Here is a 52,419-nt window from a genome sequence, read left to right on the forward strand (position 1 = left end):
CCCCAACCCCCGTCCTCTTCAACAAGGACATGGAGAAGGGCGATCGGCGGTGATGGGGCCACAAAATGATATAACATAACATAACGGATGCAAGCGGTGTGTCCTATGATGGCGGCGCGGCGGCAAGTGGGCGAAATCCGTTTAGGATCCCCGGACGACCCCAGCCGCGCCCCGCTCGCCTGAAAGGGACCATCGCTTGGCTGAGATCACCCCCGACACCCATCCGGACGCGCTGATCGCCGAGTTGCCCTCATGGAACGATGGCCGGGGCGGGGTGACCGCCCGCAACTGGGTCGGCATGATGGGCCGCTACGACCTGGCCGTCGGCTACAGCCTCGTCTTCTGGCCGCGCTTCGTCCGCTTCGATGGCTATGTGCTGCGGGAGGAGTCGTTCGACGAGGCCAACCTGCGGGCCTGGGAGCAGGCGCATGGCGACAACCCGCAGGGCATCGAGGCGGCGCTCAACCACCTCCACATCGTCGACCTGCACGGTAACGACGAGACCCTCACCGAAGCCCAGGCCCTCTACCTGGGGCGGACGCTGAAATCAGTCTGGAGCGCCAAACTCGCGGCCGACTTTCCAGAGCTGGCTTTCGAAGTGGCGTTCGATGACACGCCGGGCCAGGGCATGTTGGACTATGAGGTAACGTTCTGGCAGCTGCGGGGCGTGGGGTAGAGACCTAAGTCGCAATACTGTTTTGCAGATGCCGAAGGACACATAACGATCGACCTCGCCGAACTGCACGATCACCGAAATCTAACTTGGGTAAAAGGGAAAAATCCCGTCAAGGAAGAACCGTTGCCAAAGCAATTTTTAAGGGTAATTTAGCTGCCGCCGGTAACGGACCTAGTAGGGTAGGCAGAGCGTCGCCAATTGCTGGAGTGCTGGCGCGGTTGCCCTAGGGGGGACAAAATGAACCAACTGTCGCAAGCCGTCTATATTGCAATGTTCTGTGCCGCTGTTTTGCTCGCCGGGTGTGCTAAGCCGAGCAGCTGGAGTCCTGAACAAATTTCGTCAAGTATACGGGCGCAGCGTATCAATCCTAGACCCGTATTCTATTTCGATCGCATCAACCCAGACATCTCCGACACCGTAAAGGTCTATATCGATAGTCGGGGCGATCTATACCCGGAAACAGACGCAAAAGGACCAAGCGGACTGCCGCGCGTTTTGCCTATCGTTGAATTTGAGACGAAACATTTCTGGTCTCTTCGAATGCTCATGAGCAGCAATTGGCAGCCGGTCGACGGCGAGCCTAGCCTTCGTGATCGCTTCTGCGGCCCAATTGCGGCGGGCACAAAGGCCAAGGACATGTGCGAAGCAGCGCGCGATTTCGAAAAGTGGAAACAACTGCAAGCCCAGATGTGGCGACAAAAGGCCAGTGCTGCCGTAACCGGAGCCGATGGAAAGACTTTAGTGATCTTGATCCACGGCTACAACGTGGTGCGCGGAGACGGAGATTTTGCCTACGTAAAGCAGAAAATTCTCGCCAACAGCAAGTCCCCGGAGAAGCTGCGGTTCGTCGAAGTTCATTGGGATGGTGGCGACTACGCGTCCGCCTGGAACCGGGCCCAATATAGCGGACCCTTTATCGGTCTAGCCCTGCGCCAGCTCCTCAACGGGATTTCAGAAGCTGACGGCGCGAACACTCGCCCTATCCGCATCATAACCCACAGCTCAGGCGCCTTTGTCGCGGCAGCTCTCCTCGGCGACGCGCGACGCCCGTTCGACAGCTTTCACAGCTTGAATATGGATGAATGCAAGGGGAGCCCGAGGGAGGAAACGCCAAAGCTTCATTGCGAAGACAACAAGTGGGCGCGTAAACATTTGGCGGGCCTTGAAAGCCCCAGATCAACGTCGGATGATCTAATGGGAGCGCCTCAGTTCACCGACATTCGCGTCTTGATGTTCGCTGCTGCCACCACGTATCAAGCGTTCGCACGCCGCTATCCAGCGGATCAAGACGAAGCATTGTTTAAAGGCGTGACGTCACGCCATGTGAAACTGTTCATAACAGTCAATCGCAGCGATCAAGCAATTAATAAGCAGGGTTTTGGCCCCTATGCGCCATTCACGAGCGATACGCCCCTTGGTGCAAGACCGGATAACTTTTGCCGCTTGTCAGAAAACTTCGAGCGGCAAAAGCGGGATGGAATTGATGAAGGTCGTCAGGCGTACGGTTTCGACTTTGAGCGTAAAGACCCAATTTCTGGGCGCCAAAAGGGCGAACTTTGGAGGCGCGATGGTGCACTTGAGTCGGAGCGGAAGGCGCATAGTTGGCCACTTTACTTAGATCAGGCGGAGTTTGCTCCATACAGCGTATTGGATTTATTTCTCAATTATAAAACTACTGAAGAACCGGAGTTTTTAAGCCGACTTGAAAGCAGCAGGCGCGTAAGGTGCAACGAAATCTTGCGGTCGTGATCGAATCTGAGGCCCAAAATGACGGATAGGGTACTTGCTGAAAACTACGGAAGGACGCGCCTGTACGACTCAGCCGAAATACGCACTATCCCTAGATCGCGCAGATATGATTTCGCAGTGCTGAGCGGTTCCGTGCCGTCTAGATGTACGACTGACGTGCGGTAAGAGGATGTCGCTGAGACGGGGCGTCGTTGTTCTCGCTGGCCTCTGCGGCCTGCTGGGCTCCTGCGATGATGGAGCGTCAGGCGCAGCGGTTGTGCAGCGGCAGGAGACCTCCTGTCTGCTGATCGTTGAAAACCAGTATGGCGGCGGAGACCGCGCGCCGCTGCGTGACTGGGGCAAAGGGGCGGAGCTGTTGGTGTGTCCGTTTTCGGACTCTGCTTCCACGGTGAAGGTGTTTGTCCTGAATGATGGCGGTCGGTTGTGTGGGAGCTCGTCAGGAGCAGGGGTCAAGCTCAGCGGGCGCCAGGACCTGCCGATCGCCTCCGTGATAGACGGCGCGCGGCAATGCGCGACCCGGTATGACTTGGAGCCGACGACCGGAGCGACCGGCCCAATCTACATCGTCGAAGAGACTGTGGAGGCCTCTGAGGCGAGCATAGATGATGATCGATGGCAGCAGCGGCTGCGTGACGCGGTGCAGCGGGGCGGGCTGCCGTTCAAGCGCATTCTTCGGAAGGACGCCAAGGTCTGCTTTGAGATGATGCCGGGGAGCAGCCAGGCCCCGAAGGCGATCCTCGCCAAGGCCGGCCTTCAATTTCGGCAAGGCGCGGTGCAGACGCCCAGCAGTTCGGCGAGTTGTCGGGAAGCGTTTGGCCTGCGGGGCGGCTGAGCCGGACCGCTTCACCGACGCGGGAAATCCGGGTTATGTCGGAGGACTGATGGCGACCTGGGGGTGGACCTGATGCATGCGGTGGAAGCCTTCCGGGTCGTCCTCATCCTGCTGGCGCTGATCGTCGCCCTGCACTGGCTGGCCCTCAAGTTCCGCCTCCCCCCAGCCACCGCCCTCCTCGTCGGCGGCGGCGCCCTCGCGTTCCTGCCCGGCCTGCCGACCATCTCCCTCGATCCCGAACTCGCGCTCGTCCTCTTCCTGCCGCCGTTGTTGATGGATGGGGCCTATGCGACGGCGCTGGGGCGGTTTCGGAAGCATTTGCCGGGGATCCTGTCTTTGGCGGTGGGGGCGGTGGTGTTCACGACCTTGATGGTGGGGGTGGTGGCGCACTGGCTGGTTCCGGGGCTGCCTTGGGCGGCGTGTTTTGCGCTGGGGGCGATCGTGTCGCCGCCGGACGCGGTGTCGGCGCGGGCGGTGCTGAAGGGGGTGAGCCTGCCGCGGCGGTTGAGCGCGCTGCTGGAGGGGGAGAGCCTGTTGAACGATGCGACCGGGCTGATCCTGTTCCGGTTCGCGGTGGCGGCGACCCTGAGTGGGGTGTTTCACGCAGGGTCCGCGGCGGGGAGTTTCGCCCTGGTGTTCGTGGGCGGGGTGGGGGTCGGGTTGCTGGTCGGCGGGGCTTGGGTGCTGTTGGCCGGGCGACTTAAGGACCGGACGTTGGCGGTGGTGGCCACGGCGCTGCTGGGCTGGGCGGCCTATCTGGCGGCGGAGGCGGTGCATGTGTCGGGGGTGATCGCCGTGGTGACGGCGGGGCTGATCCTGGGCTGGTTCCAGCATGTGATCCTGCCGGCCAATGTGCGGCTGGTCGGCAATTCGTTCTCGATGGTGATGGTCTTCGTGCTGGAGGCCATGGTGTTCATCCTGATCGGGTTTTCGCTGCGCGAGATGATCGAGCGGCTGGGCGGGATCGGGGCCGTGCCGGCATCGATGTGGCTGACCGCCGGGGCGGTGGTGGCGACCGTGGTTGTGGCGCGGTTCGCCTGGGTGTTCGCCTCGGACGGGGTGATCGCCCTGGGGCGGAAGCTGGGGTTTGTGCGGCTGAAGCCGCTGGGCTGGCGGCAGGGGACGGTGCTGGGCTGGGCCGGGATGCGGGGGGTGGTGACCCTGGCCGTGCCGCTGACCCTGCCGCTCGACATGCCGGGGCGGGACATGATGCTGGTCTGCGCCTTCGCGGTGATCTTTGCGACGGTGGTGGTGCAGGGGTCGAGCCTGGGGTGGCTGATCCGGCGGGTGCGGCCGGTGGACGAGGAGCCGGCGGCGAAGATGAGCATGCCGGCGGCCGAGGCGGCGATCGCGCGGGCGCGGCTGGCGCGGATCGAGGTGCTGGCCCACGGGCCGGACGGGGAGGTGCTGCACCCGATGATCCTGGAGGAGCATCGCAAGCGGGCCGGCTACATGGAGCGGTACGAGCAGAACGCGCCGGCGGCGATGGAGATTCTGCGGCCGCATTTCGATGTGCTGCTGGCGGCGATCGCGGCGGGGCGGGAGGAGCTGATCCGCATCCACCGGGCGGGGCTGATCGAGGACGAGGTGCTCCATGAACTGGAGCGGGACCTGGATGTGGAGGAGATGGGGATCACCTTGCAGCGGGGGGAGTAGGGGGCCGGCTTTCGGCGGGGTGACCCCTTCCTACGCCCTCCCTCAGGGCGGGGGCTGTCGCATATGATGTAGCAGGCTTGAGGATGGGCCCGTGGACTGTCGGGGACAGGTACTCCGTCGAGCAGTCGTCGAGCCTTGATCGGTCCCGGGCGCGGATTACCAGTCCCCAGGCCTGCGCCGGTCCTCAGTGCTTCAGCTTGATCTTTTTCTCGACCGTCGCCTCGGCCTTCTCGGCCGCCTTGCGGCGCTCGAAGACGGCGCGCAGGTGCTTGATGTCCTGGGCGGCCAGGTGTTCCTCGGCGGCCACGAACTGCTCCTGCTCCTCCTCGCGGATGTGGTGGAGGTATTCGTCCTTCAGGTTGGCGAAGCGGCGCAGCCAGCCGGGGGAGGCCATGTCGCGGGCCGCCAGATCGGCGAGCATCTCGTCGATCTCCTTGTGCTCGGCCACGGCGTGACGGGCGAAGTCGGTGGTCTTCGGGTTGCGCATGACCGTCGACCACAGCGCCTGTTCCTCGGCGGCGGCGTGGGCCTTCAGCTCCTTGGTGAGTTCCAGGAACAGAGTCTTGCGTTCTTCGGAGGCGCCGGTGGTCTGTTCGATCATCGACAGCAGGGCCCGGTGGCGGTCGTGGTCTTCGACCAGCCGGCCGAACACGTCGGGGTTGCCGCGGAAGGTGGTGCGGGGGGTGCTGCCGATATGGACCGGGACCTCGGGCGCGATGGAACGGGCCTTGGCGATCGCCTCGGCCTTGGCGGCGGCCTCAGGCTTGGCGCGGGTGGTTTGGGTGTTGGCCATGGGGTCCCCTGACTCTGCCGATTGGATCGGGGCGGAAACGGCCGTTGCCGCGCTGAGTTCCGGCGGGGTCTGGGGTTTATGTCAGGCGGCCGACAGTGAAGCGCTGGGATCGAACCTGGCGTTTGCGGGGATGGGGGTGTTCAGCGCGCCCCGGCCCGACGCAGGATCGACTGTTGCAGGAAGTCGGACGGGGAGTCGGCTTCGGCCAGGATGGCGTCGCGGATGGCGCGGGGTTCGCCGAACAGGTGGCCCTGGCCGAAGGCCATGTCGAGGTCGAGGATGTCGACGATCTGGCGTTCGCTTTCGACCTTTTCGACGATGGTCTCGACGCCGTAGCGGCGGGTGAGGCGGGCGAAGTCGGAGGCGTGGAGGTCCGGCAGGGAGCGGATGATCAGCCGGCCTTCGGTCTCTTCCAACTGGTCCAGCAGCATCTGGGCGCCGACTTTGATGAACTTGATGTCGGCCCGGGCCAGGTCGTTGAAGTCCAGGTCGAGGTCGACGACCTTGTCGAGGCTGAAGCGGAAGCCGAGGTCGGCCAGGCGGGCCATGTGGCGGGCCTCGGTGGGGCCGCGCTGTTCGAAGGCGGCCTGGCCCAGTTCGAAGATCAGGGCGCCGGCGAGGTCCTTGTTGGCCGACAGGAAGTCGAGGAACTGGGGGAAGAAGCTCTCGTCCGACAGGCTTGCCAGTGAGATGTTGCAGAAGATGCCGACCTTGCGGTCCTGCCGCGCCAGGCGGCGGACGATCTGCACGCAGCGGAACAGCAGCAGGTTGTCGATGGCGGCGACCAGGCCCATCGGCTCGGCCACCGACAGGTATTCGGCCGGCATCATCACCCGGCCGGTCTCGTCTCTGAGGCGGGAGAAGCTCTCGTAGAAGACGGTACGGCGCTGGGGCAGGGAGACGATCGGCTGCAGGTAGAGGTCGACGCGGTTGTCGGCCAGGGCGTCGCGGACGGTGTCCAGCAAGGCGTGGCTCTGGGCGTTGCGGGGGCGGCCGGGATGGTGGCGAGCGGCGGTGACCTGATGGGAGAGCTGGTCCTCGAGCCGGTCGCTCATCCGTTGGACCAGGTCTTCCAGCTGGTGGACCTCGCTGGTCAGCTCCTCGGAGCGGCGCAGGGCGTCGCGGGCGACGGTCTCGACGACCTCGTTCACCCGGGCGTCGACCTTTTCCAGCTGGTCGGCGAGGATCTGGTGAGCCTCGCGCACGGTGGAGAGGTCGCCGGAAAGCCGGGCGTTCTGGACCGCCATGGTGATCAGGGCATGGAAGGTGAAGCAGAGGGCGAGCGTGCCGATGAAGGCGGCCATGCCGGGGGCGGCGCCGTAGCCGGTCGGCGCGACGCGATCGACCAGCACCGCCGCCACCAGGGCGGTGGTGAGGTAGCCTAACGTCCAGAAGACCAGTGTGAACCGACGCATCAATGCAGCCCGCGAATCGCTGACCGACAGTATCGGCCGCGCTGCATCATGGTGTCGAATGTCTTAACGACGCATTCGTGCGCGGCCGTGAATTTGTGCGCCACGGAGCGCCGTTCGACCCGGAAGCATCGACACTCCCTCCAGCGAGTGATAACCGTTCGCAAGTTTGATCGGGGTAGCGATGAGCAACGCAGATTTGGACGCCGGGACGCCGTTGAGCCTGGCGAGCGTCGGCCTGAGCGGTGTGATCGTCCGGGTGGACGGAACGCGGGCGCCGGGCATGCTGGAGCCGGAGGAGCTGGAGCGCAGGCTTCTGGAGATGGGGTTCGTCGAGGGGGCGCGGGTGCGGGTGCTGCACCAGGGACTGCTGGGCGGCGATCCGATCGCGGTGAAGGTGGATGACATGCGGGTGGCGTTGCGCCGGTCCGAAGCGCGGGCGATCGAGGTGAATTTTGACTGACGCGGTTCAGGCGCCGGCGCGGGTGGCGCTGGTCGGCAATCCGAACTCGGGCAAGACGGCCCTCTTCAACGCCCTGACCGGCGCCCGCCAGAAGGTGGCCAACTACGCCGGGGTCACTGTCGAGCGGAAGGAAGGGGTGCTGACCACGCCCGGCGGCCGGACCATGCATATCATCGACCTGCCCGGGACCTATTCGCTGCGGGCGCGCAGCCCGGATGAGGCGGTCACGCGGGACGCGGTGCTGGGCCGGCTGGAGGGCGAGCCGGAGCCGGACGTGCTGGTGGCGGTGGCCGATGCGACGAACCTGCGCCTGGTCTTGCGGCTGATCCTGGAGCTGAAGCAGGTCGGACGACCCTTCGTGCTGGCGCTCAACATGTATGACATCGCCCAGCGGCAGGGCCTGCGTATCGACCTGGAGGGGTTGAGCCGCGAGCTGGGCGCCCCGGTGGTGACCACGGTGGCCACCCGTAAGCGCGGCATCGACGACCTGGTCGCCGCCGCCGACGCCCTGGTCATCAAGCACGAGGGCCACGCCAGCGTCTGGCACGAGCCGAGCGCCGCCGAAATCCGCGCCGCCCACGGCGAGGCCCAGCGGATCATGCGCACCTATGTGAAGCCGGCCGAGCGGCCGGACACCTTCACCGGGAAGGTGGACGGGGTGCTGCTGCATCCGGCGGCCGGGCTGCTGATCCTGGGCGTGGTGCTGTTCCTGATGTTCCAGGCGGTGTTCACCTGGGCGACGCCGGCGGCTGACGGGATAGAAGCGGGGTTCAAGGCGCTCGGCGAGCTGGTGGCCGGCGTGACGCCCGATGGCCTGATCCGAAGCCTGATCGTCGACGGGCTGATCGCCGGGGTCGGCAGCGTGGTGGTGTTCCTGCCGCAGATCCTGATCCTGTTCTTCTTCATCATCCTGCTGGAAGACAGCGGATACCTGGCCAGGGCGGCCTTCCTGCTGGACCGGATCATGGGGTTCGCGGGCCTGCATGGGCGGGCCTTCATCCCGCTGCTCAGCAGCGTGGCCTGCGCCATTCCGGGCGTGATGGCCACGCGGGTGATCGAGCAGAAGCACGACCGGCTGACCACCATTATGACCGCGCCGCTGATGACCTGTTCGGCGCGGATTCCTGTCTACGCCCTGATTATCGCCGCCCTGATTCCGAACGAGAAGGTGTGGGGTTGGGTCAGCCTGCAGGGGCTGGTGATGTTCGGGCTCTACGCGATCGGCATCGTCTCCGCCCTGCTGGTGTCGTTCGTCATACAGCGGCTGTTCTGGCGGCGGCACAGCGAGCCCTTCCTGATGGAGCTGCCAGCCTACAAGACGCCCGATCCGGGCGGGGTGCTGCTGCAGCTGTGGCAGCGGGCCGGCATTTTCATCAATCGGGCAGGGCGGATCATCCTGCCGCTGATGGTGCTGGTCTGGGTGCTGTCGACCTTTCCCTATCCGCCGGAGGGGGCGACGGGACCGGCCATCGACTACAGCTTCGCCGGAATGATCGGCCACGCCATCGAGCCGCTGTTCGCGCCGATCGGCTTCAATTGGCAGATGTGCATCGCCCTGATCCCCGGCATGGCGGCGCGCGAAGTCGCCGTGGCGGCGCTGGGCACCGTTTATGCGGTCGGCGACATCGAGGGTTCGGGCCTGGCGGCGCTGGAGGGCATCGTCGGCAGCCAGTGGTCGCTGGCGACGGGGCTGTCGTTCCTCGCCTGGTACGTCTATGCGCCGCAGTGCGTGGCCACCCTGGGCGTGGTCAAGCGCGAGACCAACAGCTGGTTCTGGCCGGCGGTGATGTTCGTCTACATGGTGACCCTGGCCTACGGGGCGTCGTTCCTGACGTTCAATGTGGCGAAGGCGATGGGCTGGGGGTAGTTGGACCAACCCAGTTGGACCAAGTTCGGGGCCGTGCTATGGTGGCTCCATGGCGGTTCAGATGAACATTGCCGAGGCCAAGGCCAAGTTGTCGGATCTGGTCGCCCGCGCCGAAGCGGGCGAGGAGGTCGTGATTGCTCGTGATGGCACGCCGGCGGTGGTCCTGCACCCGGCCCGCCCCCGCAAGCGTCGGCTTGGCGGGCTCGCCCATCTTGGCCCGGCGCCGCCTCTTGAGGCCTTCCTGGAAGCTGACCCTGATGCCGAAGCGGCGATGTTCGATCAGCCAGCGTTTCCGGCAGCAGGCGATAGGTGAGCTTTTTGCTCGATACCCACGCCTTGGCATGGGCGCTGTTCAATCCGGACGATCTCAGTCCGAAGGTTCGTGACTTGATCGAGGACGAGGCTACCCGGGTGCACTTCAGCCCCATCTCGCTCTTCGAAATGGAGACCAAGGCCGCGATCGGCAAATGGCCTTGGGTGCTTCCGCCGGATTGGACGGCGCCGCTGCGAAACCTGGCCGTGGCCGAGCTGCCTGTTCTGTCGCTGCATGGGGCACAGGCCGGCCGACTGCCGTTGTATCATCGCGATCCTTGGGATCGGCTGCTGATCGCCCAAGCGCAGATCGAGGGGATGGTGTTGGTCAGCCTCGATCCGGTCTTCGCCCGCTACGAGGTCAACACCCTCTGGTAGCTACCGCGTCGGGACCGGCGTCTCGCCGCGATAGTCGTAGAAGCCGCGGCCCGCCTTGCGGCCGAGCCAGCCGGCCTCGACGTACTTCACCAGCAGGGGGCAGGGGCGGTACTTGCTGTCCGCCAGGCCCTCGTGCAGCACGTTCATGATGCTGAGCACCGTGTCCAGACCGATGAAGTCGCCCAACTGCAGCGGACCCATCGGGTGGTTGGCGCCCAACTTCATGGCGGTGTCGATGCTCTCCACCGTGCCGACCCCTTCATAGAGGGTGTAGATGGCCTCGTTGATCATCGGCACCAGCACGCGGTTGACGATGAAGGCCGGGAAGTCCTCGGCGTTGGTGGTGGTCTTGCCCAGGCTGCGGGCGAAGGTGACCGCCGTCTCGTAGGTGTCAACGTCGGTGGCGATGCCGCGGATCACCTCGACCAGTTGCATCAGCGGCACCGGGTTCATGAAGTGGAGTCCGATGAAGCGCTCAGGCCGGTCGGTGGTCGAGGCCAGCCGGGTGATCGAGATCGAGGAGGTGTTGGAGGCCAGCAGGGTGTGTTCGCCCAGGTGCGGGGCGAGGCTGCGGAAAATGGCCTTCTTGATATCTTCGTTTTCGGTGGCCGCCTCGATCGCCAGGTCGGCCTGGGCGATCTGCTCGACCGCGTCGGTCGGCTTGATCAGGGCCATGGCCGGGCCAACGGCTGCGGGATCGATGATCCCCCGCGTCGCCTGGCGGCTCATATTCTTCTCAATCTGCTCTAGGGCGGCGTCGATCTTGGATCGCTCCAGGTCGTGCAGCCGCACCTCGTAGCCGGCGAGGGCGCAGACATGGGCGATCCCCGAGCCCATCTGGCCCGCGCCGATCACGCCGACCGACTTGATTTGCGTCATGAATGCAAGCCTTCCACACCGGCCCGCACCGGGCCGAAAATCCAAGGTCGGCCCTTCTAGCACAGGGATGGGGGTCCCCGCCAAGGGCTTATGCTGCAATGCAGCGAGGAAGATGAAGTTTTGGTAACTTAAGGACTACTTCGAGATTACCAAGATTTCATGTGGTTTGCCGCATCCGTTTCACAATTGTCGGGCCTCTACCTCAGTGTAGGCGACGCATCCGCGCTGCCATTCCTCCCCCGGGAAAAGGACCTTGTCATGAACCGCATCCTCACCGCCGCCGGCGCCCTGCTGATCGCCGCCGCCTCCACCGCCGCCTTCGCCAGCCCGGCCTCCGACGCCTGGGTCGCCAAGGCCCGCGTCGCCCTGGAAGCCCAGGTCGCCGAAGCCGGCCTGACCGACGACGGCAAGGTGGTGAAGATCCGCGTGAAGCTCGGCTCGGCCGGCGCCGATGCGGTGCTGATCGCCGAAACCAGCGGCTCCGCCGACTTCGATACGGCGGTGAAGGCCGCCGCAAAGAAGGCCGACCTGCCCCGTCCGTCCTCCGACCTGGTCGGCCGCAGCGTGACCTTCACGCTGGGCCAGCCGGGTGCGACCGCCACCGGCGCCAACTAGAGCCAAGGCCTCAGGCTCGATCGTTGGACTGCCGAAGGGGAGGGAGCAAGGCGCTCCCTCCCCTTACTTTTTTGGGTCCGGCCCTCCATCAGGCGAGGCGCCGGGCCTGTTCGTCCGCCGCCCTTAGGGTTTCTTCCATCAGCCAGTCGCGCAGTGCCAGGATGCGGGGCAGCTTGGCCGAGTCCGCCCGCCAGACGAAGTTATAGTCAGCATGGGCCCGAACCTGGCCCTCGAGGGGGCGCACCAGCCGGCCGTCCTCCAACGCCTGCGCCGCCAGCCACTCGCGGGCCAGCGCCAGACCCAGCCCCTGTTGCGCCGCATCGAGCAGCACCGAGGAATCGTCAAAGCTGATGGTGCTGTTCAGAGGCGGCGGCTCGCGCCCGACCCCGGCGAACCACAGGCTCCAGGGATAGTGGGTGTGGGTCAGCAGCGGGGCGCGAGCCAAGTCGTCGATGGTGTCGATCGGATGACGGGCAAGGAAATCCGGGCTGGCCACCGGGAACCAGTGCTCGCTGAAAAGATGCACGCACTCCAGTCCCGGCCAAGGCCCGGTCCCGTGGCGGATGGCGCAGTCGACGCCGTCGGTGGTGAAGTCGCTCAATCGCTCGGCCAGCTGAATCTCGATGCCGCCGACCGCCGCCGGCAGGCGCGAGAGGCGCGGCGCCAGCCAGCGGCCGGCCATCGCATGCACCGTGCTGAGCACCAGGGGCGTCGAGCGGGCCTCGGCCGCCGCCTCCGCCACCCCGTCACTGAGGATAGCCAAGGCCCGCCGCACCCGCCCAGCCAGCCGGTTGGCGGTCGGCGATGGCTCCATCAGGTTGCCTCGACGCAGGAACAGCCGCAGGCCCAGCTCTTCCTCCAGGCGGCGGATCTGCTGGCTGACCGCTCCATGGGTGACCGCCAGCTCCTCGGCCGCACGGCTGTAGCTGCGGTGGCGGGCGGCGGCCTCCAGGGCGCGAAGGGCGATGAAGGGGGGCAGGCGAGCCATGGCAGGTTGTTAGCTCGGCTCACAGGCCGGTGTAAAACCTATCGTTCGCGGAACGGCGGCTTGGAGCGCATATCGATGGGGCGGCGCCGCTCTTCCCCAACCGCAATCGAAAGCTCGAAACACAAGATGACCAAGTCCTTCCTCGCCTTCGCGGGGGCGGCGACCCTGTCGCTCGCCGCCCATTCCCTGGCCCTCGCCAGCCCCGCCGCCGACACCTGGATCGCCCAGGCCCACGCCGCCTTCGAGGCCAGCCTGGCGGATGCCGGCCTGGCCGACGACGGCAAGGCGGTGGCGCTGCGTGTCACCATCTCGGCCGATCCTGACGCCGCCACGCTGCGCATCGTCCGCACCAGTGGCTCGCAGGATTTCGACAGCGCCGCCAAGGCCGCGGCCGGCAAGGCCAAGCTGAAGCGGCCGCCGGCCGAACTGGTCGGCCGCACCGTGACCTTCACCCTGGGCGACCCGGCCTCCGGCCCCTCCGCTACCGGCGCCGACTAGGGTGAAGCGGCCGGAGGGCGGATTCGGGCCCGCCCTCCGGTCGAACCGTGCCCGAGGCGTTGGCTGGGGACCGGTAGGCCGCGTTGCGGCCAACCGGTCCCCACGCCCTTGCATCCAAAATCGATTTCGCCTATTTCTGTCACAACAGAAATATCAGAACTCCCATGACCCTCACCCCCGCCATGCGTCGCTACGTCCTTCACTGGGGCGAGATGGGCCAGCGGTGGGGTGTGAACCGCTCGGTCGCCCAGATCCACGCCCTGCTCTACCTGGCCGACGCGCCGCAGAACGCCGAGCAGATCGCCGAGACCCTGGGGGTTGCTCGCTCGAACGTCTCGACCAGCCTCAAGGAACTGCTCGGCTGGAGCCTGATCCGGCTGATGCATCTGGAGGGCGACCGGCGGGATCATTTCGAGGCCCGCACCGATCCCTGGGACATGCTTGAACTGATCGTCGAGGGCCGTAAGCGGCGTGAAATCGACCCGACCCTTGAGATGCTGAACGCCTGTGTCGCCGAGGCGAAAATCGACAAGGCGACCCCGGCCCATGCCCGCCAGCGGCTGGAAACCATGCAGGCGTTCCTGACCCAGCTCGACGGCTGGCACCGGCAGATGAAGGACATTCCCCGCCCTACCCTGGTCAAGCTGATCGCGCTGGGCGGGCGGATCGCGAAGCTTATAGGCAAATAGGAGAGAGACATGGGCGCGTTGGCGGGCTGGCTTCCGGGACACATCGTCCGGAAGGCGCCCCCGTCACCGACGCTCGACTTCCGGGCGCTGGTCGGCGAGGCCGGCTGGGCCAGACTGCCCCTGGCTGTCCGCCACCGCTTCGGGCCCCACGCCCATCTGCTGGGCGAGGAGACGGTCTACCAGGCCCCGATGGTGGTCCGCGCCACCGGCCCGGCCCGCTGGCTGGCCCAGCTGTGCCGGCTCTTGGGAACCCCCCTCGCCCCCTGGACCGGAGAAGCCGTCCGCGTCCGTGTCACGGTCCGCCGCGACGCGCGGGGCCTGGTCTGGGACCGCCTCTACCACTTCCCCGGCCGCCGCCCTCTGCTCGTCACCTCGCGCAAACAGGCCGGCCGCCCCGGCGAACTGCTGGAGATGGCGCGAGGGGGCCTTTGCCTGCGCTCGGAAGTGACCGTGGAAAACGCCGCCCTGCATTTCCGCGGCCTCGGGTACGTCTGGATCCTGGGGCCCCTGACCCTCCCGATCCCCACCTGGCTGACGCCGGGGGCGGCGCATGTGGTGCACGAGGACCTGGGCGAGGGGCGGTTCCGCTTCACGATGCGGTTCGTACACCCCTGGTGGGGGGAGACGGTGTTTCAGGAAGGGATGTTCTACGATCCGGTGGCCGCAACAGCTTGGGAAGAGCCGGCCGGCTCGGTCAGCCGCTGAACCCTTCGCGGATACAGAGGCGCAATGACGCAGCCATATCTAGGGTCTTCGCGTTCAGCGTGAATACCAATAGTCTTTGAACGTTCACGTTTGCGAGGAGCGCCAGTGGCCAGGGTAATATTCGCCATCGACGATGACCCGCTGATGCTGGAGGTCCTGGCAGCGATCCTCCTGCCCCCTACCTATCACACCGTCAGTGCTCGTGACGGTCAAGGCGCGTTGGATACGGTCTTTCGGATACCGCCGGATCTGGTGTTGTTGGACTTGGAACTCCCGGATTGCCCCGGGATGTCGGTGCTGGAGAGCCTCAGGCGCAGGCCGGGCTGGTCAAAGGTCCCGATTGTCATGTTGACCGCCAACAATGCCATCGAACCGATCCTGAAGGCGCGCAGTCTGGGCGCTCGAGGCTATCTCTGCAAGCCGATCGCGCCAGCGGAGTTCGGCGGCGTCATCAGGGATTTGCTGGCGGAGCCCGACGTCGTCTGGCTCGACGACATCACCCGGCTCAGAACGGTAAGGGGCTCTGATTACGCCGGCCTGTCCCACCCCCATAGCGGCTAATGGCCGCATAGCCACGTTAACTTCGACGCCTCGATCCCATGTCAAGCGTACCGCTCAATCGGAGGGCATAATTTTGGACGAGACAGCGCGGTTGAAGGCTCTGGCCGCATTGAATGTCATGGACACCCTCCCCGAGGCGCGGTTCGACCGCATCACCGCGCTTGCCAGCGATCTCTTCGATGCCCCGATTGCCCTGGTGTCCCTGGTTGACGATCACCGGCAGTGGTTCAAATCCCGCGTTGGCCTGGAGGCATGTTCGACCGACCGCTCCTTGGCCTTCTGCGCGTTTGCTCTGGATCTGGGGCCGAGCGCCGTGATGGTTGTTGAGGACGCCACTCGGGATTCCCGGTTCGTGGACAATCCTCTGGTGACGCAGGAGCCGAAGATCCGGTTCTATATGGGCGCCAACCTTACGACCCCAGAAGGATACAATCTCGGAACGCTTTGCGTCATCGATACCAGACCCCGTTCGACCCCATCCGAGCGGGACCAGCAACGTCTGCGTCAGCTGGCGCAGGTTGTGGTGGACGAACTGGTTCTTGGACAGGTGGCGCGGCAAGCGGCCGAGAAGCACACCCTTCTTCGTATGGCGGAAACCATGTCTGGAGTGGGTCACTGGCGACTCGACCTGGCCAGCGGCGGTATCGAATGGTCCGACGAAGTGTATGGAATTCACGGCGTGCGCCGGGAAGAGTTCGATCCCAATCTCGGAGAGGCGCTGCTCTTCTACCCGCCCGAGGACCGCGAGGCCGTCGAAAGTCACATCGCCGACGCCATTGCCAGCCGGACCGGCTTTCAATTTCAACTTCGCCTGCGGCGGCCCGACGGAGCGTTGCGGCACGTCACCTCAAAGGCCGTGTGCGAAATTGGAGCACTCGGCGAGCCGGTCGCGCTGTTTGGGCTCTTCCAGGACGTCACTGAGCATCAGACCCGCCTCGACCGCGTCCGCAAGAGCGAGGCTCGATATCGCCTCCTCGCGGATAACGCGGGCGATGTGATCACCCTTTATGATGCCGAGGGCGGAGGCCTCTATTCCTCGCCCGCTCTAGAAAGACTCCTCGGATACGCTTCTAACGATGCAAAAGGGATGAGCGCGGCCGACTTTCTTCATCCGGATGACCAGGAAGTCGTCCGGGCCGCCTTTTCAGCGCTGGCGCAAGGGCAGGCGGAGGCCACTGTCCAGCATCGTTCACGGCACAGGTCCGGCAAGTATGTTTGGGTCGAGACCAATCTGCGCTCCATTCAGAATGGACCTGAAGACCCCGCCTCGGTTCTGGGCGTGTCGCGCGACGTCACGGAGCGCAAGGCGCTCGAAGCCGAGACGCTTGTCGCCCGAGATCAGGCGCGCGAGCAGGCCCAAAGAGCGCTGCTCGCGGAGGATATCGCCGGGGTCGGCTACTGGAGGGTCGATCTGGCGACGAACGATCTCTTCCTGTCGCCCAAGATGTACGAGATCTACGGCATAAGGGCTGATGAGCAGCCGACGGCGGACGACATTCTCGCCCAACTCCATCCGGAAGAGCGGGTCGAGGAGCTGGCGAGGGTGGCTCAGCGGCTCAAGACCGGCGAGGCGGAGATCAACGCGGTCTTCAGGATTATCCGTAGGGACGGCGAGGTGCGGCACCTGCGCGGCAGTTCGATCATGGAATTTGGGCCGGATGGCGCGCGCAAGGCGGTGCTTGGAACGGTCATCGACATCACGGACATCATCGCGGCGCGCCAGGCGGTTGCGGAGAGTGAGGCGCGCTACCGACGTCTGGCTGAGCAGGCGACCGACATCATCGCCCGCACAAACCTTGATGGGCAAATTGAGTTTATCACCCCCTCGGTCCAGCACACCTTAGGCTATTCGCCAGAGACGTTCATCGGCCGGATGTCTACTGAACTGATCCATCCCGATGACCGCGCATTGGTCGCCAGGGTTTATCAGGACCTCCTGACCCAGGGCGACGACGCGCCCACGCCCCAGGTAAGGTATCGCGGCCGTCATGCCGACGGTCGATGGGTCTGGCTCGAAGGCAGGCCCCGCGTGGTCTTCGATCCCGGATCGAACACGCCGATAGGCTATCAGGACCTCGTTCGCGATGTCTCCGTCTCGGTCGCCGCGGAGGAGGCAGTCGAGCAGGCGCGCGCGGCGGCCGAGGCGTCGGCCGCCGCTAAGACCGACTTCTTGGCCAACATGAGCCATGAATTGCGCACGCCGTTGACCTCCGTCCTTGGCTTCAGTCGATTGATCAAGGAACAGCCCGAGCTCTCGGCCAACACGCGCCGCTTCGTGGACCGGGTCATGAATGCGGGCGCTGCGCTCCTTGCGACGGTTAACGATATTCTCGATTTTTCGAAGCTTGAGGCGGGTCAGATCGAGATCAAGCGCCAGCCGGCCAGCGCCCTGGCGGTCCTCAGCCAGACGGTCGAGCTTTTCGGCGTGCAGGCCGAAGAAAAAGGCCTATCCCTGCATCTGGACGCTGCCGAGCATGTCCCCGACCTCGTGCTCATCGATGCGGACCGACTCAGGCAGGTGCTCCTCAACCTGGTCGGAAATGCCGTGAAGTTCACGGAGGTCGGCGAAATTCGAATTCATGCGCATCACCACGACGGCGCTCTCCACATCGCCGTGGTGGATACCGGGGATGGCATCGCCAAGGATCTGCAGGCCAAGCTTTTCCAACGGTTCTCGCAGGTCGATGCGTCGCCTACGCGTTCGCATGGCGGGACCGGTCTGGGCCTGGCGATCTGCAAGGGCCTAGTCACGGCGATGGGCGGCGACATTGGCCTGACAAGCGAGCCAGGCCAGGGCGCGCGGTTCTATTTCTCGATCCCCGCGCCGGAAGTCGAGCCGATCGGCCCGCGTCAGGGCCTCGAAGTCGGACAGGGGCTTCCGGCCGGCTTTAGGGTGCTGGTTGCGGACGACAATACCGTCAATCTAGACCTGATCGGAGCAGTCCTTCGGGGGTTGGGCGTAGAGGTGACGACGGCTAGCGATGGACGATCGGCCGTCGACATTGCCTTGGGCGCTCCGTTCGACGCCATCCTGATGGACTTGCGAATGCCCGGGCTTGAAGGCCCGGATGCGGCGAGGGAGATCCGAGGAGGGGGCGGGGTGAATGCGGAAACGCCAATACTCGCCTTCTCTGCCGATGTGACCAGCCCTCTGGACGCGGAACTGTTCGATGGATTGATCGCCAAACCCATCGACCCTACGGCCCTTTTGACCGCTCTTGCCGCCATATTTGAACCGGAGCCCAAACGTGGGGCAGCTTGATCGCAAGGCCCAGAGAGTTTTCGTGGCCGAAGACGATAGGGCTATCCTAGACCTGATCGTCACCCGTCTCGACTTGGCCGGCTATAACACGGCCTATGCGAGGGACGGATTCGAGGCGCTTGAGGGCATATTCGCCACGCGGCCGACAGCTGTCATCCTGGACATCGGAATGCCCCGGCTGGACGGTCTTGGCGTCCTTCGACACCTAAGGAAGGCGCCGCTCTTCGCGAACTTGCCCGTCATGATGGCTACGGCGCGGAATACTCCGATGGAGCTTCGCACTGCGATGGATCTAGGCGCTCGAGACTTCCTGACCAAGCCGTTCGAGGACACACAGCTTCTGTGGCGCGTCGGCCGAATGCTGAGACAGCGCAGGCCGCTTCAGCAACGAGGCCCAGTCATTCTGGAATGCTAGAGTCGGGCCCGAAGGGGCGGGACCCCAACCCGCTCATGGTGACCATCCGCACCAGATGGCCCAGTCTTGCCGCGCCCATCTTCAGCATGAGGGATCGGCGGTGGGCTTCGACAGTGCGCACGCTGATCCCCAGGCTTTCGGATATCTGAGGTCCGGTGCGCCCTTTGCCGATCTTCAGAAGAATTTCCAGCTCCCTTGCGGTCAAGGTCTTGAGGCGTGCCGTGACCCTGTCCCGCTCGGCCGCCATAGTCGAATCCTCCTCCGGCGGGTACTCAAGCGCGCGGACGATTTCGACCAGGCGGGCGAGATTGTCGGTCTTTTCGACGAAGTCGCACGCTCCGGCTTTCATCGCACGGACAGCCAATGGCACGTCAGCATGAGCGGTCACCACAACCACTGCTATCCTGGGCGACGATGTGCGAAGGACTTGGGTCAGGGTTACGCCGTCCATCGGTGTCATCCGCACGTCCGTGACGACACAACCGACCGAGTCCGCCGTCAGGCGCGTCAAAAGGTCACTGGCTACCCCAAAGGTCTCCACGGCGAATTCGGCCGGCGAAAAGTGGGCGGCGATGACGTCCCGCATCAGGGAGTCATCATCGACAATATAGACCCGCTGCCGGCTGTCTGCGTTCGTCATCCGCCTATCCTATCAGGGATTTGGAGCGCTGCACCACGCCGCGCAGCGGTTGGCCCTTCGGAGCCAGGGGAGCGGAAGGGCGCAGACACACCGGGCTGCCGGGTGGGCCTATCCGTAGATCTACCTAGCAATTACCGCCAATTGCGCGAGGCCGATCATCGTCGTTTAAGTGGGCGTGAGGGTGATGTCTCCCGAGGGGATTCCCCCGCACAAGCTAAAGTGGTGACTGGGGTCCTTATCAGACCGCACGCCAGATTTTGACCGAGTCCAGCCGACACCGGACGCCCCATCTTGATCGCCCAGGTTTTGCCGGCGACCGCGATGGCCGTTGGAGGCTAAATCCGTGAGGCCCGATCGTGAACGTTCTCTATGTCGACGATGAAGCAGACCTTCGCGAACTCGCGCAGTTCTCGCTGGAGCTGGATCCCGACATGCGGGTGGTGACAGCCGCTTCAGGCGCCGCGGCTCTGGAACACCTGCGCCAAGCTCCGGTGGATGTTGTGCTGCTGGACGTGATGATGCCGAAGATGGACGGTCCGACAGTGCTGACCACCCTGCGCGCCGAAATCGGCGGCGCGCCCCCGGTGATTTTCGTCACAGCGCGAGCCCTGCCGGATGAGCGTCGCCGACTGCGCGAGATGGGCGCGCTCGACGTGATCACCAAGCCCTTCGATCCTATGACCTTGGCCAAAACCGTCCGCACTGCGCTCGCGGGGCGTCATGACGGATGACCTGCTTGCCCCGCTGCGGGCTCGTTTCAGGCAACGATGCATGGCGGACTTGGCCACGCTGCGTCAACTTCTGAACCAGGACGAAGACCTTCGTCGTGAGCCCGTCCGAATGGTCGCCCACGGTCTGTCCGGCATAGCCGGCAGCTTCGGACATTCCTCGTTGGGGGCCCTTGCCAGCGATATCGACGATGAAATCACCAAGCGCCAGGTCGTGGCCGAGGAAAAGCTCCGGAAACTCGCCGCAGCCCTGGAGCAGGCCATTGGCGATGCGGGAGCACGGCAAGACGGCGAAGAGAGACGTGACGGCGTGCAAGGCTATGCTTTGATCATCGAAGACGATTTGCTGATGGCCGATGTCCTCGCGCGACATCTCGAAATGCTGGGATACCGCCCTGTATCGATCGTCTCGACTGCAGCGGATGCGCTTGCGGCCATAGAGGGTCGGGAACCGGCGTTGATTCTCGCGGACATCTGCTTGGCGGATGGGGAGAGCGGTCTGGAGATCGCTCAGGCCATTCATCGCAACCATCATGTTCCGCTCGTCTTCGTCAGCGCCCGCCCTGAACTGGCTGCAGAGTCACCGCGGACGACAGTCCTGGATAAATCGAAGCTGAGTTTGGCCGCGCTCCGGACGGTCATCGAGCGGGCTCGTCGGACTTGGTACCTGGAATAGCGGTACTGTTTGCGCTCTCAAGGGTGAGCGGGTCTTTGCTTCGGACGCCGACCCCGCCCGACCAACAGCGGGGAAGACCCTCACTATCCGGCCCCTACTCCGTCAGTCGCACATTCGCCGTGCTGCCGGGGCCGACGCCGTCGGGCACCGGCACGTTGGTCCCGCTGTAGTTCTTGTTGATCACCAGGTCCGGGTTTTCCTTGAGCTGCAGCGACTCGGCGACGATCACCGTCCAGGCCGACTGGTCGGCGACCTTGTTCTTACCCAGGACCACAAGGGTGGCGTTGGGGATGTAGACGGTGCCGAGCAGCTCCCGCGCCGCGCTGGAGGAGATCTCGAAGGTGTTGGTGTTGTCGCGGGTGGTGGCGATCACAAAGCCTGCGTAGGCGCCCTGACGGCGACCGCGCAGGCGAATCTGGGACTCGTCCTTGAAGTTGAACTGGGCGTCTCTGCCGAAGACCAGCACGACATTGTCGCCGATCAGGCTGGCGTTCTCCTTCAGCACCAGGGCGCCCTTGCGGAAGACATGCTCGCCGGGCAGCAGGGTGATGGTTCCCGACTTGCCGACCTGGATGGCGCCGCAATGCACGCCGGGGGCCAGGACGATGGGCAGGAGCTCCGAGACGATATCCACCGGAGAACAGGCTCCGCCATCGGCGCTGATGGTCATGTCGGCGAAGGGGTCGTCGATGGCCGGGGCGTCTGTCTGGGCCGCGGGATTGATGGCCCCAGTGGCCAGACCGGCGGCCTGCACCGTGCCGGCGGTCAGGCTGGCCGCGCCTTCGACCGTGACGTCCCCGTTGCCGTGGACCAGGCAGCCGGGCGCCAGAATCTGGGCGCTGTCCTTGAGATTGATGTTGTCTTGCTTGTCCACGCCGAAGCTGAGCACGCAGAGCGGCGTGGTCCCCATGCGCTGAGCCTTCGACACGATGGTGAAGTTCCAGCCGCCGGGGGGCAGAAGGTTGACGAAGAAGCTGGCGCGGTTGGCCGTGATGGTGACCGTCGCCAACCCCTCCTCCTCGTCGAACTCGATGGCGCTCTGGTAGCTGAGGCGGCCATCCATCTCGGCCAGTTGCTGGGTGATGACCGCCTTGACCCGCTCCGCCAGGCCGCCGTTGTCGGCCACGCCCATCTGCTTTGCGGCCATCAGGGCGGCGGAGTCGGCCACCTCCTGGAGGTTGCCCTTGTCCCCGCTCACCGAGGCCAGATCGACCGCGCCAAGCACCAGAATAGCGATCACCGGGGCGGCCAGCGCGAAGGTGGTGACCACATTGCCACGTCGGTCGCCGACGAGGCGGCGAGCCAGCTGCACGAGGGCGTCGGGCAGCCTCATCCGTCCCCGCTGGCCGCAGCGGATTCCACAGCGGCCGCAAAGTCGGCGGCCGCCTCACGCAGGTCAGGGTTGGTGCGCAGGGCGGCCCCCAGAAAGCGGGATCCCTCGCGGGCGACCGAGCGCAGCCCGGCCTCGGCCTGCTGACGGGCCTGGCTGATGCGAAGCCGTTCCTCCAGCAGTTCGGCCTCGTTGGCGCAGGTGCGGTGGACGTAGCGGATCTGGTAGCTGAGCAGGCGCCAATTGATCGGCTTGGCGATGAAGGAGGTGGCGCCGGCGTCGAAGGCGCGGTCGATGGCGGCCGTGTCCTCGCGGCCGGTCACCACGATCACCGGCAGACGTTCGGTGGCTGGATCGGATCGCAGTCGGCGGAGCACCTCGAAGCCGTCAACGCGCGGCATTTCCAGGTCGAGCAGCACAAGATCGGGCTGGCGCTCGGCGATGCTGGCCAAGCCCTCCTCACCGTCAGCGGCGGTCTCGATGGAGCTGTTCTCAGTGGCCAGATGCACGGCCGCAAACTCGCGCAGGATCGGATCGTCATCGACGAACAGCAGGCGCAGGTCGGCAGCGACACCGTAGTAAAATGCCCGCTTGAGTTGGACGCGCGCGTCCATCCTGTTCCCCCAGATCCGAAGCCGTCCCCACATTAAGCACGGGGAAATTAATGGTGAGTAACGTCAGTTTTCCTAAGTCTCTGGCGGGGCGGAACTTTTATTGATCCAAAAGTCTGACAGTCGACGCAGGCCGTCGGTCCGCACCCGCCTTGCGGTGCTGGTGATCGCCTCTGTCAGCGTCGCGGTGGCCATCGTGACGGCGGTTACCGCCATGCGCGAAGGCCGGCGCGAGGCCGCGCGCCAGATGGAGCAGTTCCGCGCCGCCGCCGCCGTCCTGGCCTCGACCAGCGCCGAGGCCACGGCCGAGCGCAGCGCCTCGCGGGCCTATGCATCGCTGCGGGCGATCAAGCTGCTTCCCGGCGTGGACTATGCGCGGGTCGAAACCGCCGATGGCCGCACCCTGGCCGAGACCGGATCGGGCGCCCGCCTGGCGCGGGATGTCAGCGTTAGTGGTGAGGCTGGGGCGAGCACCGCCTCCTTGCTGTCCTCGGGAACGGTAGAGGTGCGGGCGCCTGTGACCTTCGGCCGGCGGCCCGTTGGCCAGGTGGTGCTGTTGGGCAGGACGAGTGGGGTTGGTGAGCGGCTGGCCGGGGCCCTGCTGGTCAGCCTTCTCGCCGGTTTGGCGGCGGCGCTGGTCGGGATGCTGGTCGCCTGGCGAATGCAGCGGCGGATCACCGGGCCGATTCTCGCCTTGAAGGACAGCATGGCGGGGGTGCGGTCCACCCTCGACTACAGCCGCCCGGCCCAGGCACCCGGCGCCGACGCGGAGATCGCCGAGCTGGTTGAGGGCTTCAACGCCATGTTGGCCGAGATCCGCGACCGCGACGCGGCCATCGCCGGCCATGTCGAGGGGCTGGAGCGGACCGTCGCCGAGCGCACCGCCGACCTGGTGGTCGCCAAGGAGGCGGCCGAGAACGCCAACGCGGCGAAGGGTGACTTCCTGGCCACCATGAGCCACGAAATCCGCACCCCGATGAACGGCATCATGGTGATGGCCGAGATGCTGGCGGCCGGCGAATTGCCGGCGCGGCAACGACGGTTCGCCGAGGTGATCGCCAAGTCCGGATCGAGCCTGCTGGCGATCATCAACGACATCCTCGACTTTTCGAAGATCGAGGCCGGCAAGATGGAGCTGGAGGCGGCGCCGACGGATCCGGCCGAGGTGGTCGAGGATGTCGCCAGCCTGTTCTGGGAGCGGGCCCGGTCCAAGGGGCTGGACCTGGCGGTGTTCGTCGATCCGGCGGTTCCGGCCCGGGTGCTGGCCGATCCGACGCGGCTGCGCCAGGTGGTCGGCAACCTGGTCAACAACGCCATCAAGTTCACCGAGGCCGGCGGGGTGATGGTCACGGTCGAGGCCGCGGACGGCGGCCTGAAATTCATGGTGCGCGACAGCGGTATCGGCATCGCGCCGGAGAAGATCGGCGGCCTTTTCGGGGCCTTTACCCAGGCTGACCAGTCGATCACCCGGCGGTTCGGCGGCACGGGGCTGGGGCTGGCGATCTGCAAACGGCTGGTCGAGGCGATGGGCGGCGAGATCCAGGTGCAGAGCCAGGTCGGCCGGGGCTCGGTTTTCGGCTTCACCCTCTCGCTGGAGACGATCGAGGCGGCGCCGGAGTGGCCGAGGCTGGAGGGGCAAGCAGCCCTGGCGCTGGCGGGGCCTTGCACGGCGGCGGTGGCTCGGCGCTACCTGGTGGCGGCGGGGCTGGAGCCGGCGGGTCTGGATGCCCGGGGCGCGGTGGTGGCGATCGGGGAGCCGGCCCTGCTGGAGGGCGCGGCGCGCTGCGAGGCGCCGACCCTGGTGCTCGGCGAATACGGCGACGGGCGGCCTGCCGCCCTGGTGCGTCAGGGCCAGGCCGAGGCGGTGCTGATCCAGCCCTTGCGGCGCGGCGACCTGCTGCGGGCGCTGCGCCAGATCGCGGCGGGCGAGGCGGTGACCGATCCCGGTGAGTCCGGCGGAGAAGTCGCGACCACTCTGCCGAGCTTCGTCGGTCGGCGAGTGCTGGTGGTGGACGACAGCGCGGTCAACCGCGAGGTGGCTGTCGAGGCCCTGTCGCGGCTGGGCGTGGTCTGCGAGACGGCCGAGGACGGGCGCCAGGGCGTGGCGGCGACCCTGGCGGGCGGCTTCGACCTGGTGCTGATGGACGGGTCGATGCCGGAGATGGACGGCTACGAGGCGGCTCGCGAGATTCGCGCGCGCGAGACTGCCGGGAGGACGCCGATCGTCGCCCTGACCGCCCATGTGGTGGGAACGGCGGCGGAGGCTTGGCGAGAGGCCGGCATGGATGGCGTGCTGCACAAGCCCTTCACGCTTGCCGGGCTAGCCGCCGTGCTGGGCCAGCATATGGAGGCCTCGGCCGAAAGGGTTGTCGAGGCGCCGTCGGTCGCGGCGGGGCCGACGAGCGAGCTGCTGGACCCCGAGGTAGTGGGTGAGCTGGCAGGGATGGCGGCGGCGGGAAAGGCCGACTTCGTCGAGCGGGTGCGCCGCCTTTACCGCGAGAACGCGCCCTTGGCCGTGGACGCCTATCTGGACGCGGCGGCGGCCGGCGACCCCGATGGCGGCGCGCGGGCGGCCCATGCGCTAAAGTCGATGAGCCTGAACATCGGGGCGCGGGCGGTGGCCCAGACGGCGGGGCGGCTGGAAAGCCGGGCGAGGGACCAGGGTCAGGTGACCGTCGCGGATGGCGAGGCGCTCAAGGGGCTGCTGGCCGCAACATTGGAAGTCCTGGAAGATCGGGCTCCGGCCCGCAAGGAACCGCCGTCGCTCAGCGCCGAGGACGCGGCCCTGACGCTGGCCCTGGCCAAAGCGGTCGAGCGGGACGAGTTCCACCTGGCCTACCAGCCGCAGTTCAGCCGCGACGGGCAGGAGGTCACCGGTTGCGAGGCGCTGCTGCGCTGGACCCATCCGACCCAGGGGCCGATCGGACCTAACCGGTTCATCCCCCTGGCCGAGCGGGCCGGGCTTATGGGGCCGATCACCCGCTGGGTGCTGCGCCGGGCGATGGAGGAGACCGCCGACCTCGACGGGCTGGCGGTCAGCGTCAACGCCAGCGCCCTGGATGTGGCCGATCCCAGTTTCGTCGACGACCTGTCGGCCATCCTGGTGCGGCTGGCCTTCCCGCCCAAGCGGTTGGAGGTGGAGCTGACCGAGACCGCCGTGCTGGCCGACGAGGCGGAGGCCAAGCGGGCCATCGAGCGGCTGCAGACCCTGGGGGTCAGCGTTGCGCTGGACGATTTCGGCATGGGCTACACCAGCCTCAACCAGCTGCGGCTCTACCCGTTCGACAAGCTGAAGATCGACCGCAGCTTCATCATCGGCTGTCCCGCCGACACCACCAGCGCCACCCTGGTGCATGCGGTGATCAGCGTCGGCCGGGCGCTGGGCATGAAGGTGGTCGCCGAGGGGGTGGAGACCGAGGAACAGCGAAAGTTCCTGGCTGTCGCCGGCGTCCACGCCTTCCAGGGCTACTTGTTCGCCAAGCCGATGCCGATCGGGGAGATGCGGGCGCTTTGGGCCGGGCGGTTGGCGAAGACGGGGTAGTGGTCCGGCGACATCAGAACCCTCTCCGTCTGATCTCCCACTTTCTTCCGTCATCCCGGCCGGAGCGCGAAGCGCGGAGAGCCGGGACCCAGGAGGGCGTGATCTCGCTACCCAACGCAGTATTGCGGCCGGCGCTCTGTCACCCCCTGGGTCCCGGATAAGCGCTGCGCGCTTTCCGGGATGACGGTGTTGGGGAGCTGGACTGGGTTCTAGTTCCCCGCCTGCGGGGCGGAGAAGTCGAACTGTGGATCCTGCGGTCGTTTGGGGCTGGCGCCGAAGGTGTAGGTCAGACCGATGAACACCGCGCGGCCGCCAAACTGGCGTTCGTTGCGGTCGATGTAGGTGGCGGTCTCGACATCGGTGACGTCGCCGAAATCATCGAGCAGGTCGCGGGCGGTGACCTGGAAGGCCCATTTGTCCGAAAGCTTGCGGCGGTAGCCGAGGTTCAGCATGCCGCCGGCCTCGCGGGTTCCCTGGGCGGTCAGGGACTCGCCCTGCCAGAATCCCGAGAGCTGGATGAAGTCCTCCGGCGTCGGCTGCCAGCTGAGGCTGGCGCGGCCGCTGACCACCGTACCGGAACGGTCACGTCCGCCGGGCAGGCCGGCCGCGTCGATCTCCTGGCGGAACAGGTTGAGACTGGCGTTGTAGCGCAGGGTCTCGTGCAGCTTGCCGTTGGCCACCAGCTCGACGCCGAGGTCGCGGCGGGAGCCGAGGTTCTCGGGACGGGTCAGCAGGACGCCGCCGCCGATGTCTGTGGTCACATCGGTGAAGGCCCCGTCGGTGTCCCGATAGTAGGCTGTGACCTGGTAGAAGGTCTGGCCGGCGCGAAGTTGCCAGAGCAGTTCGAAGGCGTCGGTCTCCTGCGGCTCCAGATCGGGGTTGCCCGAGCGCTGGTTCAGCGGATCCTGGTAGGTGGTGAAGGGGTTGAGCAGGAAGGGCTGCGGGCGGACGATCCGGCGGCTGTAGCTGGCCTTCAGCTGCTGGGCGTCGGTGATCTGGTAGCCGAGGTGCAGGGTCGGATAGGCGCTGAAGTCGTTGGTGCTGTCGCTGATCCCGGTGGTGACCTGGTTGAGGTCGCGTTCCAGGTATTCCAGCCGCAGGCCGACCTGGGCCGAGAATTTGCCGAACGGCCGCTCGTAGGTGCCGTACAGGGCATGCACCGCCTGTTCGACCTCGAACTTGTTGGTGACCGTGGGATCGACCACGAGGGTGGTCGGGGTGGGACCCCGGCGCACGCCATTGTCGAAGGCGGCGTCCCGCACCTCCAGCTCGTAGCCGGCGCGCAGCTTGCCGTCATCGGGCATCGGCCGGGTGTAGCTGCTGGTGAAGCCCCAGAGATTCAGGCGGTTGCGGTTGTCGAGCCGATCATACAGCGGCGGGGCGACTGGCAGGCTGTAGTCGTATTCCGAGGCCAGGGAAAAGTGGCCGGTGATGCGGTCGAAGCGCAGCTCGTTGGTCCATTCATGGCCTTCGCCATACCGCTGCAGCAGCCGGCCGGTGACCCCGCGGTTGGCGCCCCGGAAACTGAAGGCCCCGTCGCGGACGTAGGCGCTGACGGGCGCGCCCAGAGCATCGAGGGTCTCGTACGTCTCGATGCCCTCGCCGCCATTGTCGATCTGGTTGCCGCGCAGTTCACCCGTGAAGCTCAGCTTGTCGGTCAGACGGTATTCGCCGGTGAAGCGGCCGTAGAAGACATCGACGTCCCCGATGATCCGCTGGGTCTGGCGGATGGTGGACAGGACGTCGCCGGTGAGGGGATCGAGCCGCTCGCGGGTCCGGTCGCCTTCCTGCTCGGCCAGGTCACGGCGGAAGCCGAGGTCGCCGGAGACGGTCAGCTTGTCCTTGGAGAAGGAGCCGCTGGCGCCGACATTGAAGCGGCCCCGGTCGCTGACGTTGGCGCGGATGGAGCCGGTGGTGGTCTGGCCGGGCTTGGGGGCGTTGGGCTTGGTGATCAGGTTGATCACCGCGCCGCCCTCGGGGCTGTAGGCGGCCGAGGGGTTGGTCATCACCTCGATGCGGCTGTACTGGCTGGCTGGCAGCTGCAGCAGGGCCTGGCCGCGATTGTCGCCGGTCAGCATGCCGGAGGGACGGCCATCGACCAGGATGGTGACGTTCGGGTCACCGCGCAGGGAGACGTTACCTTCCGGATCGACATCGACCGAAGGGACGTTGCGCAGTGCATCCGCAAGCGTGCCGCTGGAGGCCTGCAGGTCGTTGGTCAGGCTGTAGCTGGTCGAGTCGATCGAGGCGCGGACCTCGCTCGGGCTGGTGCTGACGACCACGTCCTCGACGGTGGTGTCTTCTTCCTTCGCAGCTTCGGCCGGTTTGGTCTCGGCGGGCTTGGTAGGGGTCTGCTGGGCCAGGGCCGGGCCGGTCATGGTGACGAGGGCGGCGCCGGCTAGCAGCCAAACACGGAATGCGATCATGAAAATTCTCCCCTGCGCCCGAAAACACAAACGTCGGACAGAGGAATGGCTATAGAGCGCACAATGTGGGTGGAAGTTACTTCTTGGTCATGAAGCAGAGTGGCGCCGAATTACAACATAACCTGCATCATTGCTGAATTTTAATCTTGAGGCGCGTCGACGCGCCTTTAATCCGCCACAGGGCCGTTTCGGCGCCGGTCATCAGCTTCGTCTCTTTATGCGCCCCTTATGCGGCGTCCGGGCCTTCCGGCTCGAACCCTGACGGCCTTCGGCGCGACAAGGCGGCCTAACTCAGGAGAGCCGCCTTGGCCGATATCCTCTTCCTCGCCCTGGGGCTGGGAGCGTTCGCGCTCTTCGGCCTCTATGCCGCGTTGCTGCGCAAGGTCTGACGCCATGTGGGTCACGATCCTCTACGCCGCCGCCGCTGTCGGCCTCGCCGTCTACATGGTCGCGGCGCTGATCCGCCCCGACCGCTTCTAAGCCTTAGAAAAGGAGACCTCGCATGGACTGGCGGGGCTGGGCCGAGATCGTCTTCACGATCGGCCTCACACTGGCGCTGAGCTGGCCGCTCGGAGCCTATCTCAAGCGGGTCTGGACCGGGGAGGCCCAGTGGCTGGCTCCGGTCGAGCGTGCCGCCTACGCCGCCTTCGGCGTCAACCGCGACAAGGGGCAGAACTGGCTGGGCTACGCCGCCGCCGTGCTGGCCTTCAGCGCCGCGGGCTTCACCATCCTCTATGCGATGCTGCGCCTGCAGGGCCTGCTGCCGCTCAATCCGCAAGGGTTCCCCGGCCTGACCAGCGACCTGGCCTTCAACACCGCCGTCAGCTTCGTGACCAACACCAACTGGCAGTCCTACGCGGGCGAGACCACCCTATCGACCCTGTCGCAGATGGCCGGGCTGACGGTGCAGAACTTCGTCTCCGCCGCCGCCGGCCTGTCGGTCGCCGCCGCCCTGGCCCGCGCCTTCGCGGCGGACAAGGCCGAGGGACTGGGCAACTTCTGGGTCGATCTGACCCGGATCGTCCTCTACGTCCTGCTGCCGGTCTCGGTGGTCTTCGCCCTGGTGCTGGTGGCCCTGGGCGTGCCGCAGTCGCTGTCGGCGGGCACGCCGGTCACCACCCTGGAAGGGGCCCAGCAGACCCTGGCCCTGTTCCCGGTGGCCAGCCAGGAGATCATCAAGCAGTTCGGCACCAACGGCGGCGGCATCTTCAACGCCAACTCCGCCCACCCGTTCGAAAACCCCAACATCTGGACCAACCTGATCCAGATGGTGGCCATGAACGTGCTCAGCCTGGCGGCGGTGTTCGCCTTCGGCCGCATGGTCCTGGCCCGCAAGGAGGCCCGCGCCCTGGCGGCGGTGATGGTCATTCTCGTGGGCGCGGCGGCCGGCGGCATCTATGCGGCAGAGACCCTGACGCCCCAGCCGGCCATGGCCGCCGCGGGCGTGGATGCGACCGCCAACATGGAGGGCAAGGAGGTCCGCTTCGGTCCGGCCACCACCTCGACCTTCGCGGCCTTCACCACGGGCGCCTCCGACGGGGCGGTCAACGGCATGCACGGCAGCTTCATGCCGCTGGGCGGCGGGATCGCCATGTTCATGATCCAGCTGGGCGAAATCCTGCCCGGCGGGGTCGGATCGGGACTCTACGGGATGCTGGTCATGGCTCTCTTGGCCGTGTTCGTCGCCGGGCTGATGGTCGGCCGCACACCCGAGTACCTGGGCAAGAAGGTCGAGGCGCGGGAGATCAAGCTGGCCATGCTGGCGGTGCTGATCCTGCCCCTGGCCATCCTCGGCTTTTCGGCGGTCGCGGCGGTTCTGCCCTCGGCGCTGAAGGGCCTGTTGAACACCGGCCCCCATGGCCTGTCGGAGATCCTCTACGCCTACTCATCGGCGGCGGGGAACAACGGCTCGGCCTTCGCCGGCCTGACCGCCAACTCGCCCTGGTGGAACACCACCCTGGGGATCGCCATGCTGCTCGGCCGGTTCGCCTACATCGTCCCGGTTCTGGCCATCGCCGGCGCCCTGGCGGCCAAGCCCAAGCTGGCGCCGACCACCGGGACCCTGCCCACCGACGGGCCGCTGTTCGTCGGGCTGCTGATCGGGATCATCCTGATCCTCGGCGGCCTGCAATTCTTCCCCGCATTGGCTCTCGGGCCGATCGTCGAACACTTCCAAGTGCTCGCGGTCCGCTAAGGCCAAAGGACCCAAAGACATGTCCGACATCCTCGCCGCTGGACCGAAGGCCAAGAGCGCCATCGGCTCCGTTACCCTCACCCGGGAGGTGGTGTTCCGCGCCCTGCGCGACGCCGTCCTCAAGCTCGATCCGCGCAAGCTGACCGGCAACCCGGTCATCCTGGCCACCTGGGTAGTCGCCGGCCTGGCCAGCGTCTCAGCCGTGGTCGCGGTCGCAGGCGGCCAGCCGGCCGGCTTCGAGATCCAGATCGCCCTCTGGCTCTGGGCCACCGTCCTGTTCGCCAACCTCGCCGAAAGCGTCGCCGAGGGCCGGGGCAAGGCGGCGGCCGACAGCCTGCGCGCCTCGAGGGTGACCACCAAGGCCAAGTTGCTGGTCGATCCGACCACCGGGACCTGGATCCCCACCCCCGCCCACAAGATCGGGGCCGGCGAGGTGGTGCTGGTCGAGGCCGGCGATGTGATCCCCGCCGATGGGGAGATCATTGAGGGGGTCGCCAGCGTCAACGAGGCGGCCATCACCGGCGAGAGCGCCCCGGTCATTCGGGAAAGCGGCGGCGACCGCAGCGCCGTGACCGGCGGCACCACCGTGGTCTCCGACTGGATCAAGGTGCGGGTCACCAGCCAGCCAGGCTCGACTTTCCTCGACCGGATGATCGCGATGGTCGAAGGGGCCGATCGCCGCAAGACGCCGAACGAGCTGGCGCTCGGCGTGCTGCTGGCCGGCCTGACGCTGATCTTCCTGATCGCCGTGGTCAGCCTGCTGGGCCTGGGCGCCTACTCCGGGGTGAAGCTGGACCCCATGGTGCTGGGCGCCCTGTTCGTCACCCTGATTCCGACGACCATCGGCGGGCTGCTGAGCGCCGTCGGCATCGCCGGCATGGACCGGTTGCTGAAGGTCAATGTCCTGGCCACCTCCGGCCGGGCGGTGGAGGCGGCGGGCGACGTTGACACCCTGCTGCTCGACAAGACCGGCACCATCACCTTCGGTAACCGGATGGCGACCGAGGTGATCGCGGTCCCCGGCGTGCGGCCGGAAGCGGCCCTGCGCGCCGCCTTGATGGCCAGCCTGGCGGACGAGACCCCGGAGGGCCGCTCGATCGTCGATCTGGCGCGGGACCAGGGGATGACTGCCGAGACGCCAGAGAGCGCCACCTTCATTCCCTTCTCCGCCGTCACCCGGCAGTCGGGGCTGGACGCCGGGGCCTCGTCCTGGCGCAAGGGGGCGGTGGATGCGGTGCTGGTGGGCCTGAAGGTCGGCGAGGCGCCGGCGGAGTTTCGCCAGGCGGTGGACCGCATCGCCCGCTCCGGCGGCACCCCGCTGGCGGTGAGCGAGAACGGGGCCCTGGTCGGGGTCATCCACCTGAAGGACGTGGTCAAGCCGGGGGTGAAGGAGCGGTTCGCCGACCTGCGCCGCATGGGCGTCCACACGGTGATGATCACCGGCGACAACCCGGTGACCGCCGCCGCGATCGCGTCCGAGGCCGGGGTGGACGACTTCCTCGCCGAGGCGACGCCGGAGGACAAGCTGCGGATGATCCGGGCCGAACAGGCCAAGGGCCGGCTGGTGGCCATGTGCGGCGACGGGGCCAACGACGCGCCGGCGCTTGCCCAGGCCGACGTCGGGGTGGCCATGCAGACCGGCGCGCAAGCCGCCCGCGAGGCCGGCAACATGGTCGATCTCGACAGCGACCCGACCAAGGTCCTGCAGATCGTCGAGGTCGGGAAACAGCTGCTGATCACCCGCGGCGCCCTGACCACCTTCTCGATCGCCAACGACGTGGCCAAGTATTTCGCCATCATCCCGGCCCTGTTCGTGGCCAGCCTGCCGGCGCTGTCGGGGATGAACGTGATGGGCCTGCACAGCCCGGAAAGCGCCATCCTCTCGGCGGTGATCTTCAACGCCCTGGTCATCTTGGCGCTGATCCCGCTGGCCCTGCGCGGGGTGAAGTACCGGGCCATCGGGGCCGGCAAGCTGCTCAGCCGCAACCTGACCATCTACGGCCTGGGCGGCATCGTCGCCCCCTTCGTGGGGATCAAGCTGATCGACCTGATTGTCTCCACCCTCGGGCTTGCCTGAGATCCTGGCCTGAACGGAGTTCCCGACATGCTTTCCCTCATCCGTCCGGCCCTGGTCTCCATGGCCTTCTTCATCCTCCTGACCGGTCTGGCCTATCCCCTCGCGGTGACCGGCATCGCCCAGGCGGCCCTGCCGGCCCAGGCCAACGGCTCCCTGGTCATGGGCAAGGCCGGTAAGCCGCTGGGCTCGGCCCTGATCGGTCAGGCGTTCACCGCCCCCGGCTACCTGCACGGCCGCCCCTCGGCCGCCGGCGCGGGCTATGACGCTTCCGCCTCCTCGGGGTCCAACTATGGCCCGCTGAACGAGGACTACGCGGCGCGGGTCAAGGAGAGCGCCGACGCCCTGAAGGCCGAGAGCGCCGCCGCCATCCCGGTCGACGCGGTGACGGCCTCCGGCTCCGGCCTCGATCCGCATATCTCGCCGGCCTACGCCGAGCGGCAGGTGGCGCGGATTGCCGTCGCACGAGGCCTCGCCCCCGCCAAGGTGCGGGCCATGATCGCCGACGCCACCCAGGGTCCCACCCTCGGCTTCCTCGGGCAGCCGACGGTCAATGTGCTGGCGGTCAACATGGCCCTCGACGCGGCTTCCGGCACGGCGCAACTTCCGGCGCGATGACAGCTGACGAGCCGGCCCGCCCTGATCCAGACGCTCTGCTGGCCGCCGCCGGCAAGGCGGGCCGGGGCCGGCTGAAGATCTTCCTCGGCATGGCCCCGGGGGTGGGCAAGACCTTCGAGATGCTCAGCGCCGCCGGGCGCCACCAGGCAGCCGGCGGCGAGGTGCTGGTCGGGGTGGTGGAGACCCACGGCCGCAAGGAGACCGAGGCCCTGCTGGACGGGCTGGAGGTGCTGGCCCGCAAGCCGATCGACTACCGCGACCGCACCCTGCTGGAGTTCGACCTCGACGCGGCCCTGGCCCGCAAGCCGGGGCTGCTGCTGGTCGATGAATACGCCCATTCCAACGCGCCGGGCTCCCGCCATCCCAAGCGGTGGCAGGATGTCGACGAGTTGCTGGCGGCGGGAATCGACGTCTGGACCACCCTCAACGTCCAGCACCTGGAAAGCCTGGTCGAGGTGGTCTGGAAGATCACCGGGGTGCGCCAGCGCGAGACGGTGCCCGACAGCGTGCTCAGCCGCGCCGACGAGATCGAGCTGATCGACATCACCCCCACCGAGCTGCGCGAGCGGATGGCCGCGGGCAAGGTCTATATGGGCGAGACGGCCCAGGTCGCCGCCGACCGTTTCTTCAAGCCCGAGAACCTGACCGCCCTGCGCGAACTGGCCCTGCGCCGGGCCGCCCAGACGGTGGACGACCATCTGAACCAGGCCATGAAGGCGGCCGGGGTCGAGGGCCCCTGGGCGGCGGGCGAGCGCATCCTGGTGCTGGTCGGCCCGGACGCGATGGCCGGCGCCTTGGTGCGCGCCGGGCGGCGGCTCTCCGACATGATGATGGACGCCCCCTGGACGGTGGCCCACATCGAGCGGCCGGGCCGCGCCGGGGCCGACCCTGTCGGCGGCCAGAGGCTGAACGAGGCGCTGAAGCTGGCCGAGCAGCTGGGCGGCTCCACCGTGGTGCTCAACGGCGAGGACCTGGTGTCGGCGGTGCTCGACTACGCCCGGCGCAACAACGTCACCCAGATCGTGGTCGGCAAGTCGCGTCGATCGCGCTGGCGGGGCCTGTTTGGCCGCTCCCTGGCGCCCGCCCTGCTGGAGGAGGCGGCCGGCGCGGCGCTGCATGTGGTCACCGAACGGGCGGCGGACGACCATCCGGCGCCTGCCCCGGCCCGGCCGCCGGTGCGAATCGACTGGCGCGGGCACCTGGGCGCGGTCGGGCTGGTGGCCGGGGCGATCGGCATCGCCACGCTGATCGATACGCGGGTCGAGGAAGCCAACCTGGCCATGGTGTTCATGCTCAGTGTGCTGGCCAGCGGCTTGGCGCTGGGCCTGTGGCCGGCCGTGACAGCGGCGGCCCTGGCGGCTCTGGCCTACAACTTCCTGTTCCTGGACCCCCGGCTGACCTTCGTCATCGGCCATCCGGCGGATGTGCTGACCTTCGCGGTCTTCTTCGCCGCCGCCATGACCACCGGTTGGCTGACCGGCCGGGTGCGTGACCAGGCCAAGGCCACCGCCCGCCGCGCCGCCGCGATCACCGCCCTGCTGGCCGCCAGCCGTCGGCTGTCCGGCGCCGCGCGCAAGGAGGAGGCCGCCGCCGCCCTGGCCGAGCAGCTGTCGGCCGCGACCGGGGCCAAGGCCATGGTCTTCCTGCCGGCCGACGGAGACATCGCCGCCGTGGCCGCCGCCCCGGCGATGGAGGATCTTTCCACCACCGACCTGATGGCCGCCCGCTGGGCCTGGGAGCGGGGTGAGCCGGCGGGGGCGGGCACCGGCACCCTGCCCAGCGCCGCCTGGACCTTCCGCCCGCTGCAGGGGGTGAAGATCCGCGCCGGGGTGGTGGGGTTGGAGCCGCGCGCCCTGGCGGCGGAGGAGGGCGAGCGGTTCGCCCTGGCCCTGATCGACCAGGGCGCCATCGCCCTGGAGCGCGCCGAGTTCGCCGCCGAGGCTGCCGATGCCGACGCCCTGCGACGGTCCGACCGGTTGCGGGCGGCGCTGCTCAACTCGGTCAGCCATGACCTGCGCACGCCGCTATCGACGGTGCTGGGGGCGGTGACCACCCTGATCGACTTCGGCAAGGCGATGCAGCCCAAGGTCCGGGCTGACCTGCTGCTATCGATCCGCGAGGAGGCCGAGCGGCTGAGCCGCTATGTCGGCGACCTGCTGGACATGACCCGGCTGGAGGGCGGGGCGCTGAAGACCCGAAAGTCGTGGACCGACGCCCGCGACGTGCTGGCCGCCGCCATCGGCCGGGTCGAGCGACGGCTGGAGGGACGCAAGCTGGTCCGCGACTTCCCGGCCGAGCTTTCCATGGTGATGGTCGATCCCAGCCTGCTGGAACAGGCGCTGGTCAACATCCTGGAGAACGCCATCGCCTACAGCCCTGATGACTCGACCATCGAGACCGCCGCCTATGAGGACCGGGGCAATGTGGTGATCTCCATCGAGGACGAGGGGCGGGGCATTCCCACTCCGGAGCTGGAGCGGGTGTTCGAGCGGTTCCGGCGGATGGAGGAGGCGACCGACCGGGGCAAGGGGGCGGGCCTGGGACTGGCCATCTCCAAGGGTTTCGTTGAGGCGATGGGCGGGCGGATCGCCGCCGCCAGCCCGATCCATGAGGGACGGGGGACGCGAATCCTGATCAGCCTCCGCAAGGAAACCGTCACCCCCGGACATATGCTTTGACCGCCTACCGCCCGCGCATCCTGGTCATCGACGATGAGCCTCAGATCCACCGGTTCCTGGGGCCGGCGCTGGACGCTGCGGGTTATGAGCACATCCGCGCCGACGACGCGGCCAGCGGTTTGCGGGAGCTGGCCCGCAAGGCGCCGGACGCGGTGGTGCTGGACCTGGGCCTGCCCGACCTCGACGGCAAGGAGGCGCTCAGCAAGGCGCGGGCCTTCTATGACGGCCCGATCCTGATCCTGTCGGCCCGCGACCGCGAGACCGAAAAGATCGACGCCCTCGACGCCGGGGCCGATGACTATGTGGAGAAGCCCTTCGGGGTGGGCGAGCTGCTGGCGCGGCTGCGGGTGGCGATGCGCCATCGGCTGCGGCGCGAGGGGGCGGACGCGGTGATGCGGTCGGGCGAGGTGGAGATCGATCTGGTCAACCGGCGGGTCGTCAAGGGCGGGGAACCCGTGCGGCTGTCGCCCAAGGAGTACGACCTGCTGGCCTGCCTGGCGGGCGGCGCGGGCCGTGTGCTGACCCACCGCCAGATTCTCACTGCCGTCTGGGGCCCGGCCCATGAGCACGATGTGCAGTATCTGCGCGTCTTCGTGGGCCAGCTGCGCCAGAAGCTGGAGGCCGACCCCTCGGCGCCCAGCGTGATCCTGACCGAGCCGGGAGTCGGGTACCGGTTCGGCTAGCCCTGTGAGGCCTCGAACACCGCCGCCTGATCATCGAAAGCGCGTTGGTAGGCCGGCCGGGCCTCGGCGCGGGCCACGTAGGGCGCCAGGTTCGGGTGTTCCTCCAGCAGGCCCGTGCCAGCCAACCGACGCAGGGTGGTGACCATCAGGATGTCGGCGGCGGTGAAGTCGCCGGCGATCCAGTCGCGCTCGCCCAGGGCGGCCGAGAGGTCCGCCAGACGGAGGCGGATCAGCTTGTCGAGGCCGGCCACCCGCTCCTCGAACCAGGGCTTGTCGCGCTCCAGGATGGTGGCCAGGCTGCGATCGAAGATCGGCGGCTCGACGGTGTTGAGGGCGGCGAACATCCAGGCGATGGCGCGGGCGCGCGCCTTGGGGTCCGCCGGCAACAGGCCGGGATGGGTCTCGCCCAGGTGCAGCAGGATGGCGCCGGACTCGAACAGCACCAGGTCTCCCGCCTCATAGGTCGGGATCTGGCCGAAGGGCTGCAGCGCCTTGTGGGCCGGCTGTTTCATGCTCTCGAAGGTGACCAGCCGCACGTCATAGGGCTGGCCGATCTCTTCCAACGCCCAGCGCACTCGCATGTCTCGCGCCAGGCCCCGGCCACGGTCGGGAGAGGCTTCGAAAGCGGTGATGGTCGGGGTCATGCGGCGGCTCCTGATCGGGGGACCGGCGGGAGGGTGTCACCGGCCGGCGTCCGGTCCAAGGACGAATGGGCGGCGGGGTTCCCGACAGGCGCTGGCGCCGAATCGGCCACAGGGGCTTAAGCTGGCGCCACCTTCGGGTTGGGAGCCGAGTGATGGCTGAGGCGAAAGCGGAGAGCCTGCGGGCGCGGATCTATCGGGCGCTGGACCCCGAGGCGCGCAAGCGGGGCCTTTCGATCACCAACATCGCCCTGGCCGTGCTGATCGTGGTCGCCTCACTGGTGGCCATCACGGCGACCGAGCCGACGATCTACGCGCCCTATGCCCGTGCCTTCATAACGGCCGAGTGGGTGTTCGGCGGCATCTTCCTGGTGGAATACCTGGCCCGTCTCTGGGTGGCGGCGGAGCGGCCCGGCGCCGGCGGGCCGTGGAAGGCCCGGCTGGGGTTCATGTTCTCGTTCAGCGGCATCGTGGACCTGATCAGCGTGATCGCCACCCTGACCCCGGGGACGCCGGCCGGGCCGCTGCTGCGGGCCTTCCGGCTGATGCGGGTGCTGCGGCTGGCCAAGCTTGGGCGGCTGTCTTCGGCCTGGCGGCATATGGCCGAGGCGGTGTCCTCGCGGCGGTCGGAGCTGATCCTCAGCTTGGGGGTGGGCGTGGGGCTGATGGTGCTTTCGGCGACCCTGCTCTACCTGGTCGAGGGCGACGCGCAGCCTGACAAGTTCGGCTCCATCCCCCGCGCCCTGTGGTGGGCGGTGGCCACCCTGACCACCATCGGCTACGGCGACATCTTCCCGATCACCCCGGTCGGCAAGCTGCTGGCCTCAGTCACCGCGATCACCAGCATCGGCCTGATCGCCCTGCCGACCGGCATCCTGGCGGCGGCCTTCAGCGACGCCATGGCTAGGCATCGGGAGGCGGCCCCCTCGGAGGATGAGAAGGCCTAGAGCTGGTCGCGCGTTTGATCCGATTACAGGTTCCCACTAATCGGAACGCGCTCTAGACCCTCGGCTTCAGCGGGGCGATCAGGATGTTTCGCAGGCCGGGATGATTGTCTGTGTGCTCCAGCTCACCCTGCAGCTGGGCGACCATGGCCGCCATCATCCGTGAGCCGAAGCCCTGGGCCGTCTTGGTCTTTCCCTTGCCCCGGTCGGCGACGATCAGGCGGAAACGATCGCGGTGCTGTTCGAGGGCGATCTCGATGGGCCCGGCCTGGCCGCCGTAGGCATATTTGTTGGCGTTGATCACAAGTTCGGTCAGCACCAGGCCGATGGTTACCGCGCGGTCGGTCGCCACGGTGATCGGGGCCAGGCTGAGCGACAGCTGGCCCTCCCATTCCCCGCCCATGCTGGACTGCATGTCGCCGACCAGTTCCTCCAGATAGCGGGCGAGGTCGACGGTCTCGACCTGGTCGGCGCGGTAGAGGCGGCGGTGGACCAGGGCGACGGCGCTGATCCGGCGCTGGGCCTCCTCCAGGCTGGCCTGAACGTCCTCGTCGCTGCTGGCCCGGCGCTGCAGCCCCAGAAAGCTGGAGACGAGCTGAAGGCTGTTCTGGACCCGGTGGTTGACCTCGCGGATCAGGAAATCCTTCTGGGCCAGCAGGGCCTCGCGGTCGGCCAGAGTTTCGCTCAGGCGGCCGTTGAGATCTCGCAGGCGGCGGTTGTGCCGGATCTCCAGGAGGGCGCCGCGCAGCCGGGCGACCGCATCCACCTCGGCCGGCGTCCAGGGCCGGGCGCGGCCGGCCACGGTCTCGGACCAGGCCTCGAAGCTGGCGCGGGGGGTCAGGGTCCCGACGCCCTCGCCGGAGACGGCCTTGTGGGGGTTGCCGGCCCAGTTCACCACCTGCACCTGCTCGGCGCGGAACCAGAGCAGGACGAACGGCTCATCAGCGGAGACGGTGGCCGCCATCACCCCACTGGATACTGCCTTCCAGGGCAGGACGCGCGGATCCTGTTCGGCCCAGCGGTCGGAGTGGAAGGGTTCGACCACTGCCGAGTCGACCAGCCAGCCGGCCATCTCGCGCACGGCGCTTTCCGGCGGGCATTCGCCCTCGAGAGTCAGTGTCCCGCCGCGATAGATGGCCGCGCCATCGGCGGCCAGCATGCGGCGCAGGTGCGGAACGGCGTCGGCCAGGGCTTCGTCGAGCGGAACGGTGGGCGAGAGGCCGTGAAGCACCTCATCCTCGATACCGCGCAGCCGAATGCGCTCCCGATAACGGTCGGCCTCTTCCTTGCCCTTGATCTGCCTAGCCAGGCCTCCGGCCAGCGCCCGGCTGGCGGCCCGCATGTCGTAAGGGATCTCGCGCGGAATGGGGTGGTGACAGGCGACCAGGCCCCAGAGGACGCCGTCCTTGACGATGGAGATCGAGGCGCTGGCCCCCACCCCCATGTTCTTGAGGTATTGCACATGGATCGGCGAAACGCTGCGCAGGCCGCAGTCGCTCATGTCCAGCGGGTTGGCTTCCGCCCAGGCCGGGCGCAGCGGCGCCGGTGTGTAGCCGACGTCGGGGATCACCCGCACCAGATTGCGGACGTAGAGGGCGCGCGCCTGCTTGGGGATGTCGGTGCTGGGGAAGTGGTGGTTGAGGAAGCCGGCCATGCCCTCGGCGGCATATTCGGCGATCACCATGCCCGCGTCATCGTCCAGGAAGCGGTAGATCATCACCCGGTCGTAGCCGGTGAGCTTTGCGAACTCCTCGGCGGCCCGCTCGCACAGGCCCTTCAGGCTGCTGGTCCTTTCGAAGGCGCGGCCGGCGGATTCCAGGGCCCCCAGCACCGTGGCGGCGGGGGCCGGCGCGTCGGGGGAGGGCTCAAGCTCGACCAGGATGAAGTCGGCGCTGGGATGGGCGCTGACGTCATAGTGGCCGCTGGGCAGCCCGGCCTGGCCGATATAGGCGCCGGTGGCGGTGGAGTCGGCCAGTCGTGCGATGCGGCCGGCCAGGTCATCGCCCAGGAGCGCGCCCAGGCTGGCGCCCTGCCAGTCGGGGGTCAGGCGGGTCTCGATGTCACCGGCCCCATAGACCACCGACAGGCTGTTACGCTCGACCACCAGCAGCAGGCCATGCGGCTGGATCGTGCCGGGAATGTGGATCGGCTCGCGGTCGCAGTCGGTCAGGTCCGGGGCGGAGGGGTCGAAGGTTGGAATGACGGTGTCGGTCATGCGGCGACCGCCACGCAGAGGTGGCGGCGGGCCGCCTCGAAGCCGGCCAGGCCGCCGCGCACGGCGGCCTCGGCCTGGGCAGGGCTCTGGCACTCCCGGTCCAGCACGGTGACGAAGGCCTTCCACCGGGGACCGGTCTCGGCGCCGTAGGGATCGAGGAACGACAGGCCGTCCATCGTGCCGCCCTCTCCGGTCAGTCGCTTTCGGATCACCTGGCCGCCGAGAGTGGAGCCTTCCAGGACGTAGAGCTGGCCGAGCGCCTCGGGCAGGCTGGTCGGGGTCGGGTACGGCGGGGCCGGTTCGGCGGTCTCGCCGAGGGTGGCGAGGTCTGCGTCGAGCAGGCCCCGACGGCGACGCGCCTGGAAGTCGAGATCGGGCACGGGGGACAGCCAGGGATCCAGCGCCGCCTCGGCCCCGCTGTGCAGGCCGTGGAAGCCTCGTACGATCCGTCGCCGGCCCTCCGGCGTCCCGACGGCGTTCAGGATGTCGAGATCGGCTTCCAGCCGCTCATGGGCTGTCGCTGTGGCGGCGCGCAGCCGAACAAGCACGTCAGGAATGGTCAACTACGCGGTTCCGTTCTGCGTCCCGGCGGAAACTCTAAGCTTCACCGTGGCCATATATGGTCGGGTAGACGACTGAAGGTCGCACTTTTTTGGGCACAGAGCGGGGCATCGAGCAGAAGCTCCGCAGAGAAGACCATTCTGGACTGCGGTTTGCACTTCGCTCAACCCGCCGGTCGGGCGCGATGTCCTGGAAGACCTTGGGCGGTCAGCTGAACACCGCGATGTTCTGCCTGCCGATGACCAGCGGCCGGCCCTGTTCGTCCCACAGGGACATGGCCTGGCTGGAATAGCCCTCTCGGGTTACCTCGGCGCTGGACCGCAGCAGGCGCCAGCCACGATCGTCCGGGCTGGGCGGCGGGGGCGGCAGGATGTCGACCATCCAGGTCATGGTGCTGATCGGCGCGGGCGTGGTCATCAGCCGGATGGCGGCCGGCGGCGGGGTGTCGGCCAGGGCGATCAAGGCCGGGGCGCCGATGCCGGCCGCCGCATCGCGATGGCGGGCCCACAGCAGCAGGTCCGGACGCTGGGCCGTCTCGCGGGCCTCGCGGCTGAACACGGCCACGCCGTTGGCCGGGCGGATCTCGAAATTGGCGACGAAGCCCGGGCCCTTGCCGGCCGGATGCAGCGGCGAGCACTGGTCCGGATCGAGGGTGGCCGGGGCGGTCAGGTCGGTATCGTCGATGCTGCTCTGGCGGGCGGCGCCGAAGGTCAGGATGGCGCGGGCGGCCAGGCCCGCCTCACCGTGCAGATCGGCCTGGACGAAGATGGTCGACTTGCCCCGCCGCAGGATCTCGCTGCTGATGCGCAAGGGTCCGGAGGCCGGCCCGATGAAGGCGAACTGGGCCGAGCGCAACGGCGGGGCGCCTTCGCCCAGGGTGCGTTCGGCCGAGGCCACGCAGAGGGCGGCGCTGATGCCGCCGAACAGGGTTCGGCCCTGGCCCCAGTCCTCGGTGACGGTGAGGCTCGAGCCGTCCGGCGCCTCGGCGAGCTGGGCCAGCAGGGTGGTGAAGGGCGTGGTCATGGGATGTGCGTAGTCAATCGCAATGGAGTGGGCAAGAGTGACGGAAGGTGAGGCGCTCAGGCGGCCTCTTCCACGACGAATCCCTTCCAGCCCGCCATGTAGTCCACGAAGGCCGGGCCCAGGCCCTCGGCGGCGAGGTAGGCGCGGGTGACCGGCAGGGAGACGGGCTTGAAGCCGGCCTCGGCCTGCGCGCGGCGCGGCCAGTCGTGATGCAGGATGGCGGCGCGGCCGAGCAGGACGTAGTCGACCCCCTTGGCGAGGATCTCGGCGGCATGGGCCGGGTCCATGATCTTGCCGGCGACGCCCAGGCGGCAGTTTCCGCGCGGCAGGTCGGTGAACCAGTCAAGCAGCGAGCGCTCTTGGAACGCCTCCTCCACCGGCAGCTTGCCGACGTCCCACAGGCTCATGTCGAGGAAGTCGATGTCGTGGTGCAGCATCAGGTCGCCAGCCAGGCGACGGATCTCCGGCAGTTGCAGGTCGAATCGCTCGGGCGACAGCCGCACGCCGATGATGAAGTCGGGGCCACACTGGGCGCGGACGGCGGCGAGAATTTCGGTCAGCAGCCGCGCGCGGTTTTCCAGCGAGCCGCCCCACTGGTCGGTGCGCTGGTTGATGCCCGGCGAGAGGAACTGGCAGATCACATAGCCATGGGCGCCATGCAGCTCGACCCCGTCGAAGCCGGCGGTCTTGGCGCGGACCGCGGCGGTGATGAAGTCGTCGCGCAGCTGTTCGACCTCTTCGGCGGTCAGGGCGCGGGCCCCGAACTCGGCGTTGTCGGACGGACAGACCGGCGCCTCACCGATCAGCTCGCTCGGTGAGCGCATGCCGGCATGATGCAGCTGGACAATGCCGATGCTGTCATTGGCCCTGATGGCGGCGGCCAGGCGGGTCAGCCCCGGCAGGTGGTCGTCGCTCCAGATGCCCATCTGGCCGGGGAAGCCCTGGCCGACCCGCTGCACATGGGCCGCGCAGGTCATGGTCAGGCCGAAACCGCCCTCGGCCCGTTTCACCAGCCAATGGAACTCATCCTCCGACATGGTCCCGTCTGCGTGGCTCTGCAGGTTGGTCAGCGGCGCCAGCATCAGCCGGTTCTTCATCGCCGGACCGTGGGCGAAGCTCATCGGCGCGAACAGGGCGGACAGGTCGGTCATGGATGGCTCCGTTTGGCCGACTGATAGCGAGCCGGGGCGGGGAAGGGGAACTAAGGAATTCTGGGGGCGCGCTCAGCCGGCGCGGCCGCCGCGCATCTGCTCCAGCAGTTCGATCTGCTGCTTCAGCAGCGCGGCCATATCCTGGTGCCGTAGGGCGTCGAGCTTGTCGTGCAGGGCCATGATCTCCAGCTCGGCCTTGAGATTGACCTCATAGTCGTGGCGGGCGGCCTCGCGATCCTTCTCCGCCTGGCGGTTCTGGCTCATCATGATGATCGGCGCCTGGATGGCGGCCAGCATCGACAGCATCAGGTTCAGGAAGATGAAGGGGTAGGGATCGAAGGGCTTCAGCCCCGCGACGCCGAGCGCCCAGGCGTTCAGCCCGACCCAGACGACCAACACCACGCCGAACCCGATGATGAAGCCCCAGGACCCCCCTACCGCCGCCACCCGGTCGGCGAGCCGCTGGCCAAAGCTCTGCTCCCCTTCCTCATCCTCGGACAGGTCGCGGGAAATGGCCCCCCGGCTGACGATCCGCTTGATGACCTCGCGCTCGATTTCGCTGAGTTCGGCGGCTGGGCGGCCGAGCAGCTTCCTGGCGGCTTCATCGGCGGTCAGATGCATGGCGTCCTCCAGTGGCTTTACCAGGATTACCATGACGGCCCTCCGGAACAGCCCGGAGTTTCACCCGCGCCGCCCTCTGGTGTAGAAGCTCTCTCCCAACTCGCCGAGCCTGCCGCCCATGACCGATCTCGCCCCGTCCGCCATCGCCCCCGTCTCCTTCGACCGCTACGACAGCGACTTCGAGGGTTTTTCGAAGGACCTGGGCGACAGCTTCCGGCGCTATGGCTTCGCGGTGGTCAGCGATCACGGCATGGGCCAGGCCAAGATCGAGAGCGCCATCGACAAGGCCAAGCAGTTCTTCGCCCTGCCCGAGGATGTGAAGAAGCGCTATTTCGTCGAGGGCGGCGCGGGCCAGCGCGGCTACACGCCCTTCGGCATCGAGACCGCGAAGGGCGCCCAGCATTTCGATCTGAAGGAATTCTGGCATGTCGGCCGCGAGTTGCCGGCCGGGCACAGGTACGCCGCACAGATGCCGGACAATCTGTGGGTCGGCGAAGTGGACGGGTTCAAGGACGAGCTGCTCTGGCTGTTCAATGCCCTGGATGGCATGGGCGGCAAAATCCTGCAGGCCATCGCCAGCTATCTGAACCTCGACCGGCACACCTTCGACACCCAGGTGAAGGATGGCAACTCCATCCTGCGCCTGCTGCACTATCCGCCGATCTCCAAGGATGCGCCGAACGAGCGGGCGGGGGCGCATGAGGACATCAATGCCATCACCCTGCTGCTGGGGGCCGAGGAGGGCGGGCTGGAGGTGCTGGACCGAGATGGCCGCTGGCTGCCGATCAACCCGCCGCCGGGCTCGCTGGTCATCAACATCGGCGACATGCTGAGCCGGGCGACCAACGACTATCTGCCCTCGACCACCCACCGGGTGGTCAATCCGCCGCCGGAGCGGCGCGGGGTGGCGCGCTATTCGACGCCCTTCTTCCTGCACTATGCCCCGGACCACCTGATCGAGACCCTGCCGGGACGCGCAACGGCTGAAGAGCCCAACCGCTATCCTCAGCCGATCACCGCCGACCAGTTCCTCAAGCAGCGGCTGGCCGAGATCAAGCTCGGCTGACCGTGGCGGCTGGCGACCACGCAATTTTAACGGCGGCGCCCCAAGAATAGCCTTCCACGAGGAAGGGGCAGCCGATGGCGCTTGAGCCGCCGGTAACGACAAATCCTGAGGGATTGATGGCCGTGCGGTCGCCGGACCTGGCGGCCTTGCGACCGCAGATCGAGCGGGTCTGCCGCCTGGCCATGGCCCTGGCGCGGGCGGACCACGCCTATGTGGTGCTCAACGAGGACGGCCGGATCTGGCACTCGGCCTTCGGCGCCCTGCCCGAGCAGCTTCTGGAGGTCGAGAACTCGGTCAGCGCCCGGTCCGACGATGGCATATGGGTCGAGGACGCGAACCTGGCGATGCCGGACCACCCCTGGGTCGCCGGCTGGCCCTTTGCCCGCTTCTACTGCGCCTCGCCGCTTCGACTATCGAGCGGCCTTCGGATCGGGGCCCTATGCGTGGTGGCCGGCGAGGCGCGGCTGCTCGACCCGGTGGCCCAGGCCCAGCTGGCCGACTGCGCCGCGATGCTGAGCGAGGCCATCGAACGCCTGCGGGCCGACCGCCAGACCCGTGCGGCGGTTGCGCTGAAGGAGGTGGTCATGGCCTCCGCGCCCGTCGCCCTGGCCATGGTCGACCGGGATATGCGCTACATCTACGTCAACGATCGCTGGTGCAAGGACACCCGGGTGTCGCGCGAAAGGGCCATCGGGGCGCATGTCGGCGAGCTGTTCCCGGAATCCTACGCCGAGCTGAAGGGCGCCTACGACCGCTGCCTGCAGGGCGAGGTCGCCTGGTCCGACAAGGTGCGGATCCCCCGGCCGGAGGGGCGGGTTCAGTGGCTGCGGGCCGAGGTCGGGCCCTGGCGCGACGCCGACGGACAGATCGGCGGGCTGATCGCCATGAGCCACGACATCACCGACGTCATTACCGCTCTCGACCGGGCCGAGCGCTCCGAAAGCCGGATGAAGCTGGCGCTCGAGATCGCCGATGTGCTGGTCTACGAGGTCGATTACGAGGCCCGCGAGCTGCGGGTCGAGGGGGCGGCGGACACCTTCTTCGGTGGCCAGATCACCTATGACGCGATCAGCCGCGACGCCTGGAGCGTGGTGCATCCGGACGACAAGCCGCTGGCCGCCGCCGCCTGGGACCGTCACCTGGCCGAGGGCGGGCCGTTCCGCACCGAATATCGGATGGTGGCCCCGGACGGCAGCGAGGTCTGGGCCTTCTCCGGCGCCGAGCTGACCCGGCGGGACGACGGGCGGCCCTCGCGCCTCCTGGGGGTGCTGAAGAACATCACCGAACGCAAGCGGGCCGAGGAAGAGCTGGTCCAGGCCCGTGACGTGGCCGAGGCGGCCAGCCGGGCCAAGAGCGAGTTCCTGGCCAATATGAGCCACGAGATCCGCACCCCGCTGAACGGCGTGATGGGCGTCGCGGCGGCCCTGTCGCGGACCGGCCTGACGCCCGCCCAGACGGAGATGGTCCAGTTGATACAGGGGTCCGGCCAGACCCTGGAAGCCATCCTGTCGGACCTGCTGGACCTGGCCCGGATCGAGTCCGGCAAGCTGGACCTGAAGGCCGAACCGTTCGCCCTCGGAGCCAGCCTGCGGGCGGTCGGCGACCTCTTCCGGCCGCTGGCCAGCGAAAAGGGCCTGGACTTCGAGATCGACATCGACCCGGCCGCCGAGGCCTGGGTGGAGGGCGATGCGGTGCGATTGCGCCAGGTGGTCGGCAACCTGCTGTCCAACGCGGTGAAGTTCACCGCCGAGGGCCAGGTCTCGCTGACCGTGCGGGTCGACCAGGGCGTGCTGGCCTTGAGTGTCAGCGACACCGGCATCGGCTTCGACGCCGAGTTCAAGGCCCGGCTTTTCGACCGCTTCGAACAGGCCGACGGCTCGATCACCCGCCGGTTCGGCGGCACCGGCCTGGGCCTGGCCATCTGCAAGCAGCTGGCGACGGCGCTGGGGGGCGAACTGTCGGCGGAGTCGGAGCCCGGCGCCGGCTCGACCTTCCGCCTGATGCTGCCTCTGACGACGGCCAAGGCGCCGACGGTCGCCGCGCCCGTGACCCCAGACCAGCACGAGGCCGGCCGCGCCCCCCGGGTGCTGCTGGCGGAGGATCACGCCGTCAACCGGCGGGTCGTCCAGCTGCTGCTGGAGCCGGCGGGGGTTGAGCTGACCTGTGTCGAGAACGGGGCCGAGGCGGTCGCGGCCGCGGCCGGCGGCTTCGACCTGATCCTGATGGACATGCAGATGCCGGTGATGGACGGTCTGACCGCCATCCGGGCGATCCGCGCCGCCGGCAACCGGGTTCCGATCTGGGCCCTGTCGGCCAACGCCCTGCCTGAACACGTCCGCGCCTCGTCGGAGGCCGGCGCCGACGGCCACCTGACCAAGCCGATCTCGGCCGAAGCCCTCTATGCGGTTTTGGAAGCGGCCTGCGACGCGGAGCGGGCCGCGGCCTAATACAGCGAGATCGGCAGTCCGGCCTTGTTGTAGGTCGTATGGCAGGGTCCGTAGCTGGACTCCTTGGACTGGAAGACCCGGTCGCCGGTGCGAGGGTCGGTCCATTCGCCGTGATACTGGTTGCTCGACTTGCCGTACCGCGCCGTGAACATCTCCATCAGCACCCGGCACTGGGTCTGATCCTTGGGGGTCAGACGCACCAGCGTCAGCTTTCCCGCGTCGGAGAAATAGAACTCCGCCTGATAGGCTTGCCCTTCGAACTGGACGGGCCCGGACAGTCGTCGATTCTGCTTGAGGATACGGTCGCCCATGCCGCCTGGATCGCTTCGCAAGGCGCCCTTTGATGCGGCCATCACCTGCTCGGGGGTCATGTCCCAGCGGGTGAAGGACCAATGGGCGAGTGCCGGCGCGGGCAGGGCGAGGGCGGCGAGGGCGACGAAGGCGATCGCGGCGCGGAGAGTCTTCATGGCTGAATCCTGCGTTCCCACGCCGGGGCCGCTACCCCAAAATGGGGGTCAGCGCGAAATCCGCAGGTTGGAAATCTCGCCGGCGATGGTCTGGAAGACGTTGTTGAGTTCGTCGCTGTCCTGGACGTCGAAATAGCGGTCCGGGCTGGTGGCGCAGTTTCGCAGCAGGGGGCTGGCGCCGGTCTTCACCTCCACACGGACGGTGTAGATGATCACCCCCTTGGCCTTGGCGTTCTGGCAGAGCAGCTCCAGCCGCTTGTCCATCCGGTTTGTCCGGGCGCCCTCGCCGCCGTTGGTGATGCCCAGGCGCCCCTGCCAGATGTAGCCCAGGCTGTTGTAATTGCTCTCGTTGTCGTTGCCCGCCGTGCTCATGACGTTGTCCCCGTCGGTCATGATCAGCATGATCTTGCTGAGCTTGGGCGTGCCGTAGGCCGCGCCGTCGGAGAAGGGTCCGGCCGGCGACAGAAGATTCCAGCCCCAGGCGGCGCCCAGCGGGATGTTGGTGTTGCCGGTCGCCACCATGCCGTCGACCAGGCTTTTCAGCCCCGACCAGTTGTTCGTCAGCCGCATGATCGGCTGCATGTCGCAGCCCCGGTTGGGGCCGCGGCCGGAGCCGGTGGGCGCCTGGTCGTACTTGCCGACGAACCCCTGCGGGATACGCCAGTCGCTGGCGCTGAACTGCTCGTCGGGCAGGTAGTCGTTGGCGAAATTGCCGAAGTCACCATTGGCGTTGCCGGACTTGGAGCGTGAGTCCGGTTCATCCGGGGCGAAATAGGGGGTGTAGAGGGTGGCCGGCGTTCCCGTCGTGGGAGCGGTGTCCTGGACATCGTAGGGCTGAGCCCGGGTCTCGACGCAGCCGCCCCAGGAGACGCCCATCTGGCTGAGCAGGGTGAAGCGGTTGGCGTTGACCGCCGCGCCGGTGGCCCGGTCGAAGAAGATTTCCTTGTTTATCGGGGCCGCGCCCGACTGGTCGATCCAGGACTGGCTGCGGTAGGCCGAACCCACCTTCACCGCCTGCGAAAACGGCACAATGCCGATCTTCACCGGATTGGGCTCCGCCGATCGGGCGGCGCTGGCGGCCAGGGTGTCGATCAGGTTCTTGGCCGCGACCTTGAGGTTGGTGAGCTTGCTGCCGGACATCGATCCGGTGTTGTCGAGCACCAGGGCCAACTCGATCTTGTTCATCGAGCGCAGCACCTCCGACTTGGCGCCGACCAGCATGTCGCGCTGAAGCCAGAGGTTGGCGATGATCGGCTTGACCTCGACCTGGGCGGTCGCCGACACGGCCGCGCCCCCGTTTCCGGTCAGCTTGAAGGTCGAGCCGACCAGCCGGGCGTCCTGAAGGGTTCCCAGCTGGGCCACGAGGGTCCGCTGGCCGATGACCTGGATCTCGGCGTCGGTGGTCGCCTTGGAGCGGGCGGCGTAGATGGCGGCGGCGTCAAGGGCGTCCTGCAGCGACCGCTTCTCGGTGCTGGCCCGGTTGACGTCCAGGAGGCCGAAGACAAGCACGGCCAGCACCAGACCGCCGATCGCCACGGTTATGGCGACGTTGCCGTCCTGACGGCGCAGCAGGGGCTTGAACACGCGGACCATGCAACGATCCTTAGCTCAGCAGGCGTAAAGGAAGCCCTGCCCCTACTTGGAGATTCGCAGCGACTGGATGTCCTGGCCGATCGCCTTGAATGCGTCCTTCAAGGCGGTGCCGCTGTTGGGCATGTAGGCGGAGCCACTGCTGGCGCAGGTGTTGAGCATGTCGGTGACGTCCTCGTCGTCCGAGATGTTGAAGCCCACCGTATAGATGGTGATCTTTTTCAGCTTCATCGCCGCGCACATCGCCTTGGCCTGATCGAAACCGCCGCCATTGGTGGCCGAGCAGTTGATCTTGTGGCCGTCATAGCTGCTGACCCCGACACTGGTATCCTTGGACAGCACGCCGTTGCAGTAGGTCGTGTTGAAGGCGCCGTCAGTCATCAGAATGACCACCTTCTTGGTCTGGGGCGCGGTGTAGGCGGCGGGCGCCGAGGTTCCCGAGAAGATGTTGGTGAAGTTGGGCGAGACCGCGAACCAGCCCCATTCCAGTCCAATGTGGCCGGCGGTCGAGCCCTGGGCGGTATAGCCGTTGATCTTGGACTTCAGCGTCGTCTTGTTGGTCGACAGGCCGGTCATCGTGGCGGTCACGCAGTCGTTGGAGCTGCCGTTGGCCGCGTAGTTCAGCCCGACATAGGCGGTGGCCAGCGAGACGTCGGTCTGCTTGTGGGTCCCGGTCCGCTCGCTGACGCAGGTGCTGATCTCCTGCACATAGGTCGTGCCGTTGTTGCCCGTGTAACGGTAGTACTGGCAGCCAGTGGTCGTGCACCAGCCTGAGCCGTTGGAGCTGAAGGTTCCGTAGCTGGGGCCGACGCTGTCCTCTAGACGGAAGGTGTTGTTGTCCTTGTCGGTGACCTTCCAGGCCTTGTTGTTGAGCTGGGTCATGCCGCCGACGCCGGTGATGTAGACCCAGTCGTTGTTGGCGAAGCCGTGGGCGTTGGAGGTGATCACCACCTCGCAGCCGGCCACCTGACACTCGGTGGCCCGCGGCGTGCCGCCGCTGGAGAAATTGCTCCAGCTGCTCGAATTGGTGCCTTGCAGCTGGAAGGTGTTGTTCTGCTTGTTGGCGACCGTATAAGCCTTGCCGTTGACCTGGGTCATGCCGTTGACGCCGCTGATCCAGACGATGTCGCCGTTGGCGAAGCCATGGCCGTTGGAGGTCACCACCGCCGGGTTTGCCCGGGTGATGCCGGTGATGGTCTTGGCCGTGCCGACGGACCAGCTGGCCCCGGTGATCGACTTGGCGGCGGGGATCGAACCCCGCGCCGTGGCCGCCTGGGTATCGAGGTTGACGCCCATCGAATAGGGCACCAGCGCCATCTTGGTGTAGTAGGGGGTCTGGGTGTCCTTGACGACCAGATCGACCAGCTGGACGGCGGCCGCCTTCAGGTCGCTAAGCGGGGTGCCGACCATCGAGTAGGTGATGTCGAGCACCAGGGCGACCTCGAGGTTGACCGCCGATCGGACCACTTCGGAGTGGGCGCCGATGCTCATGTTGCCCTGCAGCCAGAGATTGGCCACCACCGGGGTGACCGACATGGTCGCGTCGGCGATGACCGTGTTGCCGCCGGTCCCGCCCAGGGTGAAGGTGGCCGAACCGAGCGTGCCGTTGTTGGCGTTGATCGCGCTCAGCTGGGCGGCCAGGGCCTTGTCGCCGAGCGTGTCGGCCTCGGCGTTGGTGTCGGCGTCCGACTTGGCGACCACCAGGGCGGCGGCGTCCAGGGCGTCCTGCAGGGTGCGCTTGGACATGCTGGCGCGGTTGACGTCGATCAGCCCCAGCGACAGCACCGCCAGGGGCAGGGCGATAAGGGCGAAGTTCAGGGCGATGCCGCCGTGGCGCGCGCGGACGAACCGGCGCAGGAAGCCCTTCAGGCCCCGCAGGTCACGCGCACGATCGGGTTTGGTCATCGTCGAGTCCATTCTGAGGTCCCAGCGTACGCCCCGTTGGTAAAGGAACCGACCAAGGAACAAGGTGAACGACCGGTAACCGCTCGCCCCGTTCGACCGCCCTACTTGAGAATTCGCAGGTTCTCGATCGAGCCGGCGATGGCGTCGAACACGGCGTTAAGTTGGCTGGCGTCCTGGACGTCGTAGAACTTCTCGGTCGAGGACGCGCAGTTACGCAGGAGGCTGGAGTCGCCGCTCGCGACCTCGACCCGCACCGTGTAGATGACGATGCCCTGGGCCTTCATGTTGTTGCACAGGGTCGACAGCCGCCCGTCCATGGCGCTCTTGCGCTGGCTGGTGTTGCCCGAGGTGATGCCCAGCCGCCCCTGCCAGATGTAGCCGAGCGAGTTGTACAGCGACGCGTTGTTGTTGCCCGTCGAGCCCATGGTGTTGTCGCCATCTGTCATCAGGATGACGATCTTCTGAGACTTCGGCGTGCCGTAGGCGCGGCCGTCTGCGAACGGGGCGTTGGGCGAGAGCAGGTGCCAGCCCCACATCAGGCCCAGCGGGATGTTGGTGTCCCCGACCGCCACCATGGCGTCGATGTTGCTCTTCAGGCTCGCCCAGTCGCTGGACAGGCGGGTGATCGGCGACAGCTGGCAGCCGGAGTTGGGGCCGTAGATGTAGCCGGTGTCGGAGTTCGTGCCGGTCTTGGTCGGGGCCTGGTTGTACTTGGGCACGTAACCCTGGCGGGTCTTCCAGTTGGAGCTGGTCGTCACGTCCGGCAGGTAGCTGTTGTAGAAGCCGCTGGTGCTCGGCTCGTCCGGGGCGAAGAAGGGGGTGAACAGGGTGGCGGGGGT

The 52,419-nt window shown here is 67.2% G+C and carries 44 protein-coding genes and 1 pseudogene; 27 read left to right on the forward strand and 18 right to left on the reverse strand.

Translation table 11 applies throughout. The annotated features are described in order from the left end of the window. Positions 1–196 precede the first annotated feature (196 nt). The 4 genes from GVN21_RS15850 to GVN21_RS15865 all read left to right on the forward strand — a co-directional run bounded on the left by GVN21_RS15850 (position 197) and on the right by GVN21_RS15865 (position 4,913). Positions 197–676 carry a hypothetical protein gene (locus GVN21_RS15850; RefSeq protein ID WP_166575710.1) on the forward strand — a complete coding sequence of 160 codons (480 nt, stop codon included), beginning with the start codon at positions 197–199 and terminating at the stop codon, positions 674–676. Between the two features lie 237 nt (positions 677–913). After that, entirely contained in the window at positions 914–2,425 is a 1,512-nt protein-coding gene (locus tag GVN21_RS15855) for a hypothetical protein (RefSeq protein WP_166575711.1), read from the forward strand. A gap of 256 nt (positions 2,426–2,681) precedes the next feature. After that, positions 2,682–3,257: a hypothetical protein gene (locus GVN21_RS15860; protein ID WP_166575712.1), complete on the forward strand. Its 576-nt coding sequence runs from the start codon at positions 2,682–2,684 to the stop codon at positions 3,255–3,257. A 72-nt stretch (positions 3,258–3,329) separates the two neighbouring features. Beyond that, positions 3,330–4,913 carry a Na+/H+ antiporter gene (locus GVN21_RS15865; RefSeq protein WP_166575751.1) on the forward strand — a complete coding sequence of 528 codons (1,584 nt, stop codon included), beginning with the start codon at positions 3,330–3,332 and terminating at the stop codon, positions 4,911–4,913. A 184-nt stretch (positions 4,914–5,097) separates the two neighbouring features. Here GVN21_RS15865 and GVN21_RS15870 read toward each other — a convergent pair whose 3' ends face one another. After that, the gene (locus GVN21_RS15870) at positions 5,098–5,706 is read right to left on the reverse strand and encodes a hemerythrin domain-containing protein (protein WP_166575713.1); all 609 of its coding nucleotides are present in this window, start codon (positions 5,704–5,706) and stop codon (positions 5,098–5,100) included. 140 nt (positions 5,707–5,846) lie between these two features. After that, a complete protein-coding gene (locus tag GVN21_RS15875) occupies positions 5,847–7,121 on the reverse strand; it encodes an EAL domain-containing protein (protein WP_166575714.1) in 1,275 nt (424 codons plus the stop codon). Positions 7,122–7,302: 181 nt separating this feature from the next. Here GVN21_RS15875 and GVN21_RS15880 point away from each other — a divergent pair, with 181 nt between their 5' ends. The 4 genes from GVN21_RS15880 to GVN21_RS15895 all read left to right on the forward strand — a co-directional run bounded on the left by GVN21_RS15880 (position 7,303) and on the right by GVN21_RS15895 (position 10,138). Further along, positions 7,303–7,581, forward strand: coding sequence for a FeoA family protein (locus GVN21_RS15880; RefSeq protein WP_166575715.1), 279 nt, complete (start codon positions 7,303–7,305; stop codon positions 7,579–7,581). Next, complete coding sequence (locus tag GVN21_RS15885; protein ID WP_346764280.1) at positions 7,571–9,448, forward strand: ferrous iron transporter B; 1,878 nt, start codon at positions 7,571–7,573, stop codon at positions 9,446–9,448. The genes GVN21_RS15880 and GVN21_RS15885 overlap by 11 nt, the downstream gene beginning before the upstream one ends. A 61-nt stretch (positions 9,449–9,509) precedes the next feature. Continuing rightward, positions 9,510–9,761, forward strand: coding sequence for a type II toxin-antitoxin system prevent-host-death family antitoxin (locus GVN21_RS15890; RefSeq protein ID WP_205690122.1), 252 nt, complete (start codon positions 9,510–9,512; stop codon positions 9,759–9,761). Beyond that, positions 9,758–10,138 carry a type II toxin-antitoxin system VapC family toxin gene (locus GVN21_RS15895; protein ID WP_166575718.1) on the forward strand — a complete coding sequence of 127 codons (381 nt, stop codon included), beginning with the start codon at positions 9,758–9,760 and terminating at the stop codon, positions 10,136–10,138. The genes GVN21_RS15890 and GVN21_RS15895 overlap by 4 nt, the downstream gene beginning before the upstream one ends. Here GVN21_RS15895 and GVN21_RS15900 read toward each other — a convergent pair whose 3' ends face one another. Beyond that, positions 10,139–11,017, reverse strand: a complete 879-nt coding sequence (locus GVN21_RS15900; RefSeq protein ID WP_166575719.1) for a 3-hydroxybutyryl-CoA dehydrogenase — start codon at positions 11,015–11,017, stop codon at positions 10,139–10,141. A gap of 258 nt (positions 11,018–11,275) precedes the next feature. On the opposite strand from GVN21_RS15900, the gene GVN21_RS15905 reads away from it, so the two are divergent. Beyond that, positions 11,276–11,632, forward strand: a complete 357-nt coding sequence (locus GVN21_RS15905) for a TonB C-terminal domain-containing protein (protein WP_166575720.1) — start codon at positions 11,276–11,278, stop codon at positions 11,630–11,632. Positions 11,633–11,720: 88 nt separating this feature from the next. Here GVN21_RS15905 and GVN21_RS15910 read toward each other — a convergent pair whose 3' ends face one another. Then, complete coding sequence (locus tag GVN21_RS15910) at positions 11,721–12,620, reverse strand: LysR substrate-binding domain-containing protein (RefSeq protein ID WP_166575721.1); 900 nt, start codon at positions 12,618–12,620, stop codon at positions 11,721–11,723. Positions 12,621–12,746: 126 nt separating this feature from the next. Between GVN21_RS15910 and GVN21_RS15915 the strand changes: the two genes are divergently transcribed. The 6 genes from GVN21_RS15915 (at position 12,747) to GVN21_RS15940 (ending at position 18,750) form a co-directional block, all read left to right on the forward strand. Continuing rightward, on the forward strand, positions 12,747–13,118 hold the full coding sequence (locus GVN21_RS15915; protein ID WP_166575722.1) for an energy transducer TonB: 372 nt from the start codon (positions 12,747–12,749) through the stop codon (positions 13,116–13,118). 164 nt (positions 13,119–13,282) lie between these two features. After that, positions 13,283–13,807 carry a MarR family transcriptional regulator gene (locus GVN21_RS15920; protein ID WP_166575723.1) on the forward strand — a complete coding sequence of 175 codons (525 nt, stop codon included), beginning with the start codon at positions 13,283–13,285 and terminating at the stop codon, positions 13,805–13,807. A 9-nt stretch (positions 13,808–13,816) separates the two neighbouring features. Beyond that, on the forward strand, positions 13,817–14,512 hold the full coding sequence (locus GVN21_RS15925; protein WP_166575724.1) for a DUF4166 domain-containing protein: 696 nt from the start codon (positions 13,817–13,819) through the stop codon (positions 14,510–14,512). Between the two features lie 105 nt (positions 14,513–14,617). Further along, positions 14,618–15,073: a response regulator gene (locus GVN21_RS15930; RefSeq protein WP_346764278.1), complete on the forward strand. Its 456-nt coding sequence runs from the start codon at positions 14,618–14,620 to the stop codon at positions 15,071–15,073. A gap of 91 nt (positions 15,074–15,164) precedes the next feature. Beyond that, positions 15,165–18,335, forward strand: a complete 3,171-nt coding sequence (locus GVN21_RS15935) for a PAS domain S-box protein (protein ID WP_166575726.1) — start codon at positions 15,165–15,167, stop codon at positions 18,333–18,335. A gap of 22 nt (positions 18,336–18,357) precedes the next feature. Further along, the gene (locus GVN21_RS15940) at positions 18,358–18,750 is read left to right on the forward strand and encodes a response regulator (protein ID WP_346764279.1); all 393 of its coding nucleotides are present in this window, start codon (positions 18,358–18,360) and stop codon (positions 18,748–18,750) included. Here GVN21_RS15940 and GVN21_RS15945 read toward each other — a convergent pair. Next, positions 18,734–19,390 (reverse strand): response regulator, encoded by a 657-nt coding sequence (locus tag GVN21_RS15945; RefSeq protein ID WP_166575728.1) that lies wholly within the window; start codon positions 19,388–19,390, stop codon positions 18,734–18,736. The genes GVN21_RS15940 and GVN21_RS15945 overlap by 17 nt on opposite strands. A gap of 356 nt (positions 19,391–19,746) precedes the next feature. Here GVN21_RS15945 and GVN21_RS15950 point away from each other — a divergent pair, with 356 nt between their 5' ends. After that, on the forward strand, positions 19,747–20,121 hold the full coding sequence (locus tag GVN21_RS15950; RefSeq protein WP_166575729.1) for a response regulator: 375 nt from the start codon (positions 19,747–19,749) through the stop codon (positions 20,119–20,121). Continuing rightward, positions 20,111–20,794, forward strand: coding sequence for a response regulator (locus GVN21_RS15955; RefSeq protein WP_166575730.1), 684 nt, complete (start codon positions 20,111–20,113; stop codon positions 20,792–20,794). Before GVN21_RS15950 ends, GVN21_RS15955 begins: the two co-directional genes overlap by 11 nt. Positions 20,795–20,888: 94 nt before the next feature. Here GVN21_RS15955 and GVN21_RS15960 read toward each other — a convergent pair whose 3' ends face one another. After that, complete coding sequence (locus tag GVN21_RS15960; RefSeq protein WP_166575731.1) at positions 20,889–22,127, reverse strand: TadE/TadG family type IV pilus assembly protein; 1,239 nt, start codon at positions 22,125–22,127, stop codon at positions 20,889–20,891. Continuing rightward, positions 22,124–22,738 carry a response regulator gene (locus GVN21_RS15965; protein WP_166575732.1) on the reverse strand — a complete coding sequence of 205 codons (615 nt, stop codon included), beginning with the start codon at positions 22,736–22,738 and terminating at the stop codon, positions 22,124–22,126. The genes GVN21_RS15960 and GVN21_RS15965 overlap by 4 nt, the downstream gene beginning before the upstream one ends. Positions 22,739–22,838: 100 nt before the next feature. Here GVN21_RS15965 and GVN21_RS15970 point away from each other — a divergent pair, with 100 nt between their 5' ends. Then, the gene (locus GVN21_RS15970; RefSeq protein ID WP_166575733.1) at positions 22,839–26,276 is read left to right on the forward strand and encodes an EAL domain-containing protein; all 3,438 of its coding nucleotides are present in this window, start codon (positions 22,839–22,841) and stop codon (positions 26,274–26,276) included. Between the two features lie 209 nt (positions 26,277–26,485). On the opposite strand, the gene GVN21_RS15975 is transcribed toward GVN21_RS15970, so the two are convergent. Further along, positions 26,486–28,702 (reverse strand): TonB-dependent receptor, encoded by a 2,217-nt coding sequence (locus tag GVN21_RS15975; RefSeq protein WP_166575734.1) that lies wholly within the window; start codon positions 28,700–28,702, stop codon positions 26,486–26,488. A gap of 363 nt (positions 28,703–29,065) precedes the next feature. Here GVN21_RS15975 and kdpF point away from each other — a divergent pair, with 363 nt between their 5' ends. Genes kdpF through GVN21_RS16005 form a run of 6 tightly spaced genes read left to right on the forward strand, consistent with a single transcriptional unit; the run spans position 29,066 to position 36,949 of the window. Continuing rightward, positions 29,066–29,182, forward strand: coding sequence for a K(+)-transporting ATPase subunit F (gene kdpF / locus GVN21_RS15980; protein WP_205690124.1), 117 nt, complete (start codon positions 29,066–29,068; stop codon positions 29,180–29,182). A gap of 22 nt (positions 29,183–29,204) precedes the next feature. Further along, positions 29,205–30,896 (forward strand): potassium-transporting ATPase subunit KdpA, encoded by a 1,692-nt coding sequence (kdpA, locus tag GVN21_RS15985; RefSeq protein WP_166575735.1) that lies wholly within the window; start codon positions 29,205–29,207, stop codon positions 30,894–30,896. Positions 30,897–30,915: 19 nt separating this feature from the next. Further along, the gene (kdpB, locus tag GVN21_RS15990) at positions 30,916–32,973 is read left to right on the forward strand and encodes a potassium-transporting ATPase subunit KdpB (protein ID WP_166575736.1); all 2,058 of its coding nucleotides are present in this window, start codon (positions 30,916–30,918) and stop codon (positions 32,971–32,973) included. A gap of 27 nt (positions 32,974–33,000) precedes the next feature. Further along, positions 33,001–33,588 carry a potassium-transporting ATPase subunit KdpC gene (gene kdpC / locus GVN21_RS15995; protein WP_166575737.1) on the forward strand — a complete coding sequence of 196 codons (588 nt, stop codon included), beginning with the start codon at positions 33,001–33,003 and terminating at the stop codon, positions 33,586–33,588. Then, positions 33,585–36,266: a sensor histidine kinase KdpD gene (locus GVN21_RS16000; RefSeq protein WP_166575738.1), complete on the forward strand. Its 2,682-nt coding sequence runs from the start codon at positions 33,585–33,587 to the stop codon at positions 36,264–36,266. The genes kdpC and GVN21_RS16000 overlap by 4 nt, the downstream gene beginning before the upstream one ends. Further along, positions 36,263–36,949 (forward strand): response regulator, encoded by a 687-nt coding sequence (locus GVN21_RS16005; protein WP_166575739.1) that lies wholly within the window; start codon positions 36,263–36,265, stop codon positions 36,947–36,949. The genes GVN21_RS16000 and GVN21_RS16005 overlap by 4 nt, the downstream gene beginning before the upstream one ends. On the opposite strand, the gene GVN21_RS16010 is transcribed toward GVN21_RS16005, so the two are convergent. Continuing rightward, a complete protein-coding gene (locus tag GVN21_RS16010) occupies positions 36,946–37,593 on the reverse strand; it encodes a glutathione S-transferase family protein (protein ID WP_166575740.1) in 648 nt (215 codons plus the stop codon). The two genes, GVN21_RS16005 and GVN21_RS16010, sit on opposite strands and share 4 nt — an antisense overlap. A 152-nt stretch (positions 37,594–37,745) precedes the next feature. On the opposite strand from GVN21_RS16010, the gene GVN21_RS16015 reads away from it, so the two are divergent. Continuing rightward, positions 37,746–38,537, forward strand: a complete 792-nt coding sequence (locus tag GVN21_RS16015) for an ion transporter (protein WP_166575741.1) — start codon at positions 37,746–37,748, stop codon at positions 38,535–38,537. A gap of 52 nt (positions 38,538–38,589) precedes the next feature. Here the strand turns inward: GVN21_RS16015 and GVN21_RS16020 are convergent, their stop codons facing one another. The 5 genes from GVN21_RS16020 to GVN21_RS16040 form a co-directional block, all read right to left on the reverse strand. Continuing rightward, entirely contained in the window at positions 38,590–40,749 is a 2,160-nt protein-coding gene (locus tag GVN21_RS16020) for a histidine kinase dimerization/phosphoacceptor domain -containing protein (RefSeq protein WP_166575742.1), read from the reverse strand. Continuing rightward, the gene (locus tag GVN21_RS16025; RefSeq protein ID WP_166575743.1) at positions 40,746–41,312 is read right to left on the reverse strand and encodes a biliverdin-producing heme oxygenase; all 567 of its coding nucleotides are present in this window, start codon (positions 41,310–41,312) and stop codon (positions 40,746–40,748) included. Before GVN21_RS16025 ends, GVN21_RS16020 begins: the two co-directional genes overlap by 4 nt. Before the next feature lie 205 nt (positions 41,313–41,517). Then, on the reverse strand, positions 41,518–42,333 hold the full coding sequence (locus GVN21_RS16030; RefSeq protein ID WP_166575744.1) for a thioesterase family protein: 816 nt from the start codon (positions 42,331–42,333) through the stop codon (positions 41,518–41,520). 56 nt (positions 42,334–42,389) lie between these two features. Beyond that, a complete protein-coding gene (locus tag GVN21_RS16035; RefSeq protein ID WP_166575745.1) occupies positions 42,390–43,484 on the reverse strand; it encodes an NADH:flavin oxidoreductase in 1,095 nt (364 codons plus the stop codon). 72 nt (positions 43,485–43,556) lie between these two features. Continuing rightward, positions 43,557–44,138, reverse strand: coding sequence for a DUF1003 domain-containing protein (locus tag GVN21_RS16040; protein ID WP_240902976.1), 582 nt, complete (start codon positions 44,136–44,138; stop codon positions 43,557–43,559). An 85-nt stretch (positions 44,139–44,223) separates the two neighbouring features. On the opposite strand from GVN21_RS16040, the gene GVN21_RS16045 reads away from it, so the two are divergent. Beyond that, positions 44,224–45,171 (forward strand): isopenicillin N synthase family oxygenase, encoded by a 948-nt coding sequence (locus GVN21_RS16045; RefSeq protein WP_166575746.1) that lies wholly within the window; start codon positions 44,224–44,226, stop codon positions 45,169–45,171. A gap of 116 nt (positions 45,172–45,287) precedes the next feature. Continuing rightward, the gene (locus tag GVN21_RS16050) at positions 45,288–47,618 is read left to right on the forward strand and encodes a PAS domain-containing hybrid sensor histidine kinase/response regulator (RefSeq protein ID WP_166575747.1); all 2,331 of its coding nucleotides are present in this window, start codon (positions 45,288–45,290) and stop codon (positions 47,616–47,618) included. On the opposite strand, the gene GVN21_RS16055 is transcribed toward GVN21_RS16050, so the two are convergent. The 4 genes and pseudogenes from GVN21_RS16055 to GVN21_RS16070 form a co-directional block, all read right to left on the reverse strand. Continuing rightward, complete coding sequence (locus GVN21_RS16055) at positions 47,615–48,085, reverse strand: hypothetical protein (protein WP_166575748.1); 471 nt, start codon at positions 48,083–48,085, stop codon at positions 47,615–47,617. The two genes, GVN21_RS16050 and GVN21_RS16055, sit on opposite strands and share 4 nt — an antisense overlap. Before the next feature lie 48 nt (positions 48,086–48,133). Next, positions 48,134–49,678 carry a pilus assembly protein TadG-related protein gene (locus tag GVN21_RS16060; RefSeq protein ID WP_166575749.1) on the reverse strand — a complete coding sequence of 515 codons (1,545 nt, stop codon included), beginning with the start codon at positions 49,676–49,678 and terminating at the stop codon, positions 48,134–48,136. 42 nt (positions 49,679–49,720) lie between these two features. Further along, a complete protein-coding gene (locus GVN21_RS16065) occupies positions 49,721–51,580 on the reverse strand; it encodes a TadE/TadG family type IV pilus assembly protein (RefSeq protein WP_166575750.1) in 1,860 nt (619 codons plus the stop codon). 101 nt (positions 51,581–51,681) lie between these two features. Then, a pseudogene (locus tag GVN21_RS16070) lies at positions 51,682–52,419 on the reverse strand (pilus assembly protein TadG); the annotation flags it as partial.

Source organism: Caulobacter sp. SLTY (assembly GCF_009905535.1).
GTDB lineage: Bacteria > Pseudomonadota > Alphaproteobacteria > Caulobacterales > Caulobacteraceae > Caulobacter.

Excerpts from the sequence above, each read along its gene's own strand:
- GVN21_RS15855 (WP_166575711.1), top strand. The coding sequence starts at position 914 with ATGAACCAACTGTCGCAAGCCGTCTATATTGCAATGTTCTGTGCCGCT.
- GVN21_RS15865 (WP_166575751.1), top strand. The coding sequence starts at position 3,330 with ATGCATGCGGTGGAAGCCTTCCGGGTCGTCCTCATCCTGCTGGCGCTG.
- GVN21_RS15870 (WP_166575713.1), bottom strand. The coding sequence starts at position 5,706 with ATGGCCAACACCCAAACCACCCGCGCCAAGCCTGAGGCCGCCGCCAAG.
- GVN21_RS15875 (WP_166575714.1), bottom strand. The coding sequence starts at position 7,121 with ATGCGTCGGTTCACACTGGTCTTCTGGACGTTAGGCTACCTCACCACC.
- GVN21_RS15880 (WP_166575715.1), top strand. The coding sequence starts at position 7,303 with ATGAGCAACGCAGATTTGGACGCCGGGACGCCGTTGAGCCTGGCGAGC.
- GVN21_RS15890 (WP_205690122.1), top strand. The coding sequence starts at position 9,510 with ATGAACATTGCCGAGGCCAAGGCCAAGTTGTCGGATCTGGTCGCCCGC.
- GVN21_RS15900 (WP_166575719.1), bottom strand. The coding sequence starts at position 11,017 with ATGACGCAAATCAAGTCGGTCGGCGTGATCGGCGCGGGCCAGATGGGC.
- GVN21_RS15905 (WP_166575720.1), top strand. The coding sequence starts at position 11,276 with ATGAACCGCATCCTCACCGCCGCCGGCGCCCTGCTGATCGCCGCCGCC.
- GVN21_RS15910 (WP_166575721.1), bottom strand. The coding sequence starts at position 12,620 with ATGGCTCGCCTGCCCCCCTTCATCGCCCTTCGCGCCCTGGAGGCCGCC.
- GVN21_RS15915 (WP_166575722.1), top strand. The coding sequence starts at position 12,747 with ATGACCAAGTCCTTCCTCGCCTTCGCGGGGGCGGCGACCCTGTCGCTC.
- GVN21_RS15920 (WP_166575723.1), top strand. The coding sequence starts at position 13,283 with ATGACCCTCACCCCCGCCATGCGTCGCTACGTCCTTCACTGGGGCGAG.
- GVN21_RS15925 (WP_166575724.1), top strand. The coding sequence starts at position 13,817 with ATGGGCGCGTTGGCGGGCTGGCTTCCGGGACACATCGTCCGGAAGGCG.
- GVN21_RS15945 (WP_166575728.1), bottom strand. The coding sequence starts at position 19,390 with ATGACGAACGCAGACAGCCGGCAGCGGGTCTATATTGTCGATGATGAC.
- GVN21_RS15955 (WP_166575730.1), top strand. The coding sequence starts at position 20,111 with ATGACGGATGACCTGCTTGCCCCGCTGCGGGCTCGTTTCAGGCAACGA.
- GVN21_RS15960 (WP_166575731.1), bottom strand. The coding sequence starts at position 22,127 with ATGAGGCTGCCCGACGCCCTCGTGCAGCTGGCTCGCCGCCTCGTCGGC.
- GVN21_RS15965 (WP_166575732.1), bottom strand. The coding sequence starts at position 22,738 with ATGGACGCGCGCGTCCAACTCAAGCGGGCATTTTACTACGGTGTCGCT.
- GVN21_RS15975 (WP_166575734.1), bottom strand. The coding sequence starts at position 28,702 with ATGATCGCATTCCGTGTTTGGCTGCTAGCCGGCGCCGCCCTCGTCACC.
- kdpF (WP_205690124.1), top strand. The coding sequence starts at position 29,066 with ATGCCGCGTTGCTGCGCAAGGTCTGACGCCATGTGGGTCACGATCCTC.
- kdpA (WP_166575735.1), top strand. The coding sequence starts at position 29,205 with ATGGACTGGCGGGGCTGGGCCGAGATCGTCTTCACGATCGGCCTCACA.
- kdpB (WP_166575736.1), top strand. The coding sequence starts at position 30,916 with ATGTCCGACATCCTCGCCGCTGGACCGAAGGCCAAGAGCGCCATCGGC.
- kdpC (WP_166575737.1), top strand. The coding sequence starts at position 33,001 with ATGCTTTCCCTCATCCGTCCGGCCCTGGTCTCCATGGCCTTCTTCATC.
- GVN21_RS16000 (WP_166575738.1), top strand. The coding sequence starts at position 33,585 with ATGACAGCTGACGAGCCGGCCCGCCCTGATCCAGACGCTCTGCTGGCC.
- GVN21_RS16010 (WP_166575740.1), bottom strand. The coding sequence starts at position 37,593 with ATGACCCCGACCATCACCGCTTTCGAAGCCTCTCCCGACCGTGGCCGG.
- GVN21_RS16015 (WP_166575741.1), top strand. The coding sequence starts at position 37,746 with ATGGCTGAGGCGAAAGCGGAGAGCCTGCGGGCGCGGATCTATCGGGCG.
- GVN21_RS16020 (WP_166575742.1), bottom strand. The coding sequence starts at position 40,749 with ATGACCGACACCGTCATTCCAACCTTCGACCCCTCCGCCCCGGACCTG.
- GVN21_RS16030 (WP_166575744.1), bottom strand. The coding sequence starts at position 42,333 with ATGACCACGCCCTTCACCACCCTGCTGGCCCAGCTCGCCGAGGCGCCG.
- GVN21_RS16035 (WP_166575745.1), bottom strand. The coding sequence starts at position 43,484 with ATGACCGACCTGTCCGCCCTGTTCGCGCCGATGAGCTTCGCCCACGGT.
- GVN21_RS16040 (WP_240902976.1), bottom strand. The coding sequence starts at position 44,138 with ATGGTAATCCTGGTAAAGCCACTGGAGGACGCCATGCATCTGACCGCC.
- GVN21_RS16045 (WP_166575746.1), top strand. The coding sequence starts at position 44,224 with ATGACCGATCTCGCCCCGTCCGCCATCGCCCCCGTCTCCTTCGACCGC.
- GVN21_RS16050 (WP_166575747.1), top strand. The coding sequence starts at position 45,288 with ATGGCCGTGCGGTCGCCGGACCTGGCGGCCTTGCGACCGCAGATCGAG.
- GVN21_RS16055 (WP_166575748.1), bottom strand. The coding sequence starts at position 48,085 with ATGAAGACTCTCCGCGCCGCGATCGCCTTCGTCGCCCTCGCCGCCCTC.
- GVN21_RS16060 (WP_166575749.1), bottom strand. The coding sequence starts at position 49,678 with ATGGTCCGCGTGTTCAAGCCCCTGCTGCGCCGTCAGGACGGCAACGTC.
- GVN21_RS16065 (WP_166575750.1), bottom strand. The coding sequence starts at position 51,580 with ATGACCAAACCCGATCGTGCGCGTGACCTGCGGGGCCTGAAGGGCTTC.